Below are 57,671 nucleotides of genomic sequence, written 5' to 3'. Positions count from 1 at the left end.
GGTGAATTTGGGTAAACAACCGGTGCGGCAGGTTGGCAATCGGATAACTAGTCGAAAGGCGGCATGGAATGGCTCGTCAAGAGGGTGGCCGGTGGGACGTCGGTGTAGCGAACGACGCGGTGTACGTCGAGCGCATCTCGGAGAGCGACGACAAGGTGTTCGATGATTTGCTGGCACCCGAGGAGGCTCGCGCTCTGGCCGGCTTGCTGAACAAATATGCAGATAAGGCTGAGGAATCCGAGGGGTCCAGTGACTCGAAGGACTCGAAGGGCTCCGACGACAAAGACGCCGACGACAAAGACGACAAAGACAAAGACAAAGAAGACGACGACAAAGACGATGACGATGAAGACGACGACAAAGACGACGATGTCAAAGACAACGATGACAAAGACAACGACGACAAAGACGACGATGACGATGACGATGACGACAAGAAAAGCAAGAAAGACAAGAAGGGCAAGAAAGACGACGACTAGCTGAGCGCGTACGCGCGGTGCTGCGCGGGTGCCGGAAGGCCGTGCTCGCGACGCAGGCATTCCACCGCGCGCTCGCCGACGATCACACAGGGCGCCTGGGTGCCGCCGCTGGTGATACGAGGCAGGACCGAGGCATCCGCTATCCGGAGACGTTCCACGCCATACACTTTCAGGCTCCCGTCGACAACAGCCAGGGCGTCCCGGCCCATCTTGGCGGTGCCCGACGGGTTCCAACAGGTCGATGCGGCGTCGCGGACAAAGCGCCGCATCTCGACGCCCTCGAGCGGGCCCGGCATCACTTCTCGTTTGGTGAAAGGCCGTAGTTCGGCGGAATTGCCGATGGTTCTGGCAAGTTCGATGGCCGTGACCGCCGCTTCGACATCGGCGGGATGCGATAGCAGCCGAGGGTGAATCTCGACGGGGTCCTGCGGATCTGGTCCGGTCAGGCGGATCTCGCCGCGGCTCTTGGGTTGAACGAGTGCGGGAGACAGATTCCAGCCAGCCTGCGGTGGCTTGAACCGCCTGGTGTTCTCGACGCTGGAGGAGTTCGGGAATTGCACTTGGCACGTTTGTATATCGGGGGAGTCGAGTCCGGTGTCGCTGTGCCAGAAGTAGGTTGCCTCGACACCGTTGTTGTGCGGGGTGACGGCTTCTTCACTCTCCCAGACGCAATCGAATCTGACGTGGTCTTGCAAATTTTGACCGACTCCGGGCAGGTGCGCGACGACGGGTATACCGTGCTGGTGAAGCTGGGCTTGGTCACCAATGCCGGACTGCATCAACAGCTTTGGTGTGTGCACCGAACCCAGGGACAGCACCACCTCCCGCGCGGCCTCGGCGCGATACAACCTGCCGTGGTGGGAGAACTCCACTCCGGTGACGGAGGCGCCATCGGTCGTCAACCGCGTCACCATCGCGTTGGTGAGGACGGTGAGCCCGGGACGGCCGAGCTGTGGAACCAGGTATGCGCGCGCAATGGATTTCCGTAGTTCGCCTCGCACCAGCAGGTCGGCAAGGGCGGCGCCGCCGGGGCCCTCCATCATTTCCCCGTTCGGGCTGTCGAATACAGGCAGATCCAGGGACTTGGCGCTATCTAGCAGGGCGTACGCGATTGGATGGGGATTGGGCGCGGACTGGACATAGACGGGACCGCCGGAGCCGCGGTAGCGCGGCTCGGGTCCGCCTTGCCAATCCTCGATCCGCCGGTAGATGTCCACCACGGACTCATAGCTCCACGCCAGATCGCCGGACTCCGCGGCGAAAAAGTCCCAGTCCGAACGGTGTCCGCGAGACCAGATCATCGCGTTGATGCTTGACCCGCCGCCGAGGCCCCGGCCCATCGACATTCGCATAGATCGGCCATTCACCGACTTGCTCGGCATGGTGTGGAAGTTCCAGTCGCGAGCAGTGCCCAGGTTCAGCGGCCACTGGGCGGCCACCGCCACAGGTAGGGATATGTCGTCTCCGCCGGCTTCCAACAGCAGCACCCGGATACCAGGGTTTTCGGCGAGGCGACCAGCCACCACGGAACCCGCGGTTCCGGATCCGCAGACGATGAAGTCGTAGCGCAGCTCGCCGTCCAATATGCCTCTCGGCTCAGCCATTCGGTATTTGCCCCTGTCTGCAGACGGCCGCATAACGGTCGTTGTGGAACGAACCGTACGTCAGCAGCCGCAGACCAGCAAGGCGCTCCATCATCGGCCAATGCCTTTGCCGGCCCGGGTTTTAACGTGCCACCATTTCTCAAGTAAACACACACAAGACCAACGCCTTTGTTCTTGAAATGTATTGATAGGCAATGTAGCTCGGCGGGTCGCCGCAGCAGCTCTCGGATGCCGGTTCTCAAGGAGGCTGGCGGCGCCTGGGCGTTGCACGTATCAAACCCCGGTAACCGGATTGCCATGAGGTTCCCAGAAGATCGTCAGCGGTTTTCAAGCTGATCGGACTTGAAATAGCGATAGTTATGCTATAGCGGTAGACTCGCGTCAGTCAGCCAGAACAGCCAGCAGTTGAGGAACTCGTGCGATACCCACCAGATCAGAAGGCCAAGGCGCGCGATTCGCTCCTTCGGGCCGGCATGCGGTCGATGAAGGTCGCCGGCTTCAACGGGGTGGGCGTGGACGGGCTCGCCGCCGCCGCCGATGTGACGTCCGGTGCGTTCTACTCGAACTTCGCGAACAAAGAAGCAATGCTCGAGGCGGTCGTCGAGGCCGGGGTCGGGGAGCCGTTTCTGTCCGCGACTGAGTCAGGCACCAACCCTGAGCGACGAAAGCAGCTGAAGAGCTTTCTGGCGGACTACCTGACTCTCAACCATGTGCAGGCGCCGGAAGAAGGTTGCGTGATGCCGGCGCTGAGCGCGGATGTGGCCCGCGCGGGCGAAGCGGCCCAGCAGGCCTACGAGCGCAAAATCGGAGCCCTGGCCGGCCGGATCGCCGAGCTGCTTGACGGAACGCGCGCCGACCGCGAGCGCCGGGCGTGGAGCATCGTCGCGCTGCTCGTCGGGGCGGTGTCGATTTCGCGCGCGATGCCTGATCCAGCGGCGCAAAAGAGAGTGCTGACAGCGGCGAAGCGGACTGTCGACGGGCTCGTATCTCAGGTGCAATGACGGGCGAATGATTCTTTAGCGCGCCACCGGGTACTGCAGACGTTCGAGTCCGGCTCCGGGGAGTGATAATCATGGCGACGCTGCACCGAGATGCTGCGGAAGGCATCCATCGCATCGAGCATGCCCACGTCAACCTGTTCGTGGTGGAGGGCGAACGCGGCGAATACACCCTGATCGACGCCGGTCTGCCGGGCGTGTGGCCACACCTTGGTCGATTGCTGACCGAAATCGGTGCGCAGCCGGACCGAATCGCCGCGGTGGTGCTCACGCACGCGCACTTCGATCACGTCGGCGCCGCCGCGGCAATCCAGAAAGAATGGCATCTGCCGGTGTGGACGCACAGCGACGAGAGAGAGTTGGCCGCCCATCCGCTGCGGTACCAGCACGAACGCAACCGCCTGGCGGTGCCGTTGACCCATCCGAAGTCTCTGCCGATCATCGCCAGGATGACGCTGGCCGGGGCGCTCTCCACCAAGGGCATCGACGACGTGCAGGTATTCGACGCCGGACGGAGCCTCGACGTGCCGGGACAGCCGGTGCCGGTGTTCACTCCGGGGCACACCTTCGGCCACACCGCGCTGTACTTCCCGGACCGAGACGCAGTGATCACCGGCGATGCTTTGGTGACACTGGACCCCTACACGGGTGGTACAGGCCCACAGATTGTGTCCGGCGCCGCTACGGCCGACAGCGCTCAGGCGCTCGAATCCCTTACGGCGCTGAGGTCGACCGATGCAAAGACCGTCCTGACCGGACACGGGGCGGTATGGACCGGGGGCATCGCCGACGCGACCGATATCGCGGCGCGCCGCGGGCCGCACTGACGTTTCAAAGACCTGATTCTGGGTACGCCCGCAGATACCGGCTGGGCAGCCCGCTGGTCACTGGATCAAACGCTGTCCCGGTGCTTCTCACGGGTGTGGCGCAGCGCGTCCAAACGCAAGAAGGCCAACCCAACCGATTAGGTTCTTATCTATGGACGAAGACCGGGATGAATCCGCATTCACCTGGCAAGGGGAGCGCGAGCTGCCGAGCGAAATCCATGAACAAGTCAATGTGCTGGTCGCGGCACGCGATCAGCTGGAACACCTGCTGAGGGTCATCGTCGAGATCGGCTCCGACCTGGATCTGGACGTGACGCTGCGTCGTGTGGTGAAGGCGGCGATGGATCTGGCCGGTGCGCGGTACGGTGCGCTTGGCATACGAGGATCCGACGGCACCCTGGTGTCCTTCGTGCACGAGGGCATGGATGAAAGCTCGGCGCGGCGGCTGGCCGATTTGCCGGTAGCCGCTGGCATGCGTATAGACAACCTGAGCGACCTCCCGGAAGCGGCCAGGCTGCTCGCGCAAGTGCCCGCGATGCGGGCGCTGCTGGGGATACCTATCTCGGTGCGGGGAGCTGCTTTCGGCAACCTCTATCTCGGCGACGACCGGCCCGGGCACACGTTCTCCGGAATTCACGAAAACGCGGTGCGGGCGTTGGCCACGGCGGCGGCGGCCGCCATCGACAACGCTCGGCTCTTCGCGCGCGAACGGGAAGCGTCCAAGTGGACCAACGCGAGCCGGGAGATCACCACCGCCCTGGTGTCCGGTGACCCGCAGACCAGGCCCTTGCAGTTGATTGTGAACCGGGCGTTGGAACTCGCCGAGGCGGAACAGGCCATCTTGTTGGTTCCGCAAGAGCCGAATGTGCCGGCTGACGAGGTGGACACACTGGTCGTTGCCGCGACCGCCGGACGGTATTCGTCCGAGGTGATCGGCCGGCAGGTCCCGATGGCCGGTTCGACGACGGGTGGTGTCGCGCGCCGTGGTCTTCCGCTCATCACGGATTCTTTCCAATACCCGATCGAGGGGTTCACCGACGTCGGTGAACGCTCGGCAATCGTCATGCCGCTGATCGCCAACGACGCGGTTTTGGGCGTGATCGCCGTCGCTCGTCAACCGCAACAGTCGCCGTTCAACAATGACTATCTGCAGCTGGTCAGCGATTTCGCCCGGCACGCCGCGATCGCGCTGGCCCTGGCGGCCGGCCGCGAACATGCGCTCAACCAGGAGCTCGCCCAGGCGGATACCGTCCATGATGCGGTCCACGCGGCGGCCGAGGAGTTGCGTCGGCTCTGGCGGGCCCGCCGGGTTTTGGCGGTCACGTTCCCGACTCGCAATCCCTCGGTGAGGGCCTTGGCATCCGTACCACTGGTGGTTTCCGTCGGCGAGGCGGCGGAGTGGGAGGACCTGCCGGAGCAAACGCAGGCAACGCTGAGTGCGCTGCGCGACGGGGATCTGCTTACCGTGACGGCCACGGAACCCGGCACGGCGGGCATCGCGCTGCAGCATCCAGAAGGTGTGCTGGTCGTTTGGATCGACCTGCCGGCGCAGCGGCTGTTCACCCTGGAAGATCAGACGCTGCTGACGGTGCTGGCCGGTCGTCTCGGCCAGGGCTTGCAACGCGTGCACCAGGTCGACCAGCAACGCGAAACCGCCCTGGCACTGCAGCACGCGATACTGGGGCCGTCGGAGTTACCGTCCGGCTTCGCGGTGCGTTACCAGGCCGCCAGCCCGCCGCTGCAGGTCGGTGGTGACTGGTACGACGTCGTCGATCTGGAGGACGGGCGCATCGCGCTGGTAGTGGGCGACTGTGTCGGTCATGGCCTATCCGCTGCCACCGTGATGGGGCAGGTACGCAGTGCCTGCCGCGCACTGCTGTTCGACCACTCCAGCCCCAGTGCCGTGCTCGCCGGGATGGACCGGTTCGCCGCCCGCCTGCCCGGCGCGCAGTGCACCACCGCGGTGTGCGTGGTGCTCAACCCCGACACGGGCGAACTGGTCTATTCCAGTGCCGGGCACCCACCGCCGATCCTGGTCCACGCCGACGGCACCACCCAACTGCTCGACGGAGGCCACTCACTGGTGTTGGGGATGAAGACCGATTGGTCCCGCCCCGAAGCCCGGATATCGATGTCTGCGCGCTCGACCCTCGCGCTCTACACGGATGGGCTGGTGGAACGGCGCCGAACCGCAATCGAGCAAGGCATCTACAACGTCGCGGGCGTCGTCCACGATGGGCGGGCCGTCATGCTGGACCAGCTAGCGGATCGGGTCATGTCCCGCGTCGCGCCCAGCGGAGGCTATCAAGACGACGTGGTCTTGATGCTTTATCGCCACCCTGCCCCGCTGGAGCTGCATTTCCCGGCCCATCCCGACCACCTCGCGCCCACCAGGACCGCCCTCCGCAGGTGGTTGACCAAAGCCCAGGTGAACCCCGACCAGACGATGAAAGTGCTGATCGCCGCGGGCGAGGCTGTCTCCAACGCGATCGAGCACGGGCATCGCCACTATCCGGGTGGCTTTATTACCCTGGATGCGACCGCACTCGACGATCACGTGGAATTGACCATCACGGACACTGGAACCTGGAAGACGCCAGACCCCGCCAGTTACCCCAGCCGCGGCCGGGGTATCACTTTGATGCGTGGCCTCATGCACGACGTCGCGATCGAACCCGAAACCGCCGGAACCACGGTGCGTTTAGCTACGAGGATCAGCTGATGCCGACGGCACTGACCCTGGAAAGTGCGCGTTCGGAGGACGGAAGGCTGGTCCTGACCGCTCTGGGCGAGATCGACCTGAGCAATATCGACGCGTTCGACCAAGCACTCGGGACCGCCGCCACCGCGGCCGCCAGCACCGGTGAACGGCTCACCGTCGACCTCAGCGAGGTCGAGTATCTCGACAGCGCTGCCATCAATGCCCTGTTCAGTCGCGCCGACCACATTCAACTTGTCGCGCATCCGCTGCTGATCTCCATCCTGACCATGAGCGGGTTGAACAAACTGGTCCACGTCGAACCGGCGCAGCCGGAAGGGCAACAAGCGGAGGCGTGACCCTGACGCCAGAGCGATGAATGTGCAGGGAACGAGAAGTCAGCCTCTGTATGCGCTCACTGATCATCACCCAGAACATCACGCTGGACGGTTCGATCGAGATGCTCGAGGACTGGTTCGATCCGATGTTCCAAGACGACGAGTTGATAGCCGAGGTGCGTCGACAGGATGAAACCGCCGATGCCCTCTTATTGGGCCGGCAGACATTCGAGGATTTCCGGAGCTACTGGCCGGGCCAGACCAACGACCCGACCGGTGTCGCCGACTACATCAACAGCGTCGCCAAATACGTGGTGACCGGCACGCTGACCGATCCGCGGTGGGACAACTCGACAATCCTGGCCGGCGATGCCCTGCACGCCGTCGAAACACTCAAAGCAGCACCGGGTGGCGACATCGTCATCACCGGCAGCATCACCCTGTGCCACTCAGTGATCCTCGCCGGCCTGGTCGACGAGTACCGGCTTTTCGTTTATCCGTACGTCCAGGGCCGGGGTCGAAGGTTGTTCCCCGACGGCACAATCCTTCGCGGATTTCAACCGACTGGCGCCCCGAGGACGTTTCCGAGCGGTGTGACCTTGGTCAGCTGGGCCGCTCCGCCCTCATGACAGTCGAATTGCCCAGCGCGACAACGGAATCAACCTGAAAGCGGACACCCCGCGCCGCGCCATCGGCACCGGGCCCGTGAGGAATATTCCACTGCACCTGCGCCCGCCCCGAGACGTGCAACGAGGCACCATTTACGAAATCGACGAACAACAGGGCCGCTTCGTCGTCGACCGAAAGATTCCCGAAGCTGTTGAACATGTTGTTGCCAGGGTAATCCGGCCACCACAGCCGACCGGGGGAGTCGACGCGGACGAAGCCGGGTGGCCCGCCCCGATGGGATGCGTCGTTGCCGCGGGTGGGGTGGGTGGTGCCCAGGAAGAAGGTGTCCGCCCCAGCGATGAGCGCCCGGTCGGACTCGCTCAGCGATAGCACGTGCCGCACACCGGCTGGCGGTGCTGACCTGAGCGTCGGCACGTCGACGGTGCGAGGGTGAATGTACTGCGGGCAGTTGCCGAATGCCTGGTCGATCTGCACAAGCAGGCCGGTGGAGTCGGCGGCGGCGAGGACACCGTTGAGGCGCATCCGTCGTCGGGCGGCGAAGTCGATTGCGATCATGCCGACCTGTTGGCCGGCGGGGATTCCGTCCAGCGGGTCGCCGTCCCGAAACCTGCTTCTGACGTGCAACGAGTCGCCAAGGCCCTGAAGGAATCCCGCAGCGGCGACCAGCGGCGAGGTCCACAGCCGACCTTCGTGGTCACGCGCCGTCAATACCGCAAACGTCTGCTGGGCAAGGAACTTGGCAGCACCCGATGACAGTGTGGCGTGGCCGAGCATGCCCTCCAGCCGCTGGGCGACCTTCGACACCGGCCAGGCGTTGCGCCGCGAGCTCGCCCTCGTGGAATCCGGTTGTGGCCATCTCGAAGTCCTTCCGCCGGCGCACTCAAGCCCACCCGGCAACGCTGCGCGCAGGATCCGCATTCCCACCTTGGGCGCGGCCTGCGGCAAACCGTTATGGTGAGCCGGGTACTCGCGCTATGCATAAGTACCGTGAAGCTGTCGATGTTGAGCATCAGCACCTATGGCGAGTTTCGAACGGCAGGCTCAGTAAACTTCGCCGGCCGTCACGCGGAAGGGTGTGCCTGATGCCGATCGACGTGCTGCTCATCGAGGACGACGCCGGGGATGAGTTGATCACCCGGGAAGCGTTCGAGCATCATCGGATCGCCGACACGCTGCATGTGGTGCGCGATGGCGCCGAGGGTTTGGACTTCCTTTACCGGCGCGGCAGCCACCGCAGCGCTCCGCGTCCGGATCTGATCCTGCTCGACCTCAACCTGCCCAAATACAACGGGCAGCACGTCTTGCGAACGGTGAAATTCGACCCGGATCTGCAGCACATTCCGGTCGTCGTGCTGACCACCTCATCGGCTCAGGAAGACATAGCCCGCAGTTACGAATTACACGCCAACGCCTACGTCACCAAGCCCGTCGACCTCGATCAGTACCTCGACGCCGTCCGGCGGATCGACCAATTTTTCGTTCAGGTGGTGCGGTTACCGCCGCGCAACTGACCGGCGATGCTGCTCAGCGCCACTTGATGCCGCACCCGATCGACGGCCGCTGATCGGGATCGACCGGCCGTCCGGCCAGGATGGCGTCTACCGCCGCGCGGACGTCGGCCGCGGTCACGGGCAGACCGTTCTTCGGACGGGAATCGTCGAGTTGACCGCGGTAGGCGAGCCGTCGCTCCCCGTCGAAGACGAAGGTGTCGGGCGTGCACGCCGCGGAGAAGGCGCGGGCGACGTCCTGCGTCTCGTCGTAGAGGTACGGGAACGTCCAGCCGTGTCGCCGTGCTTCCGCCACCATCTGCTCAGGCCCGTCCTGCGGGTAGGTAACGACGTCGTTGCTGGAAATGGCGACCATCGGAACACCTTGATCGGCGAGGTCTCGACCGAGTTCGGCCAGCGCCGCCGCCACGTGCTGGACGTACGGGCAGTGGTTGCAGATGAACGTCACGACCAGGGCCGGGCCAGTCAGGTCGTCCAGGCTCACCGTGGAGCCCGTGGCCGGATTGGGGAGCGTGAAAGACGGCGCGGTGGTGCCCAGCGGGAGCATCGTCGATTCGATGGCCATGGCCCTCAGCGTACGTCCGTGTCGCCCGTGCGCCGAGTCGTGATCCGGATGGGACCGCTCCATGTGCCGCCGGGCCGGAGCACTTCGCCGCCCTGGGTGATTACTACGTCGCCGGCAGCGGCCAGCTCCCGCGCCAGTTCACGGGCTGCGGGCATCAGGGCGCGCCATTCTTGGCCACCGACCGCTCGAGCCGCATCGGAGGGGCAAATACTGCTCTCGGGTCCGCGGTGCTCGGCGAGGGCCAGGATCGATGCCCTCAGGCGCTGTCTGATCGGCCCGTTGCCCAGAGCGATTTCGGCGTCGGTGGCGCCCCGGCCGCCGTGGTCACCAACCCGCTTCAACTCCGCGCGCAACCGGTGGGTCATCTTCTCAGTCAAGCACCTCAGGTGATTGATACCAGTTGGTCGATGGAGTCTTTCGGCAATTCGCCGTCGACTATCGCTGTCACCGACAAACTCTTCAGGTTGATGGCGCCCTTGTGGTTGTCCAGAAACGCGGTGTCGGTAGCGTCGCGACCGGTGGCGATGCGCACCAGTGACTGTCTTGGAGCCAACAGGGTTCCGTCGACGACACGCCACCGGCCGTCCACGTACGCTTCGGCAACCGCGTGAAAGTCCATCGGACATAGGCCTGGCGCGTACGCCGAAACCATGCGGGCCGGGACTTTCACCGCCCGTAGCAGCGCCACCGCCAGGTGGGCGAAGTCGCGGCAAACACCGGCGCCGGACAATAGAGTCTCTACCGCGCCGTCGATCGGATCGCTGTAGCCTGGCACGTAATTCAGCCGGGTGCCCACCCACAGCGAAACCCGCTCCAGCAGCGTTGCCGAATCGGCGATATTACCGAATTCCGTTGCGGCGAAGCCGTATAACTTATCCGCCTCGGCGTACCGGCTGGGGCGCAGATACATCGACAAGTCGTGTTCGGTCACCGGGGCAGGATCGGTGCCACCGACTATCGTCGCCGAATAACTGACGTTCAGCGTGCCGACCGGTACTTCCATCTTGTGGATGCGGTTGCCGTGCATTCCGCTGATCTCCCGCGGATGAACGGGGCTCTCGTCCAATTCGAACGAAAGGTACTCCCACACCTCGGTGTTCGGGTGTGGCGCCACGGCAATCTGAAATTCCAGAGTCGTCGGGGCGATGATCTCGACCTGCAGGTCGGCGCCGACTTCACGCCTCATGGCTAATCCCCTTGCTGGACAACTGTTTCATCGTGCATGCGGGGACGACGCCGGGATTCAGACGATCACTGAGGGATGTGTGTCACCGACCGGTGTCTGCGTGGGCAGGCCCAATTGCTGAAACCACAGCGCGCACTCCGCTCGGGCGGCACACACGATCTCGTCCGCGGTTCGAAACTCACGCCGGTCGGCTTCGGCAGGCAGCACTGGAAGCTCCGCCACCTGACGCATCACGGCGACGGCAAGAGGACTGGAAGTTCGGCACGGTACCACCAGGAGAGCCGCTGATGCTCGGGCCCCAGAGATCGTCATCAGACGCTGGTGACCGACCACCCGGGTGGTAGCCATCTTCGTGACGTGGTTCAGTGCGTCGAGGTCGGGCGAACCCGCCAACGAAGACCAGTTGATGGAGATGGCACAAATTTCCCCCAGGCGGGGGGAGATGGCGCCGATCAACTCGGGAAGTTCGCCGGCGATCGATGCCGTATGTGGCCACCAGGCACCGTTCAGTGGTCCGCCGAGGTCCCTCGACAGCACAAGGCGGACCGGGCTGGCCAGGCGACGAGTGCGTACGGCTCGATTCATGGCGTCAACATCAGCTCGACATGGGGTGCCGTCCACCGCTTGCCCGGCAGGCCGTCAAATAACGAAAAATGTTCTGTCACAAAATCCTCCATTCGCGCCGATCCGGCACCTGACGTGCGGATCAACAAACGAAACCAATGACAGATGTCGTCCGGTTTGGCTGCGACGGGGACCAGTGTTGGCTACGCGTGTTACCTCCAACGATACACGAGCGAGGAAATAAATTGTCGCTCAATACATTTCTGACCACCGCAATTGTGCACTCCGGGATCTGCGCGGTGCTTGTGCCGTGATACCCTCGTGCAGGATGTTTTTGGTACATCCATTCCAATGAAAGAAGTTGAAGGTATGACACAGGGAACTGTGAAGTGGTTTAACAGCGATAAGGGCTTCGGCTTCATCGCTCCCGACGGCGGCGCCGAGGACGTGTTCGTCCACTACTCGGAAATCAGCGGCAGCGGGTATCGGTCACTTGAGGAGAACCAGCGGGTTCAGTTCGAGGTCGGCCAAGGCGCGAAGGGTCCCCAAGCCATGGGAGTTACCACCATCTAGCTTGATGTTGGCACGGTTGGGCTGGCAGGATGCGTCCTGCCAGCCCGTTTCATTTGGATTTCCGCCATCGCTCTGATCTGAGATTCCCCGCGGCGCAATAGATCTCACTATCTCCGGGCACCTACTCTGCAGGGAAAACAGCGAATGCGCACGAAAATTGCCCCCGGGTAAGCGAATTCAGGGTAGGATTGATTCATCGGCGGTTTCTGCCCGCGACCATCTTTGGTCGCGTCGTCGCTGATGTAACTGGCCGATTCACGGCCGAGAACAGGAGCGTCGAATGACGCGACAACGGGGCCAGGTGGTCCCCGGATCGAAACACACATCGCCCAATGAAACGCCGCGACTGCGGCTGAAGCCGAAGGCTCCCACCACGGGGTACGTCGACGGAGCATGGTGGCCACACAGCGACAACCTGGTGGCGGAAGCCCCAGACCTGCTGGCGGTCCTGGCGGTGCGCCTGGGCCCCATCGACCGTGTGGTGTACAACATCACCGAATGGGCGCAAGCGCCGTCCAAGATGCTCGTCGGCTCACGGAAGGTCCGGCTCTCGGGATACTACCGACAGCCGATCAATACCATCGAAGTGCTCGGGGCGTACACCAAGATCGTCCTGCTGGTGGTTCCGGCTGCCACTGACCCTGATTTTGCACACGGCGCGATGATGGCCGCAGCGTCACCGAATGACGTCTCGACAGTCGATTCGCTGCTCGCCGCATCGTCCTAGGCGGTGTCGGTCGGTCAGTCCGGCGGCGCCGGCGTCATCGATCCAATGAAGTATGTTTCACGCCCGGTCGGGTACCCACCGCCGTTGGTCGCGATGTGGACATGGTCGTAATGATTGAGGGTCTCGTTGCCCAGGTCCGCGGTCCAACTCCCCGAGCGGATGCCGAGGTAGATCTTCTGCCGCCAGATGACGTGATCGATACCCCAGCGCTTGGCATTGGCCAGGGCCAATCCGGCGATCTGATCACCGAGCGCGATGCCCTCCGGGCTGCTGTGGTCCGGGATCATCACGTCGATCGCCAACCCGTTCGGATGCCACCGTAGAGCATCTTGCCGGAACCCGCCGATGGTCTTGATCTCCGGGAAAAGCACACTGATGGCGCGGGCGGCCCAGATGGTCTTGATCTGCAACCCCGACTCGGGCGCGACGCCCGCTGGCAACGCGATCTGGAAGTCCTGAGCTGCCATCGGTGCGTTTCCGGCCAGCATCGCCGCCTCGGCGGCACTGGCGATCTGCGGGCCGTTGGGCGGCGGCGTGCTGCTCTGCTGGCTGGTCGGGGGTGCGGCGGTAGGGGTATCGGTGGTGCAGCACGGCGCCTTGGGCTTGATGCCTTGGGCGTAGATCATGGCGGCCGACAGCACCAGCGAGGCCACGATTGCCAGCACGCGTCCCCAAGTCTTGGTTGACGCGACTTTGCCCACGCAAGCACTCTAGTGTCAGATGGGGCCAATGTGGCAGTGTTTGTCGGTTGTTCGAAGGTTTTTTCTGGGCCCGGGGACACTCGGGTCAGCGGCCCGCTTCGATTCCGGCGACCACCTCGGTGGCGGGCGCGCCGCAATTCCGTTGCAGATCCACGGGGCCGGCGGCCAACAGGCTATCGACGCGCCGCTTCAGGCTTCCCGACGTGAGCTGGGCATAAAGATTCGCGCCCGGACACGAAGTCGTCGGCGCGAAGTCGCGGTGGCTGGCCAGGGTGTCCGTGGAAACACCGAATCTTTGTGCGGCCCATGCGAATACGATGGCGGTCCCCCGGAGTTGCGCTTCGGAGATGGCTTCGGTGTCGAAATCGCCCTCGCACAGGACCAGGAAGTGGCCGGTCGGGTCGTAGTCGGTAGCCGTGTCGCCCACCAATTCCGTTGCCCGAAGCTCGTAGATGTTGCCGTTGCGGTCGACGCTGACGTGATACGCGATGTCGATCCACCCGTGCTGGTCCTGGTGGTAGCGCTGGTGCTGGCGCAGCCGGGCGGGCGCATTGCGGTTGTCGCCCAGAACGACTCCCGAGTGGTGCAGTGTCAGCCTGGTGATGGTGTGTGGCGTGCCGCCGGGACGGGCCGGGCGGGCTCCCCAGGCGTCCCGGCACAGTAGCGCGGCCGAGGTGGCGGCCGGCGCCGGTGCGGGAGCCGGTGCGGGCGGTGGAGCAGGCGCCGCACTGGTGGGTGCCGTGGGGGCGGGGCCGGCGGCACTGGTCGTGCTGGGACCGAGGCTGGGACGTGCGGTCGCGCAGCCGGCGACGACGCCAGACAGTGCGCCGCCGCCCACCAGCTGCAGCAGCCGCCGCCGGCTCACCGCATCGCGATGCTCCGCCGGTCGGCTCACTTTCGACCGGGCAGCTTCATGACGGTCCGCACGATCGGCAACAGCGACTTCTGCCAGAGGGTCGATGGAAGACCCAGCGGCGGATCGAGATTGAACACCCGCGCGGTGGCGATGGTCTGCGATTCGGTGTACTTCAGCAGGCCTTCGGGACCGTGCCTGCGCCCAACCCCGGAAATGCCCATGCCGCCCATCGGCGCGCTGAGACTGCCCCAGGCGAATGCGTAGCCCTCGTTGACGTTCACCGTTCCCGAGCGAAGCCGGGCGGCGATGTCCTCGCCCTCCGCGCTGGAGCCGGCCCATACGCTGGCGTTGAGCCCGTACTCGGTGTCGTTGGCCTTCTCGACGGCCTCGTCCACGTCGGCGACCGGGTAGATCGAAACCAGCGGCCCGAACGTCTCGTTGGCGGCGCATTCCATTTCGGGCGTGACGTCGGTCAGCACGGTCGGCTCGTAGAACAGGGGGCCGATGTCGGGTCGCGCCTTGCCGCCCGCAATCACCTTGGCGCCCTTCGATGTTGCGTCCTTCACGTGATCGGTGACGGTGTCCAGCTGGTCCTTGGAGATCATGCTGCCCATGTCGACGGAGAAGTCGTAGGAGGTGCCCAGCTTCATGTTGCGCACGGCTTCGCCGAACTTGCGAATGAAGTCGTCGGCGATGTCCTTCTCCACGTAGATCCGCTCGATGGAGATGCACAGCTGGCCGGCGTTGGAGAAGCAGGCGCGCGTGGCGGCCTTGGCGGCCTTGGTCAGGTTCGCCCCGCGCGTCACGATCATGGCGTTCTTCCCACCGAGTTCGGCGGAGAAACCGATCAGCCTGCGCCCCGCCTGCTCGGCCAGATGGCTGCCGGTCTGCGACGAGCCGGTGAACATCAGATAGTCGCAGTTCTCGGTGATCGCGGTGCCCACCACCGAGCCGGGGCCGGGCACGACCGCGTAGAGCGCCCGGGGAAGGCCGGCTGTGTACAACAGCTCGGCACAGGCGAGCGCACAGTACGGGGTTTGGCTGTCCGGCTTCAGGACCACCGCATTGCCGGCCAGCAGGGCGGGCACCGAGTCCGACGCCGTCAGGGTCATCGGGTAATTCCACGGTGAGATCACGCCGACTACGCCCTTCGGCTGGTAGCAGACCGTCGTCTTACCGACCGCCGGCAGCAGCGACTGCACCTGCTGCGGCTTGAGCAGGTCGGCGGCGACACGCACGTAGTAGTTCGCGTTCGCCATCAGGTCGACGATTTCCTCTTGCGCCGCCCACCGGGCCTTGCCGGCCTCGGCCTGCAGCAAATCCATCAGAAAGTCGCGGTTCTCGATGACCAGGTCGCGGTACCGGCGAATGACCTCGATCCGGTCCACCACCGGGCGCTTGGCCCATTCCGCCTGTGCCGCCCGGGCCTCGGCGAATGCCGCGGCGACGTCGTCGGCCGTGGCGATCGGGATCGTGGTCAGCGGTTTGCCGGTGAAGACCTCGTCGATCGTCTTGGTCGGGCGCTCGGAGACGTCCTTGATCGCGGCGAGTTGACGCAGGCGGTCGAAGACCTCGGCGGTTGGTGCAGGCATTTCGCTACCTCTCGGAGAAGCACAGGCATCTTGCCCTCAGCGTATAGCCGTTCAGCCGGCCGATATGCGTCGCGCGATTTCGCCGTACCGTTCGAAACGCTCCGAGTCGCCCAGCGCGTTGTACAGCACCAGCCGCGTGGCGGTGCCGGCGTACTTGGCCACCAGCGCGTCCGCCAGGCCGTCCCAGGTCGACTCGGTGGCGAAGGTGGCGATGTGGTCGTCGCTGACCTGGGCGGCCATCCCCGCGAAGTCGCCAGCCTTCTGCCGCTCGCGGATGCGGGCGGTGGTGCCCTCGAATCCCGCCTCGTCCAGGATGAATGCGTAGTTGGGTGTGCTCGCGTAGAAGCTGAGGCTGGAGCGCACCAGCTCCCGCTCGTTGCGGCGCTCCTCCTCGGTGTCGCCGACGATGGTCATGACGGGCACGATGACTGCGATGTCGGACGCCGGGCGGCCCGACTTCTCGGCCCCGGCGGCGACGTTCGGGACGACGTGGCGCGCCAGATACCCGGGTTCGCCGAGTGGATGAATGTGGACCCCGTCGGCGACTTCGCCGGCCATGCGCAACATCCACGGATTCACCGCCGCAACGTCGACCTTGGGGTCGGGCGCCTCGATCGGCCCGGCGCTCCACTGCGGTGTGATGAAGTCCAGTTGATAGAACTCGCCGTGATGATCCAGTTTGCCCGTCCGGAACGCGGTGAAGCAGGCCTTCACGGCACGCACGTAATCCCGAAGCCGCGGACCGGGACGCTCGAATGGCATCCCATAGCGCCGCACGACATGGGTGCGCACCTGCGTGCCGAGGCCCAGCCGGAAGTTGCCATTGCTCGCCTCCTGCAGCTCCCACGCAGTGGCCGCGGTCACGAACGGACTGCGCGGAAAGGCAACGGCCACGCCGGTGGACAGGGCCAGACCCGGTGCCGCGGTGGCGGCGACGGCGGCGTTGAGGTAGGCGGTACGCCCGGTTTCGGTGAACAGCAGACCGGAGAATCCGGCGGCCTGCGCACGCTTGGCGACATCGCCGATCCGCGACAAGGGCTGCGGGACGGTCATCAGGTCTACCTGCACGGTCGAACGGTACATCTCGCCCACCGCGCGCGTGTTCGCGGCGACACCCGTATCGTCGAAATTGTGTGTGGAGCCGCTGGTGAAGTGCGACTTGATGACCAGGTGCCCGACGTGGGCGCAGTGGCAGCGATGGCTGCCGTGCTGGCACCCCGGGGGCCTGACGGGGCGGGTGCGTGGTCCCAGGGTCGGGTAGCGCTGGGCCATCGCCGCCTCAGCATCATCGACCTGTCCGAAGCGGGTGCTCAGCCCATGGTGGACGCCGAACTGGGCTTGACGATCGCCTGGAACGGCTGCATCTACAACTACAAGGAGCTGCGGTCCGAGCTCGAGGGACATGGCTACCGGTTCTTCTCGCACAGCGACAGCGAGGTGCTGCTGAAGGCCTACCACCGGTGGCGCGACGACTTCGTCAGCCACCTGATGGGCATGTTCGCGTTCGCCATCGCCGAGCGGGACACCGGCCGCGTGCTGTTAGGCCGCGACCGGCTGGGCATCAAGCCCCTGTACCTGGCGGAGGACGCGCACCGGATCCGGTTCGCGTCCTCGCTGCCGGCGTTGCTGGCCGGTGGCGGCGTGGACACCCGGATCGACCAGGTCGCACTGCACCATTACATGACGTTCCACTCGGTGGTGCCGGCTCCGCTAACCATCCTGCGCGGCGTCCGCAAAATTCCGCCGGCGTCGCTGCTCGCGATCGAACCCGACGGTCGGCGCAACAGCACCACCTACTGGACGCCTGACTTCACCCGGCGCACCGACCGCTGCGACTGGACGGAAACCGACTGGGAAGACGCGGTGCTGGAGTCCTTGCGCACCGCCGTGAAGCGGCGCCTGGTCGCCGATGTGCCGGTCGGCTGCCTGCTGTCCGGGGGCGTGGACTCCAGCCTGATCGTCGGCCTGCTCGCCGAGGCCGGCCAGCACGGCCTGTCAACCTTCTCCATCGGCTTTGAGTCGGCGGGCGGCGTCGAGGGTGACGAGTTCAAGTGGTCCGACATCGTTGCCGAGCGCTTCGACACCAATCATCACCAGATCCGGATCGGCACCGAGCGGATGCTGCCGGCGCTCGCTGGCGCGATCGGTGCGATGAGCGAGCCGATGGTCAGCCACGACTGTGTGGCGTTCTACCTGCTCAGTCAGGAAGTCGCGCGTCATGTGAAGGTCGTCCAGTCCGGTCAGGGTGCCGACGAGGTGTTCGCCGGCTACCACTGGTATCCGCCGATGGGCGGCCCGGCCGCCGGCACCCTCGACGGCGCCGTCGCGACCTACCGCAAGGCCTTCTTCGACCGCGACGCGGCGGGCGTGCGCGCGCTGCTGACCCCTGAGATGGTCGCACCCGACGATCCCAGCGAGCGATTCGTCGCCGACCATTTCGCCAGGGCGCATGCCGATACCGGCATCGACCGGGCGCTGCGGCTCGACACCACGGTGATGCTGGTCGACGATCCGGTGAAGCGAGTGGACAACATGACCATGGCCTGGGGCTTGGAGGGGCGGGTGCCCTTCCTCGACCACGAATTGGTCGAGCTGGCGGCGAGCTGCCCACCGGAGCTGAAGATCGCCCACGACGGCAAGGGCGTGCTGAAACAGGCTGCCCGCAGGGTCATCCCGTCCGCGGTGATCGATCGCCCCAAGGGCTACTTCCCGGTTCCCGCCCTGACCCACCTCGAAGGGCCCTACCTCGACATGGTCCGCGACGCCCTCTACGCACCGGTCGCCAAAGAGCGCGGCCTGTTCCGCGCCGACGCGGTCGAGGCCCTGCTGGCCGACCCGAACCGGAGATTGACCCCGCTGCGCGGCAACGAACTCTGGCAGATCGCGCTACTCGAGATGTGGCTGCAGCAGCACGGCGTCACGGGTGCCGCGGTATGAGCACCAACGGTCCCGCCGCAGAACACGAGGAACACGAGGAACACACCGAAGCCATCACGCTGGCTCTGCACGAGGCGTCGCCGCCCGATCTGTTAGCCGCAATGAAGAAGGACGTTGCGCTCGAATTAGGTTGGGGCCGCATTATTTTCGGTCAGACATTCGCCGACTCCGACACGCTGGCCGAGGTGTTGCGGCAAGAGGCGGTCGGGCGGCGCGACATCTGCATCTACGCCCGCGAGTCACATGTGGTGGTCGCCGGGGCCTCGGCCGAGCTTTTCATCGACCCCAGCCACACCTACCGCCTGCGGTTCACCGGGGACGAGGACCAGTCGGTACCGTCGCCGCCCGCCGCCACGGTACGCACGCTGCGCGACGAGCGCGAGGCCGACGCGATGAATCGCGTCTATGTCCGGTGCGGGATGGTGCCGGCGCCGGTCGAGACGATCTGGCACAACCACCTGAACGTCGAAGCGCTGACCTACTTGGTTGCGGTGCGCGATGACGACGGCGCGGTGGTGGGCACGGTCACCGGTATCGATCACGAGATATTGTTCTCCGATCCGGAGGAGGGGTCCAGCTTGTGGAGCCTGGCGGTGGACCCGGCGGCCGGGCTCCCCGGACTGGGTGAAGCGCTGACCCGGGCGCTGGCCGACCACTTCCGCCGCAAGGGCCGCGCCTACATGGATCTGTCTGTCGCGCACGACAATGCCGCGGCCATCGGCCTCTACGAGAAACTCGGCTTCCGTCGTGTCCCGGTGCTGGCGATCAAGCGCAAGAACGCGATCAACGAGCCGCTGTTCACCCCGCCGCCGGAGACGATCGACGACCTCAACCCCTACGCCCGGATCATCGCCGACGAGGCGTTGCGCCGCGGCATCTGGGTGGAGGTGCTCGACGCCGAGACCGGCGAGATACGCCTGTCCCACGGCGGGCGCAGCATAATCACCCGAGAGTCGCTGTCAGAGTTCACGTCCGCGGTCGCCATGTGCCGTTGCGACGACAAACGCCTGACGCGGCGCCTCGTCGCCGATGTGGGCATCAATGTGGCCCGCGCCCGGCTGGCCACCTTCGACGACGCCGACTACGAATTTCTGACCGAGGTGGGAGAGGTCGTCGTCAAACCCACCCGCGGAGAGCAGGGCAAGGGCATCACGGTGGGGGTCACCGCCGAGAACGGCCCCGGCGAATTGGCGGCCGCCCTGGCGCGGGCTCGGGAACAACACCCCGAGGTGCTGATCGAGCAGCGGATGAAGGGCGACGATCTGCGCCTGGTGGTGATCGACGGCCGGGTCGTCGCCGCCGCGTTGCGGATGCCGCCGGAGGTCATCGGCACCGGCGAGCACAGCATCCGGGACCTGATCGCGTCCGAGAGCCGGCGCCGCTCAGCGGCCACCGGCGGCGAATCGCGGATACCGATCGACGAGATCACCGAGGCGACCGTCGGCGAATCCGGTTGGGGTCTGGACGATGTGCTGCCACAGGGGACCAGGCTGCGTGTCCGGCACACCGCCAATTTGCATCAGGGTGGGACGATCCACGATGTCACCGCACAGGTGAACCCGGAGCTGTGCCGCGTTGCGGTGGCCGCCGCCGAGGCCATTGGCATCCCGGTGACCGGCATCGATCTGCTGGTGCCCGACGTCACCGGCACCGAGTATGTCTTTATCGAAGCCAACGAGCGGCCCGGATTGGCCAATCACGAACCACAGCCCACGGCAGCGGCTTTCATCGATTACCTGTTCCCCGGTCGCCCGGGGCAACCGCCGGCCTGGACTCCGGAGGAGTCGGTGAATTCCGATGCCCACTGAGACCCGAAGCCCGTACCAGCGCCGCCAGGACGGCGGCCACCAGTAACAGCGCGGCGACGTCACCCCACAGGTGCCCCATCTGGTGGTCGCCGTGGAACGACTCGACCGCCATGATCGCCGCGTGCACCATGCTGGACCAGACCGCGAACCAGATCAGACTCAGATGGTTTACCGGGTTGCGCGCGGCGTGGATCAGAAACACCCCGAGGGTGGCGTAGATGCCGACGATCATCATGAAGTAGTCCGAGTGGTGCGGTGGCCCGGGGTGCCATGCCCAGCCCGACGGCCAGATCACCGCAAGCGGGTAGAGAAGCAGCATCACCGCGCCGAAGAGCACTAGTGCCAGTTGCAGAAACTTGTAGGGTTTGGCGGGCGCGGCCGTGGTGGACATGGTGCACTCCTAAATTGTGCTGATAAGCCAGGATTATCCGCCCAAATCGCGGCATTTTGCAGGATCGAAGTCGACCGGTCCGGTCCCGGCGGGCTCGGGTGCACGGCGGCACCGAAACTCCGAAGGGATCAAGCGCTTTCGCGCTCTAATCATGCCGCCGGTCGGGCGAACGCAAGAATTTCGCAAACACTTCGCGAGCAAGTCGCAAGTGCCGGCAAGCAGCCTGGGTGTATCGCCCGGCCACCCGCCGGGCGGACGGAATGGGGAGGTCGACGCGCAACACCGCGACATGAACGTCTGCCGTGAGTTTCACTGATCGGGTACGCGGTACGGACGATTCGGGGGCTTGGTTGGTGCCGAAGTGCAGGTCACCGATGCTATGTTGACGACGCCGGTCCGTGATCGCATGACGGTGCCGCGCTCGCTGGTCTTGCGCTTGACTCATCTGCTGGGTGGTTAGGAGTACGAGTGAGTAACAATCCGTTCGATGACGACAACGGGCGCTTCTTCGTGTTGATCAACGACGAGGAGCAACACAGCCTTTGGCCGACATTCGCCGACATACCGGCCGGTTGGCGGGTTGTCTATGGGGAGGCGGATCGGGCGGCCTGCCTGGAATACGTCGAGCAGAACTGGACTGATATCCGGCCCAAGAGCCTGCGGGACAGGTTGGCACAGGGTACGGGCGCCTGAGTTCTCGGCCGTCCGGGGGTTTGGCGGCAATATGACAACGCTGCGAGGCGAACCCGATACCGGGGCATCGCCGGAACCAGAGAACGCCAACAGCCGTACCGGTTCCATCGAGAAGGTCCTGGCGGACATCTTCGCCCAGGTGCTCGGTGTCGAGTCACACCGGTTGGTCGGCGTCGACGACTCATTCTTCGACCTGGGCGGGGATTCCCTGTCGGCGATGCGGGTGATCGTGGCGGTGAACGCCACCCTGGACGCCGATCTGCGGGTGGGCGCCTTGTTCGACGCGCCGACGGTCGCGCAACTGGCCTCCCGCATCGCTGGGGAATCGGGTCGCCTCAAGCCGCTGCGTGCGGTGCCGCGACCGGCGGTGGTGCCGTTGTCCTTCGCGCAGAGCCGGTTGTGGTTCATCGACCAACTCCAGGGCGCCTCACCGGTTTACAACCGTGCGGTGGCGCTGCGCTTACAGGGGCGGCTCGACACCGAAGCCCTGGCATCGGCGGTCAAAGATGTGGTGGGCCGCCACGAAAGCTTGCGCACCGTGTTCGCGGCCATCGACGGTGTGCCACACCAGGTGGTGATTCCGCTGGCGAGGGCCGACCTTGGTTGGCGGGTGATCGACGCAACGGGGTGGTCGGCGGACCGCCTCGGGTCGGCCATTGAGGAGACGGCACGCTGCTGTTTCGACCTGGCCGCCGAAATCCCCTTTCGCGCAAACCTTTTCAAGGTCAGCGCGGAGGAGCACGTGTTGGTTGTCGTCGTCCACCATATTGCCGGGGACGGCTGGTCGATCGGCGTGCTGGCCAGTGATGTCATCATGGCCTTCACCAGCCGCTGTGCGGGGCAGTCCCCGGACTGGACCGACTTGCCGGTGCAATACATCGATTACACGCTGTGGCAGCGGGAAAACCTGGGCGATCTGACCGATCAGAACAGCCCGCTGGCCGCCCAGGTGCAGTATTGGGAAACCGCGCTGGCGGCGATGCCGCAACGCGTGGAGTTGCCGACCGATCGCCCGTACCCGGCGGTTGCCGACCATCACGGTGACCAGATCGTCGTGGAGTGGCCCGCGGACCTGCAGCGGCGGATCCGCGACCTCGGCCGTGCCCACAACGCGACCAGCTTCATGGTGGTGCAGGCAGCCCTCGCCCTACTGCTGTCCCGGCTGAGCGCTAGTCCCGATGTGGCGGTGGGTTTCCCGATCGCCGGTCGTAGTGACGCCGCGCTCGACGCCCTGGTGGGCTTTTTCGTCAACACCCTGGTGCTGCGGGTCGACCTTTCCGGTGATCCGACCTTCGCCGAGCTGCTCGCCCAGGTGCGGGCCCGGAGCCTGGCCGCCTACGAGCACCAGGACGTGCCCTTCGAGGTGCTCGTCGACCGGCTCAACCCGCCCCGTTCGCGGACCCATCATCCGCTGATTCAGGTGATGCTGAACTGGCAGAACAACGACCCGACCACCGGCTTGGTCGCGGGTGACCTGCAGATCACGCCCATACCGGTCGACACCCACACCGCCCGCATGGATTTGGCGCTCTCCTTGGTGGAGCGCGTCACGGATACCGGTGAGCTGGCCGGCATCGGTGGACGGGTGGAGTTTCGCACCGACGTATTCGACGCGGCCACCATCGCGACACTGATCGTGCGGCTTGCGACGGTCTTGACCGCCGCCACCGCGGATCCGGGCCGGCGGCTCTCATCGATCGACCTGCTCGACGCTGCCGAGCACGAGCAGCTCGCGCGGTGGGGCAACCGGGCGGCCCTGGCCCGGCCAGCACCCGCAGCGGAATCGATTCCGGCGGTGTGGGCCACCCAGGTGTCCCATACCCCTGCGGCAGTGGCGGTCACCTGCGGCGGCCGGTCATGGACCTACCTCGAGATCGAGGAAGCCGCGAATCGGCTGTCGCACCTGCTCGCTCGTTCCGGGGCCGGTCCCGGCACATGTGTGGCCCTGTTGCTGGGGCGATCGGCAGAGGCCATCGTCGCCATCCTGGCCATCCTGAAGACGGGCGCGGCGTATCTGCCCCTTGATCCGGGACTGCCCGAGGCGCGGGTGCAATTCATGATCGGCGACGCAGCGCCGATCGCCGCGGTCACCGGTCCGGGCCTGGCCGGCCGGCTGTCCGGATACGAGCTCACGGTGATCGACGCGGAGGACTCGCGCCTGGATGCATGCCCGAAGACGCCCCTGCCGGTGCCGTCCGCGCAGGAGATCGCCTACGTCATTTACACCTCCGGCACCACCGGGGTGCCCAAAGGCGTTGCCGTTTCCCATCGCAACCTCACCCAGCTGATCATGGCGCTGGACGCCGGGCTGCCTCCGGCTGCCGAACAGGTTTGGTCGCAGTGGCATTCGTACGTCTTCGACTTCTCGGTGTGGGAAATCTGGGGAGCCCTGTTGCGCGGCGGCAGGCTGGTCGTCGTACCCGAATCGGTGGCGTCCTCGCCAGCCGAGTTCGCGGACCTCCTGGTATCCGAGGGCGTCAGTGTGCTGACGCAAACACCTTCTGCGGTCGACCTTTTGCTACCCGAGCAGCTGGAATCGGTTGCGGTGCTGATTGGCGGTGAACCGTGCCCGACCGAGGTGGTCGATCGCTGGGCACCGGGCCGGGTAATGGTCAACGCCTACGGCCCGACCGAGACGACAATCTATGTCGCCCTGAGCGCGCCCCTGGTCGCCGGGACGGGGCCGGTGCCGATCGGGTCGCCGGTCCACGGGGCGGCACTGTTCGTCCTGGACGAGTGGCTGCGTCCGGTACCGCCCGGAGTGGTGGGCGAGCTCTACGTGGCCGGTGCCGGGGTCGGATACGGGTATCTACGCCGAGCCGGATTGACGGCATCGCGGTTCGTGGCCTGTCCGTTCGGCGGCTCGGGGGCACCGGGCGGACGCATGTACCGCACCGGGGATCTGGTGTGCTGGCGTCCCGACGGACAGCTGAATTACGTCGGCCGGGTCGACGAACAGGTCAAAATCCGCGGCTACCGCATTGAATTGGGGGAGGTGCAGGCGGCGCTGGGTGCGCTCGACGGGGTCAAGCAGGCGGTCGTGGTTACCCGCGAAGACCGCCCCGGTGACAAGCGCCTGGTCGGTTACGTCACCCCTACCGGTCCGGGTGCGGTCGAACCCGCCAAGGCGCGCGCGGACCTCGCCGAACGACTGCCCTCCTACCTGGTGCCCACCGTCGTGGTGGTGGACGCGTTACCACTGACGGTCAACGGCAAACTCGACACCGACGCGCTGCCGGTGCCGCAGTACCAGGACGGCGAAAACTACCGCGCCCCGGCGACTCCCACCGAAGAAATCATCGCCGGCATCTATGCACATGTGCTAGGTCTGCCACGGGTCGGCGTCGACGAGTCGTTCTTCGACCTGGGCGGGGATTCGCTGATGGCCATGCGGGTGACGGCCGCGATCAACGCCGCCCTGGGTGCCGCGGTCACCGTCCGTACGCTGTTCGACGCTCCGGCGATCACCCAGTTGATGCCCCGGATCGCGACGGGCGGGCGACGCCCGCTGCCGCTGGCCGCCGCCGAGCGGCCCGCGGCGATACCGTTGTCATTCGCCCAGAATCGATTGTGGATCATCGATCAATTCCAGGGTCCCACACCGGTTTACAACATGGCGGTGGCCCTGCGGTTGAGCGGAGACCTCGACACCGGCGCACTTCGGGCGGCGCTGACCGACGTGATAGACCGGCATGAAAGCCTGCGCACGGTGTTCCCCGCCGTCGACGGGGTGCCGCGACAGGTGGTGCTTGCCACCGAGCGTGCCGACTTCGGCTGGCAGATCCTGGACGCCGCCGGCTGGCCGGCGGACCGGCTGGAGCAGGCGATCGCCGCGACAGCGCGGCGCGGCTTCGACCTGGTCACCGAAATCCCCTTGCGGGCGACGCTTTTCCGGACCGACGAGCGTCAGCACGTGCTGGCGATGGTGGTCCACCACATCGCCGGAGACGGCTGGTCGGTGGGGGTGCTGGCCGCCGACATCGGGGCGGCGTATGTCAGCCGATGTGCGGGTCGAGCCCCGGACTGGGCCGAGCCGGCGTTGCAGTACGCCGATTACACCCTCTGGCAGCGGGCCAGCCTCGGTGATCCGGACGACCGTGGTGGGCCTCTGGCGGCCCAGCTGGAGTATTGGCAGGGTGCGCTGGCCGCGCTTGCGCCGCACTTGGAATTGCCGACCGACCGTCCTTATCCGTTGGTTGCCGACCATCGCGGCGACAAGATCGCAGTGGACTACCCCGCGGATTTGCAACAGCGGATACACACGGTTGCCCACGCCCACGGCGTGACCAGTTTTATGCTGGTGCAGGCCGCGCTGGCGTTGCTGTTATCCCGGCTCACCGGCACCTCCGATGTTCCGATCGGCTTTCCCATTGCCGGTCGTGGTGACCCGGCACTCGATGGCGCGGTCGGGTTCTTCGTCAACACGCTGGTGCTGCGCGTCGACCTGGCCGGGGATCCGACCTTTGCCGACCTGCTGGACCGGGTACGAGCGCGCAGTCTGACCGCGTATGAAAACCAGGACGTGCCGTTCGAGCTGCTGGTCGAGCGCCTCAATCCGGCCCGTTCGTTGACTCATCACCCGCTGGTGCAGGTGATGTTGGCCTGGCAGAACAACATTCCGCCGAAACTTGCATTGGGTGACCTCGACGTCACCCCTGTCCCCGTCGACACGCACACCGCCCGCATGGATCTGGCGTTCTCGTTGGCGGAGCGTTTCCGCGACGGCGGCGAGCTCGACGGGATCGGCGGGACGGTGGAGTTCCGCACCGACGTCTTCGACCCGGCCAGCGTCGAGGCGCTGGTGCGGCGGTTGGCGACAGTACTGGATGCGGTGACGGCTTATCCCAACCGCCGGTTGTCGTCCGTCGACATCCTTGATGCCGGCGAGCGCGCTCGGCTGGACCGCTGGGAAAACCGGGCGGTGCTGACCCAACCCGCACCCCCCGCGATATCCATTCCGGCGGCTTGGGCCAATCAGGTCGCACGCACCCCCACCGCGGTAGCGCTGACCTGCGCCGGGCGTTCGTGGACCTACCGCGAGCTCGATGAGGCATCGAACCGGTTGGCGCATAAGCTCTCCGGCCGCAAGGTTGGGCCGTCCTCGCGGGTGGCGCTGATGTTCTCGCGCTGTGCCGAGGCGATCGTCGCGATGACGGCGGTACTCAAAACGGGCGCGGCGTATGTTCCGATCGACCCGGCGTTGCCGTCGGCCCGGATCGCGTTCATGATCGCCGATGCTGCGCCGGTGGTGGCGCTCACCACCGCCGAGTGGGCCGGCCGGCTGGACGGGCACGCCCTGCCAGTGATCGACGTCGCCGATCCCACGATCGAGGCATGTCCTTCGGCGGCCCTGCCGGCACCGAGCGCCGGTGACGTCGCCTACCTGATCTACACCTCTGGCACCACTGGTGTTCCCAAGGGCGTGGCCATCACCCATCGCAACGTGACCCAGCTGCTACGCGTCACAAGCTTCTTTCAAAGGCGCACCAGCGCACAGTCATTCGCGGCAACCCAATGGCATTCCTATTCCTTCGACGTCTCGGTCTGGGAGATCTGGGGCACCTTGCTGTTCGGCGGCCGACTGGTCGTCGTGCCGGAGGAGGTGGCTGGCTCCCCGGCCGACTTTCGCGCATTGCTGATTTCCGAACGCATCGATGTCCTGACCCAAACGCCCTCTGCGGTAGGGGTATTGGCGACGGACGGGCTTGAAGCCACAGCGTTGGTGGTGGGTGGGGAGGCCTGTCCGACCGCGGTGGTGGACCGTTGGGCGCCCGGCCGGGTGGTGGTCAACGCCTACGGTCCCACCGAGACCACGGTGTACGCGGCGATGAGCGCGCCGTTGGCCATCGATGCAGGCCCGCCCCCGATCGGGTCACCGGTGTCCGGTGCGGCGCTGTTCGTGCTCGACGAGTGGTTGCGGCCGGTGCCGCCCGGCGTGGTGGGTGAGCTCTACGTGGCCGGCCGCGGAGTGGGCATCGGCTACTGGCTCCGGGCTCCGCTGACCGCGGCGCGTTTCGTCGCCTGTCCGCTCACGGGGGCGCCCGGCCAGCGCATGTATCGCAGCGGCGACCTGGTCCGCTGGCGCGGCGACGGCCAGCTCGACTACCTCGGTCGCGCGGACGAGCAGGTCAAGATCCGCGGCTACCGCATCGAGCTGGCGGAGGTACAAGCCGCGCTGGCCGCCGTCCCGGGTGTGACGCAGGCGGCGGTGATCGCCAGGGAAGACCGACCCGGGGACAAGCGCTTGGTGGGCTACGCCACCGGAACTTTCGAGCCGGCCGATGTGCGCAGCGCGCTGGCCGAGCAGTTGCCGACCTACATGGTTCCGGCCGCGATGGTGCGACTCGACGCGTTGCCGCTGACGGTCAACGGCAAACTGGATGCCCAAGCGCTGCCGGCGCCGGAATACCGCCGCCACCAACGGGATCCGGGCAACGCTACCGAGGAGGTCTTGGCCCAGATCTACGCCGAGGTGCTCGGTCTCGACCAGGTGGGCGTCGACGAACCGTTCTTCGAGTTGGGTGGGGACAGCATCCTGGCGATGCAGGTGGTGGCCCGTGCCCGGGCCGCCGGTGTGATCTGCCGGCCACGCGACATTTTCGTCGAACAGACCGTCGCCAAGGTCGCCCAGGCCGCGCATCGAGGTGACGGCGAAGCCGAGGTCGTCGACGAGGGGGTCGGTGACATATTGCCGACGCCGATCATGTGCTGGCTGCGGCAGTTGGACGGCCCGGTCGACCGGTTCAACCAGACCATGGTGCTGCAGGCTCCGGATGAGGCCGGCATGGCGGATGTGACGGCGATGGTCCAGGCGCTGCTGGATCGGCACGCCATGCTGCGGTTGCAGGCCGGGCCGAGGGGAATGACGGTGCCGCAACCGGGTTCGGTAGCGGCCCGCGAGTGTCTGCAAGAGGTCGCCGAATTGACCGAAGGGGTGCTCGCGGAGGCCAGGGCCCGGTTGGATCCGGCACGCGGACGCACTCTGAGCGCGCTGTGGTGCGCTGACGCCGGACAGCTGGCGCTGGTCATTCATCACCTTGCCGTCGATGGGGTGTCCTGGCGAATACTGCTGAGCGATCTGAACATCGCCTGGCAACAGCGCCAGGGCGGCCGGGAAGTAGCGCTGCCAACAGGGGGGACATCGTTCCAGCGGTGGGCCGCGCTGCTGCACGAGCATGCGCAACTGCCCGCCGTCGTCGCCCAAGCCGCCACGTGGCGGGAGCTCCTGGCAACGCCGGCGGCGTTGCCACCCGTCCGGTCGGACACCGATACCTTCGCCGCCGCCGGACATCTGGTGGTGCAATTGGACACCGAGCAGACCCAGCAATTGCTGAGCCAGGTGCCGGCGGCCTTCCATGCCGGTGTTCAGGACATTCTGCTGATCGCGTTTGCGTTGGCGTGGAAGGAGTTTCTGAACAGTACCGATGCGGTAGTCATCGACGTCGAAGGCCACGGCCGGCACGAAGAACTCGGCCCGGCGCTCGATCTATCGCGCACCGTGGGGTGGTTCACCACTAAGTACCCGGTGTCGTTGCGGGTGGGTGAGCTGGATTGGGCGCAGGTGGTGGCGGGCGGGGCGGCGTTGGGTGTGGTGGTCAAGGACGCCAAGGAGCAGTTGCGGGCGCTGCCGGATGGTTTGACGTACGGGTTGCTGCGCTATCTGAACTGCGATGTCGATCTGGACGGGCCGGACCCGGCGATCGGCTTCAACTACCTCGGTCGGTTGGGCGCGCCCGCACCGTCTACCGGGACGGATTGGACTATCGGTCCCCGGCTTGCCGACAGCAACGCCGGTCTGCCAATCACATTGCCCCATAACGTGGAAGTGAATGCCGCCACCGTCGACACCCCCGCCGGGCCCGAGCTGCACGCCGATTGGATGTGGGCGCCGTCGGTGTTGGATCGTGAGCGGGTTGTGCGGTTGGGGGAGTTGTGGTTTGCGGCGTTGGGTGGGATTTGTGCGCATGTGCGCGGCGGTGGGGGTGGGTTGACGCCGTCGGACATTGTGCCGGCGCGGTTGAGTCAGGGTGAGCTCGACGAGTTGGCGGAGCAGTTGCGCATCGCGGATGTGTTGCCGCTGACCCCGATACAGCGCGGGTTGCTCTTCCACGCCGGCACCAGTCAGGGTGACGAATACGCGGTGCAACTGGACTTAGCGGTGATCGGCGCCGTCGACGAAAGGCGGCTGCGGGATGCGGTACAGGCGGTCGTCGACAGGCACCCGAATCTGGTGGCCCGGTTTTGTCCGCAGTTCGATGAGCCGGTGCAGGTGATTCCGGCTGATCCGGTGGCGGTGTGGCGTTATGTCGAATTGGATGCCGGGTTGGACGGGTCCGGTGTTGAGGCCGAGGTTGCGCGGGTGTGTGCTGCCGAGCGTGCGGCGGTGTGTGATCTGGGGCGGCCGCCGGCGTTTCGGGCGGTGTTGATCGGTGTGGGTGGGGATCGGTATCGGTTTGTGTTGACCAATCACCACATTGTGGTCGATGGCTGGTCGATGCCAATTGTGTTGCGCGAGATTTTCGCCGGGTATCAGGGCCAGCGGCTGCCCGCGGCGGTGCCCTACCGCAATTACGTGCGCTGGCTTGCCGACCGCGATCTCGATGCCGCACGCGCGGCGTGGCGCGAATTGCTGGCCGGTTTCGACACCCCCACACTGATCGCACCGCCAGACCGGGGCGGGCCGAACCCGCGCAGGGCAGACCTATTCCGGCTGTCCGAGCGGACCACGCGTGCGGTGGGTGAGTTGGCGCGGGCGTGTCGTACCACGGTGAATACGGTGTTGCAGGGTGCTTTTGCGCAGGTGTTGATGTGGTTGACCGGGCAGCAGGATGTGGTGTTCGGGATCACGGTGTCGGGTCGGCCCGCTGAGGTGGTGGGTGCGGATTCGATGGTGGGGTTGTTGATCAATACGGTGCCGGTGCGGGTGCAGTTGAGTCCGTCGATGACCGCGGTGGATTTGTTGGGTCAGTTGCACCGGGTGCACAACGACACCTTGGAGCATCAGCATTTGGCGTTGACCGAAATCCATCGGCTCAGTGGCCACGACCGACTCTTCGACACCCTCTTCGTCTATCAGAACTTCCCGACCGACGCCGCCGCCCTGTCCGGCGCGGACGGACTGGCCATCACCGAGAAGTCCAGGCACGACTACAACCACTACCCGCTGACGATCCAGGTGCTGCCTGGGGTGGAGTTGGGGTTGCGGGTGGAGTTCGATACCGCGGTGTTGGATGCCGGACGTGTTGGGGTGGTAGTGGATTGGTTCATTCGGGTGTTGGTGGGGATGACCGCCGATCCGCGGTGTCGGTTGGCGGTGCTGGATCTGTTGGGTGCTGGTGAGCATGCGGGGTTGGCGCGGTGGGGTAACCGGGCGGTCTTGGATGAACCCAGCACGAACCCGAACCCGGTGTCGATTCCGCTGTTGTGGGCACAGCAGGTGGCGCGCACGCCGGCGGCGGTGGCGGTCGTGGGGCAGGGTCGGTCGATGACCTATCGCGAGTTGGAGGAGTCCGCGAACCGGTTGGGGCATTTGTTGTCCGGGTTGGGGGTTGGTCCGGGTCAGTGGGTGGGGTTGTTGGTGTCGCGTTCGGCGGCGGCGGTGGTGGCGATGCTGGCGGTGCTCAAGACTGGGGCGGGGTATGTGCCGATCGATCCGGGGTTGCCCGATGAGCGGGTCGATTTCCTGGTGGCCGATGCCGCCCCGAGTGCGGTGTTGACCACCGCGGGGTTGGCGGGGCGGTTGGCCGGGCACTCGGTGGCGGTCATTGATATCGAGGATCCGGGTCTGCGCAGTTATCCCGCTACGGCGTTGCCGCTGCCTTCCGGGGCCGAGGTGGCCTACCTGATTTACACCTCGGGGACCACCGGTGTGCCTAAAGGTGTTGCGGTGAGCCAGCATAACGTGACGCAGCTGTTGGCTTCGATGCGCGCCAAGCTGCCCGCGGGCGGGGTGTGGTCGCATTGGCACTCGCTGGCCTTTGATGTCTCGGTCTTCGAGATCTGGGGCGCCCTGCTGTCGGGGGGACGGCTGGTCATCGTCGAAGAATCCGTGGCCCGCTCACCCGAAGACTTCCACACCCTGCTGGCCACCGAACACGTCACCATCCTCAGCCAAACCCCCTCGGCCCGTTCTCCGCACTGCAAACTGCCGACGCGCTGTCGGGTGAACGGGGGCAACGGCTGGCCCTGGAGGCCGTCGTGTTCGCCGGTGAAGCCCTTGAGCCGCAACAACTTCGACCATGGCTACGCAACCACCAGCAATCACCGCGGTTGTTCAACCTGTACGGCACCACGGAAACCACCGTGCATGCCTCGTGGCGGGAGATCGTTGCGCGGGACACCGAAAGCGGCGCCAGCCCCGTTGGCGTGCCGCTGGACCACCTCGCCTTCATGGTGCTGGACGAATGGCTGCGGCCGGTCCCGGACGGGATCGCCGGAGAATTGTACGTCGCGGGCGCCGGGATGAGTGTTGGCTACCTGCACCGCGCGGGACTGACCGCGACACGATTCCTGGCGTGCCCGTTCGGCGCTCCCGGCACCCGGATGTACCGCACCGGCGACCTGGTGTCCTGGACCCCCGACGGGCAACTGCACTACCTCGGACGCGCCGACGAACAGGTCAAGATCCGCGGCTACCGCATCGAATTGGGGGAAGTCGAGAACGCCCTGCTGGATTGCCCGCATGTCACCCAGGCGGCCGTCACCGCACACCACCGCGGCACTGGAGGGGCCCACCTGGTCGCCTACCTCACCCTCGCACACGGCGCCGATGACGGAAGCGCCGACGACGCCGTCCAAGAATGGCAAGACCTGTACGACCAGCTCTACCACGACCAGGCCGCACCGCCGGAATTCGGCAGCGATTTTCGTGGCTGGAACAGCAGCTACACGGGTGAGCCGATCCCGATCGAGGAAATGGAGGAGTGGCGATCGGCCACGGTGGACCGGATCATGGCGCTGCGGCCGCGAAAGGTGCTCGAGATCGGCGCGGGTTCCGGGCTGATCCTGGAAAGGATCGCGCCCCACTGCGAAACCTATGTCGCAACGGACAATTCAGCGGTCGCCGTGGACGCCCTGGCGCGGACCATGGAGCGTTTGCAAATCCCGTGGCGTGACCGCGTCCAGCTGCTGAGCCGGCCCGCTCACGTCACCGACGCGCTGCCGCGCGGCCATTTCGACACCATCATTCTCAACTCGGTGGTCCAATACTTCCCGCACGCGGACTATCTGATCGAGGTCATTGACAACGCCATGGAGCTGCTGGCGCCAAGTGGGTCGTTGTTCCTCGGTGACGTCCGCAACCGAGCGCTGCACGGCGCGTTCCACACCGCGGTTGCGCTGGCCCACGGTGGCGGCACTGCCGCCGAGGTCCGCCAGCGGGTCCGGCGCGCGATGCTGAGCGAATCCGAATTGCTGCTTGCGCCAGAGTTCTTCACCACCTGGGCGGACCGACAGCCGTTGGTGGCGGGGATCGACATCCAGGTCAAGCGCGGTGTCGCCGACAACGAACTCACCCGGTACCGCTACGACGTCGTCGCCCACAAGGCCCCGACCGCGACACGCTCGCTGGCCACCGCCCCCGTCCGCGCCTGGGCGCAGTGCGACGGCTCAGCCGGGCTGCGTGACCACCTGAGCGCGCAGCGCCCGACCGCCCTGCGCGTCACCGGCATTCCCCGCACCGGACTCATCTCCGACGTCCGGGCCGAACAGGCCCTCGAGAGCGGCGATCCCGACTCCGCCGAATCCGGGACGCTCGAAAGCCGCACACCGGAGCAGCTGCACCGCCTAGCCGCCGACACCGGATACCGCGTCGCCGTCACCTGGGGCAGCGAATCCGGCACACTGGACGCGGTTTTCGTCGCCGCCGCCGACACGAGCACGCCGTTGAGCGATATCTACCGGCCCACCGCCCGCCGGGCCACCCACGCCAACGACCCCCGCGCCAACGCCAAGATAACCGCGGTACGTCAGCGGCTGAAGGAGCGACTGCCCGCCTACATGGTGCCCGCGCAGATCATGGTGCTCGACGAATTCCCGCTGACTTCCGCCGGCAAGCTGGACCGCAAACGCCTGCCCGCACCGGAGTATCAGCCAGCGGATCGGTACCGGGCACCGTCCGGCGCCGTCGAGGAGATCTTGGCCGGCATCTACGCGCAAGTCTTGGGGTTGGAGCGGGTCGGGGTCGACGAATCGTTCTTCGAGTTGGGCGGGGACAGCATCCTGTCGATGCAGGTGGTGGCGCGGGCCCGGGCGGCGGGTGTGGTGTGCAAGCCGCGCGACATCTTCGCCGAGCAGACGGTGGCCGGACTGGCGCGGGTGGCCGGGGTAGCCGACGATGCGAGCTCTGTTGCCGACGACGGTTTGGGGCCGGTGCCGGCGACTCCAATCATGCACTGGCTGCGGGAAATAGCCGGTCTCGTCGAGCAATTCAGCCAGGCGGTCGTGCTGCAGGCGCCGAGTGGGACCACCGAGACCGACGTGGCGGTGCTGCTGCAGGCCCTGCTGGACCGGCACCCGCTGCTGCGGCTTCGAGCTAACGACGCGGCAGATGGCTCCTGGTCGCTGTGGGTTCCCGCGCCCGGCACGGTCCCCGCCACGCGCTGCCTGCGCACCGTGGACACACTGTCCGAAGCGGAGCTGGCGGCTGCCCGGTCCCGGCTGAATCCGGCCGCCGGCGTGATGCTCAGCGCACTGTGGGTCGGGTCCACCGGGCGGCTGGTGATCATCATTCACCACCTTGCCGTCGATGGGGTGTCCTGGCGAATCCTCCTCGAGGACTTGGCTTTCGCCTCGGCTCAGCTACGCGCCGGACATCCGGTGGCGTTGCCCGGGATCGGGACGTCATTCCAGCGGTGGGCGTCGTTGCTGAGCGAGTACGCGCACCGGCCCGTCGTTGTGGACCACGTCGCCGCCTGGCGGCAGGTCGCCGACACGCCGGCCGCCCTGCCCGCACCGCATCCCGAGCTGGATACCCATGCCACGGCCGGGCGCGTCTCCTTGGACCTAGACGTCGAGACCACCCGCGCGTTGCTGGGTGTGGTGCCGACCGCGTTCCATGCTGGTGTGCAGGACATCTTGCTGATCGCGTTTGCGTTGGCATGTAACGAGTTTCTCGGCGGTGTCGAGGCGCTTGGCATCGACGTCGAGGGCCACGGGCGCCGCGACGACATGGCCCCGGATCTCGACCTGTCGCGCACCGTGGGGTGGTTCACCGCTAAGTACCCGGTGTCGTTGCGTGTGGGTGAGCTGGATTGGGCGCATGTGGTGGCGGGCGGGGCGGCGTTGGGTGTGGTGGTCAAGGACGCCAAGGAGCAGTTGCGGGCGCTGCCGGATGGTTTGACGTACGGGTTGCTGCGCTATCTGAACTGCGATGTCGATCTGGACGGGCCGGACCCGGCGATCGGCTTCAACTATTTGGGTCGGCTGGGCGCCGCGGCGGTCGAGAATCCCGGCGACACCTGGCGACTCAGCCAGGACGGGGTGCCTGCACCCCCGCTACCGATGCCGTTGGCGCACACGGTGGAAGTGAACGCGGGCACCGTCGACACCCCCGCCGGGCCCGAGCTGCACGCCGATTGGATGTGGGCGCCGTCGGTGTTGGATCGTGAGCGGGTTGTGCGGTTGGGGGAGTTGTGGTTTGCGGCGTTGGGTGGGATTTGTGCGCTTGTGCGCGGCGGTGGGGGTGGGTTGACGCCGTCGGATATTGTGCCGGCGCGGTTGAGTCAGGGTGAGCTCGATGAGTTGGCCGGGCAGTTGCGCATCGCGGATGTGTTGCCGCTGACCCCGATACAGCGCGGGTTGCTCTTCCACGCCAGTGCCGCCCCAGGCGACGACCAGGTGTACGCCGTACAGCTCGATCTGCACCTGGCTGGTGCGCTCGAGCCGGGCCGGCTCCGGCACGCGCTGGACACGGTGGTCCGCCGGCACCCGAATCTGGTGGCCCGGTTTTGTCCGCAGTTCGATGAGCCGGTGCAGGTGATTCCGGCTGATCCGGTGGCGGTGTGGCGTTATGTCGAGCTGGATGCCGGGTTGGACGGGTCCGGTGTTGAGGCCGAGGTTGCGCGGGTGTGTGCTGCCGAGCGTGCGGCGGTGTGTGATCTGGGACGGCCGCCGGCGTTTCGGGCGGTGTTGATCGGTATGGGTGGGGATCGGTATCGGTTTGTGTTGACCAATCACCACATTGTGGTTGATGGCTGGTCGATGCCGATTGTGTTGCGCGAGATCTTCGCTGGGTATCAGGGCCAGCGGCTGCCCGCGGCGGTGCCCTACCGCAATTACGTGCGCTGGCTGGCCGACCGTGACCTCGATGCCGCCCGCGCCGTCTGGCGAAAAGTGCTGGCTGATTTCCCATCTCCCACGCTGGTCGGCCCGCCGGATCGGCTCAACCTAGGCCGACGCGACGTGGCCCAGTTTCAGGTGCCGGAGCGGACCACGCGTGCGGTGGGTGAGTTGGCGCGGGCGTGTCGTACCACGGTGAATACGGTGTTGCAGGGTGCTTTTGCGCAGGTGTTGATGTGGTTGACCGGGCAGCAGGATGTGGTGTTCGGGATCACGGTGTCGGGTCGGCCCGCTGAGGTGGTGGGTGCGGATTCGATGGTGGGGTTGTTGATCAATACGGTGCCGGTGCGGGTGCGGTTGAGTCCGTCGATGACCGCGGTGGATTTGTTGGGTCAGTTGCACCGGGTGCACAACGACACCTTGGAGCATCAGCATTTGGCGTTGACCGAGATCCATCGGCTCAGTGGCCACGACCGACTCTTCGACACCCTCTTCGTCTACGAGAACTACCCAATGGACCTGAGCGGATTGATGGACGGTATCGCCGTCAGTGCCAGCAGCACCCGCGACTACACCCACTACCCGTTGACCATCCGCGCGATGCCTGGGGTGGAGTTGGGGTTGCGGGTGGAGTTCGATACCGCGGTGTTGGATGCCGGACGTGTTGGGGTGGTGGTGGATTGGTTCATTCGGGTGTTGGTGGGGATGACCGCCGATCCGCGGTGTCGGTTGGCGGTGCTGGATCTGTTGGGTGCTGGTGAGCATGCGGGGTTGGCGCGGTGGGGTAACCGGGCGGTCTTGAATGAGTCCGGCACGAACCCGAACCCGGTGTCGATTCCGCTGTTGTGGGCACAGCAGGTGGCGCGCACGCCGGCGGCGGTGGCGGTGGTGGGGCAGGGTCGGTCGATGACCTATCGCGAGTTGGAGGAGTCCGCGAACCGGTTGGGGCATTTGTTGTCTGGGTTGGGGGTGGGTCCGGGTCAGTGGGTGGGGTTGTTGGTGTCGCGTTCGGCGGCGGCGGTGGTGGCGATGCTGGCGGTGCTCAAGACTGGGGCGGGGTATGTGCCGATCGATCCGGGGTTGCCCGATGAGCGGGTCGATTTCCTGGTGGCCGATGCCGCCCCGAGTGCGGTGTTGACCACCGCGGGGTTGGCGGGGCGGTTGGCCGGGCACTCGGTGGCGGTCATTGATATCGAGGATCCGGGTCTGCGCAGTTATCCCGCTACGGCGTTGCCGCTGCCTTCCGGGGCCGAGGTGGCCTACCTGATTTACACCTCGGGGACCACCGGTGTGCCTAAAGGTGTTGCGGTGAGCCAGCATAACGTGACGCAGCTGTTGGCTTCGATGCGCGCCAAGCTGCCCGCGGGCGGGGTGTGGTCGCATTGGCACTCGCTGGCCTTTGATGTCTCGGTCTTCGAGATCTGGGGCGCCCTGCTGTCGGGGGGACGGCTGGTCATCGTCGAAGAATCCGTGGCCCGCTCACCCGAAGACTTCCACACCCTGCTGGCCACCGAACACGTCACCATCCTCAGCCAAACCCCCTCGGCCCTCGAGACGCTCGCTCCGGAACGGCTGGGATCGACCGCGGTGGTGGTGGCCGGTGAGCCCTGCCCCGAAGAACTGGTGGATCGCTGGGCACCGGGGCGCGTGCTGATCAACGCCTACGGCCCCACCGAAACCACGATCTATGCCGCCACCAGTGCACCGCTGCGGGCTGGGTCCGGGGCGGTGCCCATCGGCACACCGGTGCCGGGTGCGGCGTTGTTGGTGCTGGACGGGTGGCTGCGGCCGGTGCCGGCCGGCGTTGTCGGGGAACTGTACGTGGCCGGCGCCGGCGTCGGCGTCGGCTACCTGCACCGCGCGGGACTGACCGCGACACGATTCCTGGCGTGCCCGTTCGGCGCACCCGGCACCCGGATGTACCGCACCGGCGACCTGGTCTCCTGGACCCCCGACGGGCAACTGCACTACCTCGGACGCGCCGACGAACAGGTCAAGATCCGCGGCTACCGCATCGAACTCGGCGAGGTACGCGCTGCATTGGCCGCGCTGGATGGCGTGCAGCAGGCGGTCGTGATCGCCCGCGAGGACCAACCCGGCAACCGGCGCCTGGTGGGTTACGTCACCGGGTCCGCGGACCCGGCAGCGATGCGTACCCAACTGGCCGAGCGGCTACCGGCCTACCTTGTTCCCGCGGCGGTGGTCGTCTTGACCGCACTACCGCTGACGGTCAACGGCAAGCTCGACACCCGCGCCTTACCGGCACCGGAATATCAACCCCGCGAGCGCTTCCGGGCCGCCACCACACCGGTGCAGGAGATCTTGGCCGGCATCTTCGCCCGGATTCACGGGCTGCAACGAGTGGGCATCGACGACTCATTCTTCGATCTGGGCGGCGACTCATTGTCGGCGATGCGCGTGCTGACCGCGATCGCCGCGGCCTTCGACGTCCGCCTGCCGGTGCGGGTCCTCTTCGACGCGCCGACGCCCGCGCGGTTGGCCGACCACCTCAACGGGGCCGGCGCCGCCGTAGCGCCGTTGACCACTCAGCAACGGCCCGAGGCCATCCCGCTGTCATTCGCGCAACGCCGGCTGTGGTTCCTCGACCAGTTGATGGGACCTTCGCCGGTCTACCACATGGCAGTGGCGCTGCGCCTGGACGGACGGGTTGACGGCGACGCCCTGGGTGTGGCGCTGGCCGACGTGGTCGCCCGGCACGAGAGCCTCCGGACGGTTTTCTCGGCACCAGCGGGTGTGGCTCAGCAGGTGGTGCTACCGGCCGACACCGTAGAGTTGGGCTGGAGCATCGTCGATACCACTGGGTGGCCGCCGGTCAGGCTGACTCAGGCGATCGGTGCCGCGGTTCGGCAACCGTTCAACCTTTCCCGCGAAATCCCTTTTCGAGCAACCCTTTACCGGATCAACGAGGACGAGCACATCCTGATGATCGTGGTACACCACGTCGCCGCGGACGGGTGGTCAGTGGCACCGCTGGCGCACGACCTGAGTGTGGCCTACGGCAGTCGGCGCGCGGACCGGGCACCCGGCTGGGACCCGTTGCCGGTGCAGTATGCCGATTACACGCTATGGCAGCGCAATATCCTTGGCGACCCGGACGACCAGGACAGCCGCATCGCGACCCAGTTGGCGTACTGGCAACGGCATTTGGCCGGACTGCCCGAGCGCGTGCAGCTGCCCACCGACCGGCCCTACCCGCCGGTTGCCGACTATCGCGGGGCCAGCGTGGCGATCGATTGGCCGGCGGAACTGCAGCGCCGGGTGCGCAAGACAGCCCGTGAGCACAACGCCACCAGCTTCATGGTGGTGCAGGCGGCGCTGGCGGTTCTGATCGCCAAGCTCAGTGCCAGTTCGGATGTCGCGGTGGGTTTCCCGATCGCCGGGCGCAATGATTCCGGCCTCGACCAGCTGGTCGGTTGCTTCGTCAACACGCTGATCCTTCGCGTTGACCTGAGTGGTGACCCCACCGTCGCCGAATTGCTGGAACAGGTGCGTCAGCGCAGTCTCGAGGCCTACGAGCATCAGGACGTGCCCTTCGAAGTTCTGGTGGAGCGGATCAACCCGACACGATCGCAAAGCCACCATCCGCTCGTCCAGGTCATGCTGGCCTGGCAGAACAACACCGTGCCCGACCTGAACCTGGGCGATCTGCGGGTGACGCCGGTACCGCTGGAAGCCCGCACCGCGCGGATGGACCTGGGGTTCTCCCTCGCCGAACGGTTCACGGCAACAGGCGATCTCGCCGGTATCGGGGGGACGGTCGAGTTCCGCACCGACGTATTCGACGCCGCCGGCATCGAGTTACTAGTCGATCGGTTGCACTGCGTGGTGTCGACGATCACGGCTGACCCGGCGACAAGACTGTCGTCGGTGAGCCTGCTCGTTGACGATGAGCGTTCCCGGCTGGACCAGTGGGGGAATCGGGCAGCGCTGTCCCGGCCGGTCCCGGCCGGAGTCTCGATTCCGGGGGCGCTCAGTGCCCAGGTGGCGCGGACACCGGACGCGGTCGCGGTGCGTTGCGGAGACCGCTCGATGACCTACCAGGAGCTCGACGAAGCATCGAACCGGCTGGCGCGTTTGCTTATTGACCGTGACGCAGGACCCGGACGGTGTGTCGCCCTACTGCTGACCCGGTCCATCGAGGCCGTGGTGGCCATTACCGCGGTGCTCAAGTCCGGTGCCGCATACCTACCGATCGACCCCGCGAGACCGACATCGCGGGTCGGGCTGATGCTGGCCGATGCCGCACCAATCGCCGTGCTCACCCAAGCGGGCCTGGCCGATCGGCTCGACGGGCACGATGTGCCCCTCATCGATGTCGGCGACCCCGCCCTGGCCACCTACCCGTGCACCGGCCTGCCGGGCCCGGTCGCGGACGACCTTGCCTACCTGATCTACACGTCGGGCACCACCGGCATGCCCAAAGGTGTGGCGATCACCCACCGCAACGTGATTGAGCTGGTGAGCTCCCTCGACGCCTGCCTGCCACGCGGCGGGGTGTGGGCGCACTGTCATTCCTACGCCTTCGATGTCTCGGTCTGGGAGATCTGGGGCGCACTGTTGCGTGGCGGCCGGTTGGTGGTGGTCAGTGAACAGGTAGCGGCCTCGCCGACCGAGTTCCACGACTTGCTGGTCGCCGAGCGGGTCACGGTGCTTGATCACAGCCCGTCCGCGGTGGCGGCGTTGTCGCCGCAGGGCCTGGACGACCTGGCGCTGGTGGTCGGTGGCGAAAGTTGTTCTGCCGCCGTGGTAAACCAGTGGGCCGACGGCCGGCTGATGGTCAACGCCTACGGGCCGACCGAAACGACGGTCGACGCCTGTAGGAGCGCACCGCTGACGGCCGGGTCATCCGCCGGGCCGCCGATCGGTACACCCATCCCGAGCGCGGCAGTGTTCCTGCTCGATCACGCCTTGCGTAGGGTCCCCCCGGTGTGGTGGGAGAGCTTTACATAGCCGGAAGCGGTGTCGGCGTTGGCTATTGGCGCCGGATGGGACTGACGGCGGCGCGATTCGTGGCCTGCCCCTTCGCCGCGGGGACCCGCATGTACCGCACCGGCGACCTGGCTTACTGGGGGCCCGACGGACACCTGCGGTATGTCGGACGAGCCGACGAACAGGTGCAGATCCGCGGCTACCGGATCGAGCGCGGTGACGTGCAGGCGGCGCTCGTCACCGCCGAAGGTGTAGACCGCGCGGCGGTGATCGCGCGCGAGGACCGGCCCGGTGAGACCCGGCTGGTCGGTTATGTGACCGGCACGGCCGACCCCGCCTCTGTCCGGGCACAGGTCGCAAAGCGGCTGCCGCCCTACATGGTTCCGGCCGCCGTCGTGGTCGTCGACGCGCTGCCGTTGACTGCCAACGGCAAACTCGACACCCGGGCCCTGCCCGCGCCCGAATACACCGACCCCGCACGCTACGTCGCTCCAGTGGGACCGACCGAACGGGTGATCGCCGAAATCTACGCACGAGTCCTCGGGCTTGAGCGGGTCGGGGTGCAGGATTCGTTCTTCGACCTGGGCGGCGACAGCATCTCCGCGATGCGGCTCATCGCCGCGGTCAACGGGGCCCTGGAGGTTCGGCTGCAGGTGCGCGACCTGTTCGACGCGCCGGACGTACGGGGGCTCGCCGGCAAGACGATCGCCGGCCCAGCGGATGACCCGCTGTTCCGCGCCGTACACGGCAGCGAACCCACCACGGTGTACGCCAGCGACCTCACGCTGGACAAATTCCTCGACGCACCTACGCGCAACGGCGCACCGGCGCTCGCCGGGCCCAGCGCCGAGGTGCGCACCGTGCTGCTGACCGGCGCGACCGGCTTCGTCGGGCGCTATCTGGTTCTGCAGTGGCTGCAGCGGCTCAAACTCGTCGGCGGCACACTGATCTGCTTGGTGCGGGCCGACTCCGACGACGATGCCCGCCGGCGCTTGGAACGGATCTACGACATCGGCGATCCAAACTTGTTGCGGCATTTCCGCGAACTGTCCGCCAGTCATTTGAAGGTCATTGCTGGCGACAAAGCCGACGCCAACCTCGGGCTGGGCCAGCAGGACTGGCGGCTACTGGCGGACACTGTCGACCTGATCGTGGATGCCGCGGCCGTGGTGAACGCCGCCCTACCCTACGCCGAATTGTTCCGGCCCAACGTCGTAGGCACCGCCGAACTACTGCGGCTTGCGCTCACCACCACCCTGAAGCCTTACGTCTACGTCTCGACCGCCGACGTCGGCACCCAGATCGAACCCGAGAGGTTCACCGAGGACGCCGACATCCGGATCATCAGCCCCCGCAGATCCGTCAACGCCTTGCCCGCCAACGGCTACGGGAACAGCAAGTGGGCCAGTGAAATCCTGCTGCGCGAAGCCAACGACCTGTGCGACCTGCCAGTCACGGTGTTCCGCTGCGGGATGATTTTGGCCGACCCCGCCTACTCGGGCTTGGTGAACGCCTCGGACACCGTCAGCCGGATGGTGCTCAGCGTGCTGGCCACCGGCATCGCACCCGCCTCCTTCTATCGACAAGATGCCGCCGGCAACCGCGCGAGTGCGCACTTCGACGGCCTGCCCGCAGGATTCGTCGCCGAAGCCATCACCACGCTGGGGCCGCCGGCCGCGGCATCCGAGGCGTCCGCGTTCCGGACGTATCACGTGATGAACCCCCACGACGACGGCATCGGTCTCGACGAGTATGTCGACTGGCTGATCGAAGCCGGGCACCCGATCCGCCGTGTCGACGACTTCGGCGAGTGGGTGCGCCAGTTCGAGGAAGCACTGCAGGGCCTGCCGGAGAAACACCGCCGCCACTCGGTGTTACCGATGCTGCTGATGCGCAATTCCGGCACGGCGAGTCCGCTGCGGCCCAGCAGCGGAGCCTACGCGCCGACCGATCAATTCCGCGCCGCCGTCCGGAAGGCGAAAATCGGTCCGGACCATGACATTCCACATATCGGTGCGCCGAACCTCCTGCAGTACGTCACCGATCTGCACCTGCTCGGGTTGCTCGACTGATGCTCAACTTGCTTCGTGGACACCGACTTTCGATGACGGTGAGCGTTGCGCTGCTCGTCGCGGCGACCGGACTCATTCTGCTGCAGCCTGTCCTGGCCGGCCGCCTGGTCGACCGGGCCACGGTGGGCTCGCCCAACGCCGCGCTAGCCGCGGCCTTGTTGGCCGCCCTCGCCGGACAGCTGCTGCTGGAGGCGGTGGGCCACTTCCGCCTGGACCGCACCGGCGAGCACATCGTGCTGCGATTGCGCGAGGACTTCAGCGATCATGTGGTGCGCCTGCCGATCGGCGTCCTGGACCGCGGCCGCACCGGCGAACTGCTTGCACGCGCAACGAATGACACGAGCCTGCTGGGCGATATGCCGCGTGGCGTCGGTGACTTGGCGTTCGGCATCCTGACCCTGCTCGGTGCCGGGATCTTCATGATCGCCATCGATCCGGTCACCGTGATCGTGGTGGTCGTGGTGATGGCCGTGGCGTTCGGCGCGGGCAATCCGTTCCTGTCCCGGATTCAGCGTGCCGCACTGGATCGTCAAGCGGCGCTGGGTACTTACTCGGCGGGACTGGATCGAGCCCTCGGTGCGGCACGCACGGTGAAGCTGTTCGGCGCCGAGGACCGCGAAGTGAGGTTCATCGGCCACAGCGCGCGGGCCGCCTACCGGTCGGGCGTCCGCATCGCCTCCTCGACAGCGATCAACCTGCTCGCCATCCGGTTAGGCGTCAACGGTTCATTCCTGGCGATCATGATCATCGACGGGCGCCGCGTCGCCGGCGGGGGATTGTCCGCCGGGCAGTTCGTCAGCCTGTTCGCGTTCGCCATGTACGCCGTATTTCCGATCACCGCCGGCTTTACGGCGCTCGCCACACTGCGCACCGCGGCCGGCGCCTATCAAAACTTGACCGCCACCCTGGGCGAACTGCCGGAGAGCGATTCACCATGCGACGAACGGGTAGCCGCCCGACCCACGCCGCAGACCGGTGCGCCGCTCGTCGAGTTCGATCACGTCTCGTTCGGCTACGCACCCGGGACAGCCACCGTCCTGCACGACGTGTCCTTCACCCTGCAGCGCGGCCAGGTCACCGCGCTGATCGGCCCGTCCGGCGCCGGCAAATCGACGATCCTTGGGCTGCTGTGCCGCTTCCACGACCCGACCACCGGGACCGTGCGCTGGGAAGGGCGCGACTACCGCAGCATCGGGTTGCGGGAACTGCGCGGCCGATTGGGGCTGCTGGAGCAGGATGCGCCCGTGCTGCACGGCACCATTCGCGACAACCTGCTTATCGCAAATCCACATGCCGTCGACGACGAGTTGTGGCAGGTGCTGCGGCAGGCCAACATTGCCGACGAGATCGCCCGGCTGCCGGCCCAACTCGACACCCCGGTGCTCGAGCGCGGGCGCAGCCTCTCCGGTGGGCAACGCCAACGCCTGGCGCTGGCCCGGGCGTTCCTGTCGCGGTCGGAGCTGATCCTGATGGACGAACCGACGGCCCACCTCGACCGCGCCAACGAATACGACGTGATGAGCAACCTGCTGCAGGCCCGTGGACAGCGCAGCCTGCTCGTCGTCGCCCACCGGCTGTCCACCGTCACCCATGCCGATCAGATCCTGGTCCTGCAGCACGGGCGGATCCAGGCCACCGGCACCCACTCCGAACTCCTACACACGCCCGTGTACCGCGACCTCATCGAACACGAACTCGTGCGGCACTGAGCGGAAGGAATCGTCGTGCTGTCCCGGATCGCCCACCTCGCCATCAACTCACCACGCCGCGTCATCGCCGTGGCGGTGCTGGTGATCATCGGTGCCGCGGTCTTCGGTGTTCCGGTGATCCGGCACCTGTCCGCCGGCGGGCAAACCGACCCCAACGCCGAATCCTCACGAGCGTCCGCGCTGCTGTCGCAGAAATTCGATCAGGGTGATCTGACCATGGTGATCGCGCTGACCTCCGACGCCGGCGCAAAAGGGCCGCAGGCCCGCACGGTGGGCACGGACCTGGTTGCCCGACTGAAGAATTCGCCAGAGGTATCCGAAGTGCAGTCGGCGTGGACCGCACCCCCGGAAGCGGTGTCGGCATTCATCAGCAAGGACGGCAAAACCGGCCTGATTGTGGCCGCCATCTCCGGCGGCGAAAGCGACGCCCAACGCAACGCCATGCGGCTGTCTGAACAACTTGTGCATGACCGCGACGGTGTCACGGTGCGCGCGGGCGGGGACGCGACGGTGTACTGGCAGGTGAATGCCCAGACCCAACGGGACCTGTTCCTGATGGAGTCGGTGGCGCTGCCGATGAGTTTCCTGGTGCTCGTCTGGGTTTTTGGGGGCTTGGTCGCTGCTGCGCTGCCGGTAGCGGTGGGGGTCTCGGCCATTCTGGGCGCCCTGGCATCGCTGCGCGCGATCGCGCTCGTCACCGACGTGTCGATCTTCGCGCTGAATCTCGCCGTCGCGATGGGCATGGCGCTGGCCGTCGACTACACGCTGCTGATCCTGAGTCGATTCCGGGATGAACTGGCCGACGGTCAATCTCGCGAGGCGGCACTGCTGCGCACGATGGCCACCGCCGGCCGGACTGTGTTGTTCTCCGCGGTGACGGTCGCCCTGTCCATGGCCACGCTGGTGTTGTTCCCGCCGTATTTCCTGAAATCGTTCGCCTACGCGGGCACAGCGGTCGTCGCGTTCGCCGCGACGGCGGCGATCACGGTGACACCGGCGGCGATCGTGCTGCTGGACCGGCGGCTGGATGCTTGGGACGTTCGCCCCCTGATGCGCCGCACCATGTGGGGAACGAGCCAACAAGCGAGCCCCTGGCAGGGTCGCTCCTGGTACGAATGGACGAAAGGGGTGATGCGCCACTCGATTTCGATCGGAGTTGTCATCGTCGCGCTGCTGTTGCTGCTCGGCTCGCCCTTCTACCGGGCCAAGTGGGGGTTCGCGGACGACCGGATACTGCCCACTTCCGCGTCGGCACGCCAGGTCGGTGACCTCCTGCGAAGCGGCTTTCCAGAGCGCGGCGTCCCAGACATCACCGTGGTGCTGCCGCAAGCCAATAGCCTGAGTCCGTCCGAGCTCGACGGTTACGCCGCCGCCCTGTCCCGCGTGCCGGAGGTTTCCTGGGTTTCGGCGCTGGGCGGCACCTTCGTCGATGGCGGGCGGTTCGGACCGCCTTCGGCGCCCTACGGGTTCCGGGACGGCAGCGCGTTCATGACGGTGCGCACCACCGCGCCGTTGTACAGCGCCGCGTCGACCACCCAGCTGGACCGGTTGCACGCCGTGCCCACGCCCAAGGGCATACCGATGTGGTTGACCGGTGTGGCACAGAGCAATCGCGACAGTGTGCACGCGATCGCCTCGCGGCTGCCGTGGGTGCTCACGCTGATCGCGGTTATCGCCCTGCTATTGATCTTCCTGCTGACCGGCAGCGTGGTGCTCCCGGTCAAGGCGGTACTGATGAACACGCTGTCGTTGACCGCCGCTTTCGGTGCGCTGGTCTGGATCTTCCAGGAAGGACACCTGGGCGGGCTAGGCACCGCCGCCACCGGAACGCTCGGTGTGCAGCTGCCGGTCTTGTTGTTCTGCATCGCTTTTGGGCTCTCGATGGACTACGAGGTCTTCCTGATATCACGGATCCGGGAGTACTGGCTTGCCTCGGACTTCGGCCCGCAGGCCAACGATGAGAGCGTCGCGCTGGGCGTGGCCCACACCGCGCGGGTGATCACCGCGGCGGCGCTGATCATGGCGATCTCCTTCTCCGCGTTGATGGCCGCGCAAGTGTCGTTCATGCGGCTGTTCGGGTTCGGGTTGACGGTGGCGGTGTTGGCCGACGCCAGCCTGGTTCGGATGCTGTTGGTGCCGGCTTTCATGCATGTGTTCGGGCGCCTCAACTGGTGGGCTCCCAAGCCCCTGGCTCGCATCCACCAGCGGTTCGGATTCAGTGAAGGCAGCTCTTGACGCAAGAATCTCGCAAGAATTTCTATTAGATGCAGCAAGCGTCGGGCGGCAAGGTACCTGGTGTCGGTCGCCTTGGCCGGCGCCGCCAGGACGCTTACCGCAAAGAAAAGGGACCGACGTGGACACCACCCACCCCCACATACTGACCACCGGGCAGGTGTTCGCCGGGTTCAAGATCATTCGTGTCCTGGGTGCCGGGGGAATGGGCACCGTGTACCTCGCGGCGCACCCTCGGCTAGCGCGCGAGAACGCGCTGAAAATCCTGCCCAGGCAGTTCAGCGACGATCCGATGTATCGCGCCCGGTTCGAGCGGGAGGCTGAGTTGGCCGCCGGCCTGGACCACCCCAACATCGTGCGCATTCACGACCGCGGTGAACACGAGGGACAGTTCTGGTTGTCGATGGACTACGTCGCGGGCACCGACGCCGCGCGGTTGATGAAGGACAGGTTTCCCGGCGGCATGCCGTTGACCGAGGCGCTGCCCATCATCGCCGCCGTCGCCTCCGCGCTTGACTACGCCCACGAAAGGGGGCTGCTGCATCGCGACGTCAAACCGGCCAACATCCTGTTGGCCGAAGACGACGGGCAGCCGCAGCAGGTCTACCTGGCCGACTTCGGTATCGCCCGCCGCATGGACGATGCGACTCCCCGACTTACTTCGACCAACATGACGGTGGGCACCGTGGATTACGCCGCGCCGGAGCAGTTGAAGGGTGAGGCGCTCGATGGCCGTACCGACCAATATGCGTTGGCCTGCACGGCTTTTCATCTGCTGACCGGTACACCGCCCTATGGCGATTCCAATTCGGCGGTGGTGATCGCGCAGCACGTCAGCGCGCCGCCGCCGTCCATCGGGGTACTTCGTCCGCACCTGGCGGACCTGGACTGGGTGTTCGCGGTCGCGATGGCCAAAGACCCATCCCGCCGGTTCGCCAGCTGCCGCGAGTTCACCGACCACCTGGCCCGCCAATTGGCCCCGGGATTCGCCTACGCCGACGAGATCCCGGGCGACACCGGCATCACGTATCGACCGGAGCCGCTCAGCGCCACCATGCCGGCGCTGCCCGCGGTAGCGCCGCACTCCGACAAGAAGCCGGGCAGGCGCCGGGGTGTACTGGCCGGTGCTGTGCTCTGCGCGGCACTGCTGATCGCCGGCGCCGTCTTCGCCGGCATCAAGCTCACCTCCCGACCGCACCAGCAGGCGTCGGGCAATCCGACACCGACCAGCGCGGCACCGCCGCCCAACACCGGTCCGTTCACCGGCGTCTATCAGGTTGAATACGGGGTTGTCACCGGCATCGACGACCAGCCCGCCGAAGCCGCCGTCACCCCGACCACTGAGTTGTGGGGTGTGCGTTCGGTCTGCGGTTCCGCTGGTTGCATCGCGACCGCGTCTCGGGTCAGTGGTGAGACGATGCAAGCTCCCACGATGGTGCTGGACCAGATCGGCGGCAGCTGGGTCGCAGTGAGCACCGGCTCCACCAATTGCGGGAACCTGGTCGGCGAAGTCTGGGAAACCTTTACCCTGCAACCACTTCCGGGCGGCAACTTCTCCGGCGAAGCCATCCAGACCATGGCCAAGGGCTGCACGAACAAACGCCCCGTCACCTTCACCCGCACCGGCGATGTCGACCTCAAGAGTCTGCCCGACCCGGCCACGCTGCCGGCGCGGGTGCCCTCACCGGCAGCTGGAGTGCACGGTCATTACCGGCAGAACAGCACCCAGCCCAATGGGTTCAAGGAGCAGCAGGATTTCGCGGCGCGCACCGACTGCCTGCGCACCGGGGCCAGGTGCCTGACCCTGTTCCACACGGCGCCGGCGACCGCCATGGTGCTGCTCTACAGCGACGGAACCTGGACCTACGAACGGGAATTCGACGCCAAATGCTGGAAGGGTGGCATGGCGCACGTGAAAATCACTGTGCCCTTCGCCTTGCCGCAGCCAGCAGAGGATCCGATCTCATTGCTGACCGGTCACGGCAATGAGGAGATCACGGGCACGTCGTGCCCCAGCACCACGGTCGACGTACAGTTCTCACGAACCGGCGACTAGCCTCACCCGATCGCGGTGCCGAACAGATGGCCGACACCATAAGTGAACGCCAAACCCGCGGCACCGCCGAGAACCACCCGCAGTACCGCGCGGCGCACGCTGCTCCCGCCAATGCGGGCACTGACCGCACCGGCCAGACCCAGCGCGACAAGCACCGCGATGAAAGTCACCGGCACCCGGAAAGTGGCCGGCGGCAACAGGATCGCCACCAGCGGCAGCATCGCTCCGGCGACGAAAGACGCCGCCGAGGCCGCCGCGGCATGCCATGGGTTGGCCAGATCCTCGGGATCGAGCTTCAACTCCACCTCGGCATGGACGGCGAACGCATCACGGGCGGTCAATTCCTTCGCCACCTGAGCGGCGGTGTCGGGCGACAGGCCTTTGTCCTCGAAAATGGCGGTCAGCTCGGCCAATTCGGTGTCGGGAGTCTCTAGCAGTTCGTGGCTTTCCTTGGTCAGCAGGGCCTGTTCACTGTCGCGCTGACTGGACACCGAAACGTATTCACCCAACGCCATCGACACCGCGCCCGCTACCAGACCCGCCAGTCCGGCGGTGAAGATCGGTCCGCGCTGCGCGGTGGCGCCGGCGACACCGACCACGATGCCGGCCACCGACACGATGCCGTCGTTGGCGCCCAGCACCGCCGCCCGCAACCAATTGAGGCGGTCCATCGCGCCGTCGGCGTGTGGCTCGGCCGGATGGGCGCCGCGCGCGTCGTCAAGTTGCTCATCAACCACGAGGTAGAGCCAACCGCACCGGCGCGGATCGCGCCAGCAAGCGGAGGCTCACCAAAGACCTACCGCCGCCGGGAGCGGGCCCAGAACAGCGCCGCGCCCAGCGCCAGCACTCCGGCGCCAGAGATCGCCGACGTCAACGGCAGTGCGAAGGCCACCACCACGCAACCCAACAACCCGCACACCGGAATGACTTTGGGCGGCGCGCCTTCATCGGAGCCCAAGGTGAACGCGGAGGCATTGGCGACCGCGTAGTACACCAGCACCGCGAACGAGGAGAATCCGATCGCGCCGCGCAGATCGACCGTTGCCGCCAGCACCGCGGCTACCGCTCCGACCGCCAGCTCGGCGCGGTGCGGAACCTCGAACCGCGGGTGGACCGCGTCCAGCCGACGCGGGAGATGGCCGTCCCGTGCCATCGCCAGGGTGGTGCGAGACACTCCCAACATCAGCGACAACAACGAGCCCAGCGCGGCCAGCACCGCGCCGCCGGCGACGACCGGCAGCAACCACGGCAGGCCGGTCACACGCGCCGCCTCCACCAGTGGTCGGCCCGTCGTGGCAAGGCGCTGCGGCCCCAACGCGATCAGCACGGCGACGCCCACCGCGGCGTAGACCGCCACGGTTATCGCCAGCGCGATCCCGATCGCCCGGGGAATGGTGTGTGCCGGATCCCGGACTTCCTCACCCAGCGTCGCGATGCGCGCGTAGCCGGCGAACGCGAAGAAGAGCAACCCCGCCGCCTGCAGCACCCCGCCGCTGGACACGCCTGCGAAATCAGTCAGGTGAGCGAAATCACCTGCGTGCGTACCGAACACCGCTGTGACCACACTCGCCAACACCACCAGCACCGCGGCGACGATGATCCGGGAGACCCACATTGACTTGCGCACACCCAGGTAGTTCACCACCGTCAACGCCACCAGGGCAGTGACCGCGACCAGGTGGGCGTGGGCGGGCCAGGCGTACCACCCGACCGTGAGCGCCATCGCCGCACAGGAGGCGGTCTTGCCGACCACAAAACCCCACCCGGCCAGGTAACCCCAGAATTCGCCCAGCCGCTGCCGCCCGTACACGTATGTGCCACCGGATGCGGGATACAGCGCGGCCAACCGGGCCGAGGAGGTCGCGTTGCAGTACGCCAACAACCCGGCCACTGCCAAACCGATCAGCAACCCGGCTCCGGCGGCGTGGGCCGCGGGGGCCAGCGCGGCGAAAATGCCGGCACCCAGCATCGAACTCAACCCGACCACCACGGCATCGGCGACCCCCAGCCTGCGCCGCAACCCGATGCCGTTACCGGAGCCAGGTGCCTTATCTGCAGTCACGCCACCACGCTACGGCGTCACCCCGTGGCGGCGAGCAGCTCGTCAAATGCGCGGTCCATGCATTCGGCGTACCTGGCCGGGTCGGGAAGCGCATCGCGGTCGGCGGTCGCGCTGATCGACAGGATTCCGTCGTAGCTGGCAACCACGTGGCAAAGGTTCAGGCCGCCGATCAGCGGTCCGAGGCCGGCGGCGCGCAGCAGGCGGGCACCGTGGAAGAAGATCGGGACGGTCGGGCCCGGCACGTTCGTGACGGTCGTGTTGGCGACGGTGGGGCCGGAGAACGGAAGCACGCTGGCGGCTTTGGCGGTCACCCCAAGCAGCGCCGTCGGCAACGTCGCTACCAGTTCGAGCAGCTGCGCCCTGCTGGAATGCTCAGACTCCGAACGGCTTGCGGCTGTCGATGCGGCGATCGTGGCGAGCCGTTCCAGCGGATCGGCGATGTCGGTGCCGAGCCCCTGCAGACGGCCGAATAACATGTTTCCCTTGGCGCTTTCGTCGCCGGCCTCGCGCAGCGAGATCGGGCACGCCGCAACCAGCGACTCTTCGGGCAATTCGTCGTGCCCGGCCAGATATTCGCGCAGCGCGCCGCCGACGTAGGCCAGCGCCACATCGTTGACGGTTGCGCCCGGCACCCGCGCCTTGATCCTCTTGAAATCAGCCAGATCGTGAAACCTGGCCTCGAAGACGCGGTGCGGTGACACAGTCTCGTTGAAGCGGGTCTTGGGCGGAAACGAGGGCCTGCTGCCCTCGGCGACGCTACTCACCACGCCGCCGACCAGTTTGCCGGGCACACCCAGCAGGCCGCGGACGATCTTCGGTGTGCTCGACAGGACGACTCTGCCCACCCGCACCGGGTGCAGCGCGGCGTTGACCGCCGTGCGGGAAAGCAGGTCCGCGGTCGAGGGGAGCGGCGCCGGCTGCCACGGCCGGTCCGGACCCGCGGGCCGCGGGCCGTCCGCGGCAAGATCGTGCAGCGCCGCGATCATCTGCACGCTCGCCATCCCGTCGACCGCGCAGTGATGCAGTTTCAGTGCCATCGCAAAGGAGCCTTTCGGCACACCGGGAACCGCGTTGAGGCCCTCGATGACGGTGATCTCCCACGGCGGACGGCGCAGGTCGATCTGCCGGGCATGCAGCCGAGCCACCTGAATACACAACTGCCGCCAATCGCCGGGTTGCGGCAGCCCGATGTGCCGGACGTGATATTCGAGGTCGAAGTTCGGGTCATCGACCCAATACGGCATGTGCAGTCCGCCCGGCAGCTCGGTCAGGCGGCGTCGGAAAACCTCCGCCAGATGCAGCCGCGCGTCCAGTTCCTCGAGGATTCCCTTGAACGTCACCCTGCCGCCGGGAGCGGTGGACGGGTCGTAAATCAGCAGCATCTGGATCTGCAGCGGCGTGGCCGGACCCTCGGCACGCAGCATCATGTCGTCGCTCCAGCTCAGCTGCTGCACCGCAAGGCCCCCTTGCTAGCCGTCCGAGTCCGCTTCGACAGGCATGTCTCACGGTCGCAACCAATACTGCTCCATCGTTGACGCCGCCGTAACAGATCCGCCATCGAACGTCTCTACGGTGAGGCGGTCCAGCGTCCGCCGATCCCATCGCGGACCCCTTATGGAGGAACTCAATGAGCGGAAACGCGGTCCGCCTGCAGGCGATCAACAACGTCGAGGCCTACGTCCCCCCGGCCATCAGCTTCGTGCCGGGCGAGACACCGGGAGAAATCTTCGGCTCCAACGTCTTCACCAAGGCCGAGATGCAGATGCGGCTGCCCAAGTCGGTGTACAAGTCGGTGCTGGCGACGATCGAGAAGGGCGCCAAGCTGGACACGGCGGTCGCCGACTCGGTCGCGGCGGCCATGAAGGACTGGGCGCTGGAAAAAGGTGCCACGCATTACGCGCACGTGTTCTATCCGATGACCGGCTTGACCGCCGAGAAACACGACAGCTTTCTCGAACCCGTCTCCGACGGGCAGACGCTGGCGGAGTTCGCCGGCAAGACTCTCATCCAGGGCGAGCCCGACGCATCCAGCTTCCCTTCCGGCGGGCTGCGCAGCACCTTCGAGGCGCGCGGTTACACCGGTTGGGACGTCACCAGCCCGGCTTACATTCTGGAGAACCCGAACGGCAATACGCTTTGTATCCCAACGGTATTCGTCTCGATGACGGGCGAAGCGCTGGACTACAAGACGCCGTTGCTGCGCAGCCAGCAGGCAATGGGTGTGCATGCCGAACGGATCCTCAAGCTGTTCGGGCACGGTGATCCCGAGAAGGTGGTGTCGTTCTGCGGCCCGGAGCAGGAGTACTTCCTGGTCGATCGGCATTTCTTCCTGGCGCGGCCGGACCTGATCAACGCCGGCCGTACCGTGTTCGGCGCCAAGCCGCCCAAAGGCCAGGAATTCGACGATCACTACTTCGGCGCGGTGCCCGAGCGTGTCCTGGGCTTCATGATGGACACCGAGCGTGAGCTGTTCAAGCTCGGCATACCGGCCAAGACCCGGCACAACGAGGTCGCTCCGGGCCAATTCGAGGTTGCGCCGATGTTCGAGCGGGCCAACCTTGCCTCCGACCACCAGCAGCTGCTGATGACGGTCTTCAAGACGCTGGCCAAGAAGCACGGCATGGAATGTCTGTTCCACGAGAAGCCGTTCGCCGGCGTCAACGGTTCGGGCAAACACGTCAACTTCTCGGTCGGCAATGCCGAATTGGGCTCGCTGCTGGTGCCCGGCGACACTCCGCACGAGAACGCCCAGTTCCTGGTTTTCTGCGCCGCGGTGATCCGTGCGGTGCACAAGTTCGCCGGCTTGCTTCGGGTGTCGGTCGCCTCGGCCACCAACGACCACCGCCTCGGTGCCAATGAGGCGCCGCCGGCGATCATCTCCATCTTCCTCGGCGAGCAGCTCGCCGACGTCTTCGAGCAGATCGCCAAGGGCGCGGCCACCTCGTCAAAAGGCAAGGGCACCATGATCATCGGGGTGGACACGTTGCCACCGCTGCCGACGGATCCCGGGGACCGCAACCGCACCAGCCCGTTTGCGTTCACCGGCAACCGATTCGAGTTCCGCGCACCGGGTTCCGGACAAACGGTTGCTGTCCCGATGATCATCCTGAATACCATCATGGCCGATTCCTTCGACCACATGGCAACGATTCTGGAGCAGGCCGTCGAGGACGGTGAAGACTTCGATGCGGCCGTCCAGAGACTGCTTACCGACGTCATCACCGAGCACGGCGCGGTGGTGTTCAACGGTGACGGGTACTCGGAGAACTGGCAGATCGAGGCGGCTGAAAGGGGGCTGCCGAACCTCAAGACCACGCTGGACGCCATTCCCGAGCTGATCAAGCCCGAGTCGGTCGCGGTTTTCGAAAAATACGGTGTCTTCAGCGAACGTGAGTTGCACAGCCGCTACGAGGTCCGACTGGAGCAGTACGCGCTGACGATCGCGGTCGAGGCGAAACTGGCGCTGGAGATGGGCACCACGGTCATCCTGCCGGCCGCGATCCGCTACCAGACCGAGCTCGCACAGAACGTCGCGACGCTGAAGGCCGCCGGTATCGAACCGGTAACGTCTGCGCTGGAAGCTGTTTCGGCTCCACTCGGTGAACTCACCGCCGCGCTGGCAACCCTGAAGTCAGCACTGACGGAGCACTCCGCCACCTCGGCGCTGGAAGAGGCGACACACGCTCAGGCCGAACTGCTGCCCGCGATGGCGGCGGTGCGAGCCGCGGCCGACGCCTTGGAAGGTGTCGTCGCCGACGACCTTTGGCCGCTGCCCACGTACCAGGAGATGCTCTACATCCTGTGAGAACCGTCGTCGGGCGTGGGGGCCGGCCGCAACCGCGGACCTGGTGATTCCCGGCCCTCACGTCCGGCGACCCACGAACGCGGTCCGCTCAGTCGGTGAGCGGGTCATAGCTGCCCGGCATCATCGGGACCACGTGCGCGTCCGTGAACGGGTCGCCGGCGAGCGTCACAAGTCCGGATGCCGGACGGACTTCGGATCTCGTTGCGGTGCCCGCGAATCCGAGCGGTCCAGCGCCAGTAAAGGAACCAGAGACGTCAACGGGCGGCGCGTCGGGCGATGAGTCCGGGGTGTCGTCCAACGTGAGGAACTCGTCGCGGTAACCGCGGCTCTTGTTCGCACCGCGGCGGTGCCGGCGGGCTCTCGCACTGCCGGTGGCCGCTGTGGCAGCACTCTCCGCCGCCGCGATCCTCGATGCCGGCGCCCCGGCGGCCGCCTTGTTGTGCAGCAAAGGCCCGAGGGTGGGGCCGGGCCCCGGTCCACCGACAAGATAGGCGAACCCGGACGGGCCGGCGTGCGGCGGCGACGCCGGTGCGGTGGCGGTGGCCGTCGTGACCTGGGTGGCGACGCTGTGCGTCGGCGCCGCACCGGCGGTCGTCATCGTCGGTGCGGCGCTGGCGACAAGAAGCGCCACCGGCATTCCCGCGACCACGGCGGGGGCCGCTGCGATCAGTTCGCCAGGAGCTTCGGCGACGGCAGACAGCGCGGACAGGCCCAATGCCAACGGGATCGTGCCGAGTCCCGGCCCGGCGACCGCGGTATACATCGGCGATCCCATCACCCCGAAGACCGCCGAGTAGGCGAACACGAAGAACAGCGGCATCCAAGTGACCGCGGCTGCCGCAGGATCGGCCGCGAAGTCGATGATCAGTTGCACCACGGTGCCAATTGGGTTGAGCACCAACCCCTTCAGGGCCCGATACATCTCGGTGAAGTGTTCGGACCAGACCAGCAGTTCTTCGATCGGGTCGGTGGGCGGGGTAGTAGCCGGTTCCGCGGGCGCGGCGAGAATCTCCGGTGCGGGTGCCGCCGGCGTGACCGAAGCCAGCGCCGAATCCGAGACCGATTGATAGACCGCCATTGCCGTCGCGGCCTGGACCCACATCCGGACGTAGTCGGCCTCGTTCACGGCGATCGGAATTGTGTTGATACCGAAGAAGTTCGTCGCGACCAACGCCGCATGGATGGCATGGTTGGCCGCGAGGTCGGCCGGCGTGGGCATTGCCGCCAGGGCCGCGACATAACCCGTCGCCGCGGCCTCGTGCTGTGCGGCGGCCACCGCGCTGACGGCGCTCGCCTGGGTCAACCACGCCAGGTACGGCAGATGGGCCGACGCGTACCGGGCGGCGGTCGGTCCCTGCCAGGATCCGCCATGCACGGCGGACAGGGCGGCGGCCAATTCTGCCGCCACCTCGGCGTACCTGGCGCCCAGCCCCTCCCACGCCGATGCGGCCGCAAGCAGCGATCCAGGCCCCGGACCGCTGCTCAGCAGGGTCGAATGCACCTCCGGCGGCGTGGCCTCCATACGGTCATCGGCAATCCCAGGACGCGGAACAAGTCACCCGAGTCTCCTAAAGTTTGGTTACCCTAACCTTATTTGCTGAGGAGTATTGCACAACCTCACCCACAAGTGGATGAACCTTGGACGCAGCGTGATTGTTCGGTCAGCAATGTCGGCATGCCCGGGATATGGTGACGCGCAATGGGAAGCGCGTTTACTACTGAACCGCTTTGGTTGGGGGTTATCTGATGTCGTTCTTGGTTGCATTACCGGACGTGTTGGGAGCAGCAACCGAGGACCTGGCCAGGATCGGCTGGACCGTCGCCGAAGTTCATTCGGCCGCGGCGGCCTCGACCACCGGAATACTGGCGGCAGCCCAGGACGAAGTGTCGGCGTCCATCGCTGCGTTGTTCTCCGAGCACGGGCAGAGCTACCAATCCCTGAGTGCCCAGGCGGCCGCGTTCCACCAGAGGTTCATCCAGGCCTTGGCGGCCGGCTCCAACGCCTACGCGAATGCCGAGGCGGCCAACGCCGCGCCGTTGCAAGCGGTGCTTGATGCCGTGAACGCACCGATTCAGACGCTGACCGGACGCCCGCTCATCGGTAACGGGGCCAACGCCGCGCCGGGGTCCGGACTCGACGGGGCCCCTGGCGGCTGGCTGATGGGGGACGGCGGCGCGGGTGGCTCGGGAGCGCCGGGCCAGAAAGGCGGAAACGGGGGTGCCGCAGGATTATTGGGCACCGGGGGAGTCGGCGGCGCCGGCGGCAGCGCGGCCACCACGTTGAGCGCGGGCGGCGCCGGCGGCAACGGCGGGGCGGGCGGCTGGCTGGCAGGCAACGGCGGCGCCGGAGGCACCGGCGGAACCGGCGGGGTGATCTCTGGCAGCGGCGGCGCCGGCGGCAGCGGCGGGGCCGGAGGTCTACTTGGCGGGGCGGGAACGGCGGTAACGGCGGATTGAGCCCGAACACCGTTGGTGGTACCGGCGCGGCGAACGGCACCGGCGGCGCCGGCGGGGCCGGTGGCAACGGCGGCCTGCTCGGTGGATTCCTCGGTTCCGGCGGCGGCAACGGCGGCACGGGCGGTGCCGGCTTCTTCTCCGGCGGTCACGGCGGGGCCGGTGGCAGCGGCGGATTGATCGCCGGGTTCGGCGGGTCGGGCGGCGACGGCGGGGCCGCAACCCACGTCCTTCAGGCCGGCGGAAGTGGCGGCAGCGGCGGCAGCGGCGGAAACGGCGGGCTGCTGTTCGGCGCCGGCGGCGCGGGCGGCGACGGCGGATACAGCCCGGTTCAGGGTGTCGGCGGCAGCGGCGGCCGCGGTGGGAACGCGGGGTTGTT

Annotated in this window: 33 protein-coding genes and 3 pseudogenes; 21 read left to right on the top strand and 15 right to left on the bottom strand. The window is 66.6% G+C overall.

What is annotated here, in order from left to right:
- Window positions 1-68: 68 nt before the first annotated feature.
- Complete coding sequence (locus BN972_RS18580; protein WP_036360510.1) at window positions 69-479, top strand: hypothetical protein; 411 nt, start codon at window positions 69-71, stop codon at window positions 477-479.
- Here the strand turns inward: BN972_RS18580 and BN972_RS18575 are convergent.
- On the bottom strand, window positions 476-2,083 hold the full coding sequence (locus BN972_RS18575) for a GMC family oxidoreductase (RefSeq protein ID WP_099051113.1): 1,608 nt from the start codon (window positions 2,081-2,083) through the stop codon (window positions 476-478). The two genes, BN972_RS18580 and BN972_RS18575, sit on opposite strands and share 4 nt — an antisense overlap.
- Window positions 2,084-2,499: 416 nt before the next feature.
- Between BN972_RS18575 and BN972_RS18570 the strand changes: the two genes are divergently transcribed.
- The 5 genes from BN972_RS18570 to BN972_RS18550 all read left to right on the top strand — a co-directional run bounded on the left by BN972_RS18570 (window position 2,500) and on the right by BN972_RS18550 (window position 7,573).
- Complete coding sequence (locus tag BN972_RS18570; protein ID WP_261785919.1) at window positions 2,500-3,084, top strand: TetR/AcrR family transcriptional regulator; 585 nt, start codon at window positions 2,500-2,502, stop codon at window positions 3,082-3,084.
- Between the two features lie 71 nt (window positions 3,085-3,155).
- Complete coding sequence (locus BN972_RS18565; RefSeq protein ID WP_036360505.1) at window positions 3,156-3,908, top strand: MBL fold metallo-hydrolase; 753 nt, start codon at window positions 3,156-3,158, stop codon at window positions 3,906-3,908.
- A gap of 151 nt (window positions 3,909-4,059) precedes the next feature.
- Entirely contained in the window at window positions 4,060-6,630 is a 2,571-nt protein-coding gene (locus BN972_RS18560; protein ID WP_036360503.1) for a SpoIIE family protein phosphatase, read from the top strand.
- Window positions 6,630-6,965 (top strand): STAS domain-containing protein, encoded by a 336-nt coding sequence (locus BN972_RS18555; RefSeq protein WP_036360501.1) that lies wholly within the window; start codon window positions 6,630-6,632, stop codon window positions 6,963-6,965. Before BN972_RS18560 ends, BN972_RS18555 begins: the two co-directional genes overlap by 1 nt.
- Before the next feature lie 50 nt (window positions 6,966-7,015).
- Window positions 7,016-7,573, top strand: coding sequence for a dihydrofolate reductase family protein (locus tag BN972_RS18550; protein ID WP_036360499.1), 558 nt, complete (start codon window positions 7,016-7,018; stop codon window positions 7,571-7,573).
- Here the strand turns inward: BN972_RS18550 and BN972_RS18545 are convergent.
- Complete coding sequence (locus BN972_RS18545) at window positions 7,548-8,378, bottom strand: pyridoxamine 5'-phosphate oxidase family protein (RefSeq protein ID WP_235192492.1); 831 nt, start codon at window positions 8,376-8,378, stop codon at window positions 7,548-7,550. The genes BN972_RS18550 and BN972_RS18545 overlap by 26 nt on opposite strands.
- 278 nt (window positions 8,379-8,656) lie before the next feature.
- On the opposite strand from BN972_RS18545, the gene BN972_RS18540 reads away from it, so the two are divergent.
- Window positions 8,657-9,085 (top strand): response regulator, encoded by a 429-nt coding sequence (locus BN972_RS18540; RefSeq protein ID WP_036360497.1) that lies wholly within the window; start codon window positions 8,657-8,659, stop codon window positions 9,083-9,085.
- 13 nt (window positions 9,086-9,098) lie between these two features.
- Here BN972_RS18540 and BN972_RS18535 read toward each other — a convergent pair whose 3' ends face one another.
- The 4 genes from BN972_RS18535 to BN972_RS18520 are packed head-to-tail and all read right to left on the bottom strand — an operon-like array spanning window position 9,099 to window position 11,418.
- Window positions 9,099-9,647, bottom strand: coding sequence for a thioredoxin family protein (locus tag BN972_RS18535; RefSeq protein WP_036360495.1), 549 nt, complete (start codon window positions 9,645-9,647; stop codon window positions 9,099-9,101).
- A gap of 5 nt (window positions 9,648-9,652) precedes the next feature.
- Window positions 9,653-10,024 carry a DUF3253 domain-containing protein gene (locus BN972_RS18530; protein ID WP_235192491.1) on the bottom strand — a complete coding sequence of 124 codons (372 nt, stop codon included), beginning with the start codon at window positions 10,022-10,024 and terminating at the stop codon, window positions 9,653-9,655.
- Window positions 10,025-10,029: 5 nt separating this feature from the next.
- Entirely contained in the window at window positions 10,030-10,833 is an 804-nt protein-coding gene (locus BN972_RS18525) for a transglutaminase-like domain-containing protein (protein WP_036360493.1), read from the bottom strand.
- A 57-nt stretch (window positions 10,834-10,890) separates the two neighbouring features.
- Complete coding sequence (locus BN972_RS18520) at window positions 10,891-11,418, bottom strand: DUF5994 family protein (protein WP_235192490.1); 528 nt, start codon at window positions 11,416-11,418, stop codon at window positions 10,891-10,893.
- Window positions 11,419-11,766: 348 nt separating this feature from the next.
- Here BN972_RS18520 and BN972_RS18515 point away from each other — a divergent pair, with 348 nt between their 5' ends.
- Window positions 11,767-11,970 (top strand): cold-shock protein, encoded by a 204-nt coding sequence (locus BN972_RS18515; protein WP_036360491.1) that lies wholly within the window; start codon window positions 11,767-11,769, stop codon window positions 11,968-11,970.
- Between the two features lie 280 nt (window positions 11,971-12,250).
- Window positions 12,251-12,697, top strand: coding sequence for a DUF5994 family protein (locus BN972_RS18510; RefSeq protein ID WP_036360490.1), 447 nt, complete (start codon window positions 12,251-12,253; stop codon window positions 12,695-12,697).
- A gap of 14 nt (window positions 12,698-12,711) precedes the next feature.
- On the opposite strand, the gene BN972_RS18505 is transcribed toward BN972_RS18510, so the two are convergent.
- From BN972_RS18505 to BN972_RS18490, 4 genes are all read right to left on the bottom strand, one after another.
- Complete coding sequence (locus BN972_RS18505; RefSeq protein ID WP_036360488.1) at window positions 12,712-13,398, bottom strand: hypothetical protein; 687 nt, start codon at window positions 13,396-13,398, stop codon at window positions 12,712-12,714.
- Window positions 13,399-13,483: 85 nt separating this feature from the next.
- Window positions 13,484-14,293, bottom strand: coding sequence for a peptidoglycan recognition protein family protein (locus tag BN972_RS18500; protein ID WP_235192489.1), 810 nt, complete (start codon window positions 14,291-14,293; stop codon window positions 13,484-13,486).
- Complete coding sequence (locus BN972_RS18495; protein WP_036360486.1) at window positions 14,290-15,846, bottom strand: succinic semialdehyde dehydrogenase; 1,557 nt, start codon at window positions 15,844-15,846, stop codon at window positions 14,290-14,292. The genes BN972_RS18500 and BN972_RS18495 overlap by 4 nt, the downstream gene beginning before the upstream one ends.
- 51 nt (window positions 15,847-15,897) lie before the next feature.
- The gene (locus BN972_RS18490; protein WP_036361267.1) at window positions 15,898-16,914 is read right to left on the bottom strand and encodes a TIGR03617 family F420-dependent LLM class oxidoreductase; all 1,017 of its coding nucleotides are present in this window, start codon (window positions 16,912-16,914) and stop codon (window positions 15,898-15,900) included.
- 63 nt (window positions 16,915-16,977) lie between these two features.
- Here BN972_RS18490 and BN972_RS18485 point away from each other — a divergent pair, with 63 nt between their 5' ends.
- Together BN972_RS18485 and ngg are read left to right on the top strand one after the other, a co-directional pair.
- Window positions 16,978-18,783 (top strand): N-acetylglutaminylglutamine amidotransferase, encoded by a 1,806-nt coding sequence (locus BN972_RS18485; protein WP_036360484.1) that lies wholly within the window; start codon window positions 16,978-16,980, stop codon window positions 18,781-18,783.
- A complete protein-coding gene (gene ngg / locus BN972_RS18480; protein ID WP_036360483.1) occupies window positions 18,780-20,591 on the top strand; it encodes an N-acetylglutaminylglutamine synthetase in 1,812 nt (603 codons plus the stop codon). The genes BN972_RS18485 and ngg overlap by 4 nt, the downstream gene beginning before the upstream one ends.
- Here ngg and BN972_RS18475 read toward each other — a convergent pair.
- Window positions 20,509-20,982, bottom strand: coding sequence for a DUF6632 domain-containing protein (locus tag BN972_RS18475; RefSeq protein ID WP_036360481.1), 474 nt, complete (start codon window positions 20,980-20,982; stop codon window positions 20,509-20,511). The two genes, ngg and BN972_RS18475, sit on opposite strands and share 83 nt — an antisense overlap.
- A gap of 468 nt (window positions 20,983-21,450) precedes the next feature.
- On the opposite strand from BN972_RS18475, the gene BN972_RS18470 reads away from it, so the two are divergent.
- The 8 genes and pseudogenes from BN972_RS18470 (at window position 21,451) to BN972_RS27790 (ending at window position 48,971) form a co-directional block, all read left to right on the top strand.
- Complete coding sequence (locus tag BN972_RS18470) at window positions 21,451-21,675, top strand: MbtH family protein (protein WP_036360479.1); 225 nt, start codon at window positions 21,451-21,453, stop codon at window positions 21,673-21,675.
- 4 nt (window positions 21,676-21,679) lie between these two features.
- Window positions 21,680-30,976 (top strand): annotated as a pseudogene (locus tag BN972_RS31245) (amino acid adenylation domain-containing protein); the annotation flags it as partial.
- Window positions 30,959-31,738 (top strand): annotated as a pseudogene (locus BN972_RS31240) (AMP-binding protein); the annotation flags it as partial. The pseudogenes BN972_RS31245 and BN972_RS31240, both read left to right, overlap by 18 nt.
- 134 nt (window positions 31,739-31,872) lie before the next feature.
- The gene (locus BN972_RS31230; protein ID WP_148305402.1) at window positions 31,873-40,923 is read left to right on the top strand and encodes a non-ribosomal peptide synthetase; all 9,051 of its coding nucleotides are present in this window, start codon (window positions 31,873-31,875) and stop codon (window positions 40,921-40,923) included.
- The gene (locus BN972_RS31380; protein ID WP_235192488.1) at window positions 40,902-42,974 is read left to right on the top strand and encodes a thioester reductase domain-containing protein; all 2,073 of its coding nucleotides are present in this window, start codon (window positions 40,902-40,904) and stop codon (window positions 42,972-42,974) included. Before BN972_RS31230 ends, BN972_RS31380 begins: the two co-directional genes overlap by 22 nt.
- Before the next feature lie 32 nt (window positions 42,975-43,006).
- Entirely contained in the window at window positions 43,007-44,683 is a 1,677-nt protein-coding gene (locus BN972_RS18455) for an ABC transporter ATP-binding protein (protein ID WP_158086311.1), read from the top strand.
- 15 nt (window positions 44,684-44,698) lie between these two features.
- Window positions 44,699-46,918 carry an MMPL family transporter gene (locus BN972_RS18450; protein WP_036360476.1) on the top strand — a complete coding sequence of 740 codons (2,220 nt, stop codon included), beginning with the start codon at window positions 44,699-44,701 and terminating at the stop codon, window positions 46,916-46,918.
- Between the two features lie 118 nt (window positions 46,919-47,036).
- Entirely contained in the window at window positions 47,037-48,971 is a 1,935-nt protein-coding gene (locus BN972_RS27790) for a serine/threonine-protein kinase (RefSeq protein WP_051545583.1), read from the top strand.
- A 2-nt stretch (window positions 48,972-48,973) separates the two neighbouring features.
- On the opposite strand, the gene BN972_RS18440 is transcribed toward BN972_RS27790, so the two are convergent.
- The 3 genes from BN972_RS18440 to BN972_RS18430 form a co-directional block, all read right to left on the bottom strand.
- Window positions 48,974-49,642 (bottom strand): VIT1/CCC1 transporter family protein, encoded by a 669-nt coding sequence (locus BN972_RS18440; RefSeq protein WP_080696993.1) that lies wholly within the window; start codon window positions 49,640-49,642, stop codon window positions 48,974-48,976.
- A 125-nt stretch (window positions 49,643-49,767) separates the two neighbouring features.
- Entirely contained in the window at window positions 49,768-51,033 is a 1,266-nt protein-coding gene (locus BN972_RS18435) for an APC family permease (RefSeq protein ID WP_051545581.1), read from the bottom strand.
- A 17-nt stretch (window positions 51,034-51,050) separates the two neighbouring features.
- Complete coding sequence (locus BN972_RS18430) at window positions 51,051-52,487, bottom strand: wax ester/triacylglycerol synthase family O-acyltransferase (protein ID WP_036360472.1); 1,437 nt, start codon at window positions 52,485-52,487, stop codon at window positions 51,051-51,053.
- Window positions 52,488-52,660: 173 nt separating this feature from the next.
- On the opposite strand from BN972_RS18430, the gene BN972_RS18425 reads away from it, so the two are divergent.
- Window positions 52,661-54,838 carry a glutamine synthetase III family protein gene (locus BN972_RS18425; protein WP_036360470.1) on the top strand — a complete coding sequence of 726 codons (2,178 nt, stop codon included), beginning with the start codon at window positions 52,661-52,663 and terminating at the stop codon, window positions 54,836-54,838.
- Between the two features lie 88 nt (window positions 54,839-54,926).
- Here the strand turns inward: BN972_RS18425 and BN972_RS18420 are convergent, their stop codons facing one another.
- Window positions 54,927-56,360: a PPE family protein gene (locus BN972_RS18420; protein WP_036360468.1), complete on the bottom strand. Its 1,434-nt coding sequence runs from the start codon at window positions 56,358-56,360 to the stop codon at window positions 54,927-54,929.
- 224 nt (window positions 56,361-56,584) lie between these two features.
- Here BN972_RS18420 and BN972_RS18415 point away from each other — a divergent pair.
- Window positions 56,585-57,671: pseudogene (locus BN972_RS18415) on the top strand (PE family protein); the annotation flags it as partial.

Origin of the sequence: Mycobacterium asiaticum DSM 44297 (genome assembly GCF_000613245.1) — a bacterium.
Lineage (GTDB): Bacteria > Actinomycetota > Actinomycetes > Mycobacteriales > Mycobacteriaceae > Mycobacterium > Mycobacterium asiaticum.
This window is presented reverse-complemented; position numbering and strand designations above follow the sequence as displayed.

Excerpts from the sequence above, each read along its gene's own strand:
- BN972_RS18475 (WP_036360481.1), bottom strand. The coding sequence starts at position 20,982 with ATGTCCACCACGGCCGCGCCCGCCAAACCCTACAAGTTTCTGCAACTG.
- BN972_RS18495 (WP_036360486.1), bottom strand. The coding sequence starts at position 15,846 with ATGCCTGCACCAACCGCCGAGGTCTTCGACCGCCTGCGTCAACTCGCC.
- BN972_RS18520 (WP_235192490.1), bottom strand. The coding sequence starts at position 11,418 with ATGAATCGAGCCGTACGCACTCGTCGCCTGGCCAGCCCGGTCCGCCTT.
- BN972_RS18440 (WP_080696993.1), bottom strand. The coding sequence starts at position 49,642 with ATGGACCGCCTCAATTGGTTGCGGGCGGCGGTGCTGGGCGCCAACGAC.
- BN972_RS18455 (WP_158086311.1), top strand. The coding sequence starts at position 43,007 with ATGACGGTGAGCGTTGCGCTGCTCGTCGCGGCGACCGGACTCATTCTG.
- BN972_RS18565 (WP_036360505.1), top strand. The coding sequence starts at position 3,156 with ATGGCGACGCTGCACCGAGATGCTGCGGAAGGCATCCATCGCATCGAG.
- BN972_RS18425 (WP_036360470.1), top strand. The coding sequence starts at position 52,661 with ATGAGCGGAAACGCGGTCCGCCTGCAGGCGATCAACAACGTCGAGGCC.
- BN972_RS18420 (WP_036360468.1), bottom strand. The coding sequence starts at position 56,360 with ATGGAGGCCACGCCGCCGGAGGTGCATTCGACCCTGCTGAGCAGCGGT.
- BN972_RS18575 (WP_099051113.1), bottom strand. The coding sequence starts at position 2,083 with ATGGCTGAGCCGAGAGGCATATTGGACGGCGAGCTGCGCTACGACTTC.
- BN972_RS18535 (WP_036360495.1), bottom strand. The coding sequence starts at position 9,647 with ATGGCCATCGAATCGACGATGCTCCCGCTGGGCACCACCGCGCCGTCT.
- BN972_RS18515 (WP_036360491.1), top strand. The coding sequence starts at position 11,767 with ATGACACAGGGAACTGTGAAGTGGTTTAACAGCGATAAGGGCTTCGGC.
- BN972_RS18555 (WP_036360501.1), top strand. The coding sequence starts at position 6,630 with ATGCCGACGGCACTGACCCTGGAAAGTGCGCGTTCGGAGGACGGAAGG.
- BN972_RS18510 (WP_036360490.1), top strand. The coding sequence starts at position 12,251 with ATGACGCGACAACGGGGCCAGGTGGTCCCCGGATCGAAACACACATCG.
- BN972_RS18525 (WP_036360493.1), bottom strand. The coding sequence starts at position 10,833 with ATGAGGCGTGAAGTCGGCGCCGACCTGCAGGTCGAGATCATCGCCCCG.
- ngg (WP_036360483.1), top strand. The coding sequence starts at position 18,780 with ATGAGCACCAACGGTCCCGCCGCAGAACACGAGGAACACGAGGAACAC.
- BN972_RS18560 (WP_036360503.1), top strand. The coding sequence starts at position 4,060 with ATGGACGAAGACCGGGATGAATCCGCATTCACCTGGCAAGGGGAGCGC.
- BN972_RS18550 (WP_036360499.1), top strand. The coding sequence starts at position 7,016 with ATGCGCTCACTGATCATCACCCAGAACATCACGCTGGACGGTTCGATC.
- BN972_RS18540 (WP_036360497.1), top strand. The coding sequence starts at position 8,657 with ATGCCGATCGACGTGCTGCTCATCGAGGACGACGCCGGGGATGAGTTG.
- BN972_RS18580 (WP_036360510.1), top strand. The coding sequence starts at position 69 with ATGGCTCGTCAAGAGGGTGGCCGGTGGGACGTCGGTGTAGCGAACGAC.